Source organism: Falsiroseomonas frigidaquae (assembly GCF_012163145.1).
GTDB lineage: Bacteria > Pseudomonadota > Alphaproteobacteria > Acetobacterales > Acetobacteraceae > Falsiroseomonas > Falsiroseomonas frigidaquae.
Genome location: NZ_JAAVTX010000005.1, coordinates 57,672 through 113,224 on the forward strand (window position 1 = coordinate 57,672; position 55,553 = coordinate 113,224).

Annotated in this window: 53 protein-coding genes (2 of these 53 cut by a window edge); 18 read left to right on the forward strand and 35 right to left on the reverse strand. The window is 70.6% G+C overall.

What is annotated here, in order from left to right:
• The 4 genes from HB662_RS16490 to HB662_RS16505 form a co-directional block, all read right to left on the reverse strand.
• A protein-coding gene (locus HB662_RS16490) for an SdrD B-like domain-containing protein (RefSeq protein WP_168050930.1) crosses the window boundary here: on the reverse strand, positions 1 to 1,066 show its start. Its footprint begins 9,611 nt before the window's first position; 1,066 of the gene's 10,677 nt are visible here — the first part of the coding sequence; it begins with the start codon at positions 1,064 to 1,066; the stop codon falls past the left edge of the window.
• 293 nt (positions 1,067 to 1,359) lie between these two features.
• The gene (locus tag HB662_RS16495) at positions 1,360 to 3,375 is read right to left on the reverse strand and encodes an ATP-binding protein (RefSeq protein ID WP_168050931.1); all 2,016 of its coding nucleotides are present in this window, start codon (positions 3,373 to 3,375) and stop codon (positions 1,360 to 1,362) included.
• Positions 3,372 to 4,994 carry a carboxyl transferase domain-containing protein gene (locus HB662_RS16500; protein ID WP_168050932.1) on the reverse strand — a complete coding sequence of 541 codons (1,623 nt, stop codon included), beginning with the start codon at positions 4,992 to 4,994 and terminating at the stop codon, positions 3,372 to 3,374. Before HB662_RS16500 ends, HB662_RS16495 begins: the two co-directional genes overlap by 4 nt.
• Before the next feature lie 141 nt (positions 4,995 to 5,135).
• Positions 5,136 to 6,239, reverse strand: a complete 1,104-nt coding sequence (locus HB662_RS16505; protein ID WP_245185700.1) for an OmpA family protein — start codon at positions 6,237 to 6,239, stop codon at positions 5,136 to 5,138.
• A gap of 208 nt (positions 6,240 to 6,447) precedes the next feature.
• Between HB662_RS16505 and HB662_RS16510 the strand changes: the two genes are divergently transcribed.
• From HB662_RS16510 to HB662_RS16520, 3 genes are all read left to right on the forward strand, one after another.
• On the forward strand, positions 6,448 to 7,176 hold the full coding sequence (locus HB662_RS16510; RefSeq protein WP_168050933.1) for a GntR family transcriptional regulator: 729 nt from the start codon (positions 6,448 to 6,450) through the stop codon (positions 7,174 to 7,176).
• A 53-nt stretch (positions 7,177 to 7,229) separates the two neighbouring features.
• Positions 7,230 to 8,105 carry a TauD/TfdA dioxygenase family protein gene (locus tag HB662_RS16515; protein ID WP_168050934.1) on the forward strand — a complete coding sequence of 292 codons (876 nt, stop codon included), beginning with the start codon at positions 7,230 to 7,232 and terminating at the stop codon, positions 8,103 to 8,105.
• Positions 8,106 to 8,280: 175 nt separating this feature from the next.
• Positions 8,281 to 9,393: a hypothetical protein gene (locus tag HB662_RS16520; RefSeq protein ID WP_168050935.1), complete on the forward strand. Its 1,113-nt coding sequence runs from the start codon at positions 8,281 to 8,283 to the stop codon at positions 9,391 to 9,393.
• On the opposite strand, the gene HB662_RS16525 is transcribed toward HB662_RS16520, so the two are convergent.
• Positions 9,394 to 10,482, reverse strand: coding sequence for an alpha/beta fold hydrolase (locus HB662_RS16525; protein WP_168050936.1), 1,089 nt, complete (start codon positions 10,480 to 10,482; stop codon positions 9,394 to 9,396).
• A gap of 74 nt (positions 10,483 to 10,556) precedes the next feature.
• Between HB662_RS16525 and HB662_RS16530 the strand changes: the two genes are divergently transcribed.
• The gene (locus tag HB662_RS16530; protein ID WP_168050937.1) at positions 10,557 to 11,465 is read left to right on the forward strand and encodes an aminotransferase class IV; all 909 of its coding nucleotides are present in this window, start codon (positions 10,557 to 10,559) and stop codon (positions 11,463 to 11,465) included.
• 59 nt (positions 11,466 to 11,524) lie between these two features.
• On the opposite strand, the gene HB662_RS16535 is transcribed toward HB662_RS16530, so the two are convergent.
• The 3 genes from HB662_RS16535 to HB662_RS16545 are packed head-to-tail and all read right to left on the reverse strand — an operon-like array spanning position 11,525 to position 16,751.
• Entirely contained in the window at positions 11,525 to 13,579 is a 2,055-nt protein-coding gene (locus HB662_RS16535; protein ID WP_168050938.1) for a hydantoinase/oxoprolinase family protein, read from the reverse strand.
• Positions 13,579 to 15,168 carry a hydantoinase B/oxoprolinase family protein gene (locus tag HB662_RS16540; RefSeq protein WP_168050939.1) on the reverse strand — a complete coding sequence of 530 codons (1,590 nt, stop codon included), beginning with the start codon at positions 15,166 to 15,168 and terminating at the stop codon, positions 13,579 to 13,581. Before HB662_RS16540 ends, HB662_RS16535 begins: the two co-directional genes overlap by 1 nt.
• Positions 15,168 to 16,751 carry a thiamine pyrophosphate-dependent enzyme gene (locus HB662_RS16545; RefSeq protein WP_168050940.1) on the reverse strand — a complete coding sequence of 528 codons (1,584 nt, stop codon included), beginning with the start codon at positions 16,749 to 16,751 and terminating at the stop codon, positions 15,168 to 15,170. The genes HB662_RS16540 and HB662_RS16545 overlap by 1 nt, the downstream gene beginning before the upstream one ends.
• A 140-nt stretch (positions 16,752 to 16,891) precedes the next feature.
• Between HB662_RS16545 and HB662_RS16550 the strand changes: the two genes are divergently transcribed.
• From HB662_RS16550 to HB662_RS16565, 4 genes are all read left to right on the forward strand, one after another.
• Entirely contained in the window at positions 16,892 to 17,638 is a 747-nt protein-coding gene (locus HB662_RS16550) for an SDR family NAD(P)-dependent oxidoreductase (RefSeq protein ID WP_168050941.1), read from the forward strand.
• A gap of 97 nt (positions 17,639 to 17,735) precedes the next feature.
• Positions 17,736 to 18,146, forward strand: a complete 411-nt coding sequence (locus HB662_RS16555) for a hypothetical protein (protein WP_168050942.1) — start codon at positions 17,736 to 17,738, stop codon at positions 18,144 to 18,146.
• 79 nt (positions 18,147 to 18,225) lie between these two features.
• The gene (locus HB662_RS16560; RefSeq protein ID WP_168050943.1) at positions 18,226 to 19,773 is read left to right on the forward strand and encodes a UxaA family hydrolase; all 1,548 of its coding nucleotides are present in this window, start codon (positions 18,226 to 18,228) and stop codon (positions 19,771 to 19,773) included.
• A gap of 63 nt (positions 19,774 to 19,836) precedes the next feature.
• Entirely contained in the window at positions 19,837 to 20,160 is a 324-nt protein-coding gene (locus tag HB662_RS16565) for a TM2 domain-containing protein (protein WP_209443340.1), read from the forward strand.
• Between the two features lie 21 nt (positions 20,161 to 20,181).
• On the opposite strand, the gene HB662_RS16570 is transcribed toward HB662_RS16565, so the two are convergent.
• The gene (locus tag HB662_RS16570; protein ID WP_168050944.1) at positions 20,182 to 21,219 is read right to left on the reverse strand and encodes a phosphotriesterase family protein; all 1,038 of its coding nucleotides are present in this window, start codon (positions 21,217 to 21,219) and stop codon (positions 20,182 to 20,184) included.
• 161 nt (positions 21,220 to 21,380) lie between these two features.
• On the opposite strand from HB662_RS16570, the gene HB662_RS16575 reads away from it, so the two are divergent.
• Complete coding sequence (locus HB662_RS16575; protein WP_168050945.1) at positions 21,381 to 22,031, forward strand: DUF4189 domain-containing protein; 651 nt, start codon at positions 21,381 to 21,383, stop codon at positions 22,029 to 22,031.
• A gap of 7 nt (positions 22,032 to 22,038) precedes the next feature.
• Here HB662_RS16575 and HB662_RS16580 read toward each other — a convergent pair whose 3' ends face one another.
• The 3 genes from HB662_RS16580 to HB662_RS16590 are packed head-to-tail and all read right to left on the reverse strand — an operon-like array spanning position 22,039 to position 23,275.
• A complete protein-coding gene (locus HB662_RS16580) occupies positions 22,039 to 22,395 on the reverse strand; it encodes a DUF952 domain-containing protein (protein ID WP_168050946.1) in 357 nt (118 codons plus the stop codon).
• A gap of 32 nt (positions 22,396 to 22,427) precedes the next feature.
• Positions 22,428 to 22,874, reverse strand: coding sequence for a cell wall hydrolase (locus HB662_RS16585; RefSeq protein ID WP_168050947.1), 447 nt, complete (start codon positions 22,872 to 22,874; stop codon positions 22,428 to 22,430).
• Positions 22,871 to 23,275 carry a hypothetical protein gene (locus HB662_RS16590; RefSeq protein WP_168050948.1) on the reverse strand — a complete coding sequence of 135 codons (405 nt, stop codon included), beginning with the start codon at positions 23,273 to 23,275 and terminating at the stop codon, positions 22,871 to 22,873. Before HB662_RS16590 ends, HB662_RS16585 begins: the two co-directional genes overlap by 4 nt.
• A 123-nt stretch (positions 23,276 to 23,398) precedes the next feature.
• Between HB662_RS16590 and HB662_RS16595 the strand changes: the two genes are divergently transcribed.
• The gene (locus tag HB662_RS16595) at positions 23,399 to 23,620 is read left to right on the forward strand and encodes a hypothetical protein (RefSeq protein ID WP_168050949.1); all 222 of its coding nucleotides are present in this window, start codon (positions 23,399 to 23,401) and stop codon (positions 23,618 to 23,620) included.
• A 1-nt stretch (position 23,621) separates the two neighbouring features.
• On the opposite strand, the gene terL is transcribed toward HB662_RS16595, so the two are convergent.
• The 12 genes from terL to HB662_RS16655 form a co-directional block, all read right to left on the reverse strand.
• Complete coding sequence (terL, locus tag HB662_RS16600; RefSeq protein WP_168050950.1) at positions 23,622 to 25,058, reverse strand: phage terminase large subunit; 1,437 nt, start codon at positions 25,056 to 25,058, stop codon at positions 23,622 to 23,624.
• Positions 25,055 to 25,360, reverse strand: coding sequence for a hypothetical protein (locus HB662_RS16605; protein ID WP_168050951.1), 306 nt, complete (start codon positions 25,358 to 25,360; stop codon positions 25,055 to 25,057). Before HB662_RS16605 ends, terL begins: the two co-directional genes overlap by 4 nt.
• Positions 25,357 to 27,642, reverse strand: a complete 2,286-nt coding sequence (locus tag HB662_RS16610; RefSeq protein WP_245185702.1) for a phage tail fiber domain-containing protein — start codon at positions 27,640 to 27,642, stop codon at positions 25,357 to 25,359. The genes HB662_RS16605 and HB662_RS16610 overlap by 4 nt, the downstream gene beginning before the upstream one ends.
• Positions 27,643 to 27,669: 27 nt before the next feature.
• A complete protein-coding gene (locus HB662_RS16615; protein ID WP_168050952.1) occupies positions 27,670 to 28,110 on the reverse strand; it encodes a hypothetical protein in 441 nt (146 codons plus the stop codon).
• Positions 28,110 to 29,990, reverse strand: coding sequence for a hypothetical protein (locus tag HB662_RS16620; protein WP_168050953.1), 1,881 nt, complete (start codon positions 29,988 to 29,990; stop codon positions 28,110 to 28,112). Before HB662_RS16620 ends, HB662_RS16615 begins: the two co-directional genes overlap by 1 nt.
• 4 nt (positions 29,991 to 29,994) lie before the next feature.
• The gene (locus tag HB662_RS16625) at positions 29,995 to 30,564 is read right to left on the reverse strand and encodes a hypothetical protein (RefSeq protein WP_168050954.1); all 570 of its coding nucleotides are present in this window, start codon (positions 30,562 to 30,564) and stop codon (positions 29,995 to 29,997) included.
• 125 nt (positions 30,565 to 30,689) lie between these two features.
• Positions 30,690 to 31,529 carry a phage capsid protein gene (locus HB662_RS16630; RefSeq protein WP_168050955.1) on the reverse strand — a complete coding sequence of 280 codons (840 nt, stop codon included), beginning with the start codon at positions 31,527 to 31,529 and terminating at the stop codon, positions 30,690 to 30,692.
• A gap of 127 nt (positions 31,530 to 31,656) precedes the next feature.
• Positions 31,657 to 32,385, reverse strand: coding sequence for a capsid assembly protein (locus HB662_RS16635; protein ID WP_168050956.1), 729 nt, complete (start codon positions 32,383 to 32,385; stop codon positions 31,657 to 31,659).
• A gap of 8 nt (positions 32,386 to 32,393) precedes the next feature.
• Positions 32,394 to 33,827 carry a portal protein gene (locus HB662_RS16640; protein WP_342449524.1) on the reverse strand — a complete coding sequence of 478 codons (1,434 nt, stop codon included), beginning with the start codon at positions 33,825 to 33,827 and terminating at the stop codon, positions 32,394 to 32,396.
• Positions 33,828 to 33,832: 5 nt separating this feature from the next.
• Positions 33,833 to 34,078: a hypothetical protein gene (locus HB662_RS16645; RefSeq protein WP_168050957.1), complete on the reverse strand. Its 246-nt coding sequence runs from the start codon at positions 34,076 to 34,078 to the stop codon at positions 33,833 to 33,835.
• A gap of 176 nt (positions 34,079 to 34,254) precedes the next feature.
• Positions 34,255 to 34,707 carry a hypothetical protein gene (locus HB662_RS16650; RefSeq protein ID WP_342449525.1) on the reverse strand — a complete coding sequence of 151 codons (453 nt, stop codon included), beginning with the start codon at positions 34,705 to 34,707 and terminating at the stop codon, positions 34,255 to 34,257.
• Positions 34,704 to 35,141 carry a hypothetical protein gene (locus HB662_RS16655; RefSeq protein ID WP_168050958.1) on the reverse strand — a complete coding sequence of 146 codons (438 nt, stop codon included), beginning with the start codon at positions 35,139 to 35,141 and terminating at the stop codon, positions 34,704 to 34,706. Before HB662_RS16655 ends, HB662_RS16650 begins: the two co-directional genes overlap by 4 nt.
• A gap of 179 nt (positions 35,142 to 35,320) precedes the next feature.
• Here HB662_RS16655 and HB662_RS16660 point away from each other — a divergent pair, with 179 nt between their 5' ends.
• The gene (locus tag HB662_RS16660) at positions 35,321 to 35,968 is read left to right on the forward strand and encodes a S24 family peptidase (protein WP_168050959.1); all 648 of its coding nucleotides are present in this window, start codon (positions 35,321 to 35,323) and stop codon (positions 35,966 to 35,968) included.
• 3 nt (positions 35,969 to 35,971) lie between these two features.
• Here the strand turns inward: HB662_RS16660 and HB662_RS16665 are convergent, their stop codons facing one another.
• Genes HB662_RS16665 through HB662_RS16675 form a run of 3 tightly spaced genes read right to left on the reverse strand, consistent with a single transcriptional unit; the run spans position 35,972 to position 40,021 of the window.
• The gene (locus HB662_RS16665; RefSeq protein WP_209443341.1) at positions 35,972 to 36,364 is read right to left on the reverse strand and encodes a VOC family protein; all 393 of its coding nucleotides are present in this window, start codon (positions 36,362 to 36,364) and stop codon (positions 35,972 to 35,974) included.
• A gap of 4 nt (positions 36,365 to 36,368) precedes the next feature.
• On the reverse strand, positions 36,369 to 38,330 hold the full coding sequence (locus HB662_RS16670; RefSeq protein WP_168050960.1) for a phosphatidylglycerol lysyltransferase domain-containing protein: 1,962 nt from the start codon (positions 38,328 to 38,330) through the stop codon (positions 36,369 to 36,371).
• A complete protein-coding gene (locus HB662_RS16675) occupies positions 38,327 to 40,021 on the reverse strand; it encodes a lysine--tRNA ligase (protein ID WP_408871633.1) in 1,695 nt (564 codons plus the stop codon). The genes HB662_RS16670 and HB662_RS16675 overlap by 4 nt, the downstream gene beginning before the upstream one ends.
• A gap of 220 nt (positions 40,022 to 40,241) precedes the next feature.
• On the opposite strand from HB662_RS16675, the gene HB662_RS16680 reads away from it, so the two are divergent.
• The 5 genes from HB662_RS16680 (at position 40,242) to HB662_RS16700 (ending at position 47,532) form a co-directional block, all read left to right on the forward strand.
• Complete coding sequence (locus HB662_RS16680; RefSeq protein WP_168050962.1) at positions 40,242 to 41,009, forward strand: carbonic anhydrase; 768 nt, start codon at positions 40,242 to 40,244, stop codon at positions 41,007 to 41,009.
• Between the two features lie 60 nt (positions 41,010 to 41,069).
• Positions 41,070 to 42,095 (forward strand): aspartate-semialdehyde dehydrogenase, encoded by a 1,026-nt coding sequence (locus HB662_RS16685; protein WP_168050963.1) that lies wholly within the window; start codon positions 41,070 to 41,072, stop codon positions 42,093 to 42,095.
• A 78-nt stretch (positions 42,096 to 42,173) separates the two neighbouring features.
• Positions 42,174 to 44,969 (forward strand): ATP-dependent DNA helicase, encoded by a 2,796-nt coding sequence (locus HB662_RS16690; protein WP_168050964.1) that lies wholly within the window; start codon positions 42,174 to 42,176, stop codon positions 44,967 to 44,969.
• A gap of 5 nt (positions 44,970 to 44,974) precedes the next feature.
• Complete coding sequence (locus tag HB662_RS16695) at positions 44,975 to 47,026, forward strand: prolyl oligopeptidase family serine peptidase (protein ID WP_168050965.1); 2,052 nt, start codon at positions 44,975 to 44,977, stop codon at positions 47,024 to 47,026.
• A 62-nt stretch (positions 47,027 to 47,088) separates the two neighbouring features.
• Positions 47,089 to 47,532, forward strand: a complete 444-nt coding sequence (locus HB662_RS16700; protein WP_168050966.1) for a tellurite resistance TerB family protein — start codon at positions 47,089 to 47,091, stop codon at positions 47,530 to 47,532.
• Here the strand turns inward: HB662_RS16700 and HB662_RS16705 are convergent.
• The 3 genes from HB662_RS16705 to HB662_RS16715 are packed head-to-tail and all read right to left on the reverse strand — an operon-like array spanning position 47,525 to position 50,605.
• Positions 47,525 to 48,424: an MBL fold metallo-hydrolase gene (locus HB662_RS16705; RefSeq protein WP_168050967.1), complete on the reverse strand. Its 900-nt coding sequence runs from the start codon at positions 48,422 to 48,424 to the stop codon at positions 47,525 to 47,527. The genes HB662_RS16700 and HB662_RS16705 overlap by 8 nt on opposite strands.
• 52 nt (positions 48,425 to 48,476) lie before the next feature.
• Positions 48,477 to 49,652 (reverse strand): amidohydrolase family protein, encoded by a 1,176-nt coding sequence (locus tag HB662_RS16710; protein ID WP_168050968.1) that lies wholly within the window; start codon positions 49,650 to 49,652, stop codon positions 48,477 to 48,479.
• Entirely contained in the window at positions 49,649 to 50,605 is a 957-nt protein-coding gene (locus tag HB662_RS16715; RefSeq protein WP_168050969.1) for a threonine dehydratase, read from the reverse strand. The genes HB662_RS16710 and HB662_RS16715 overlap by 4 nt, the downstream gene beginning before the upstream one ends.
• 78 nt (positions 50,606 to 50,683) lie before the next feature.
• Between HB662_RS16715 and HB662_RS16720 the strand changes: the two genes are divergently transcribed.
• Entirely contained in the window at positions 50,684 to 51,205 is a 522-nt protein-coding gene (locus HB662_RS16720; RefSeq protein ID WP_168050970.1) for a hypothetical protein, read from the forward strand.
• A gap of 180 nt (positions 51,206 to 51,385) precedes the next feature.
• Here the strand turns inward: HB662_RS16720 and HB662_RS16725 are convergent, their stop codons facing one another.
• From HB662_RS16725 to groES, 3 genes are all read right to left on the reverse strand, one after another.
• Positions 51,386 to 51,589 carry a cold-shock protein gene (locus HB662_RS16725; protein ID WP_168050971.1) on the reverse strand — a complete coding sequence of 68 codons (204 nt, stop codon included), beginning with the start codon at positions 51,587 to 51,589 and terminating at the stop codon, positions 51,386 to 51,388.
• A gap of 310 nt (positions 51,590 to 51,899) precedes the next feature.
• Positions 51,900 to 53,546, reverse strand: a complete 1,647-nt coding sequence (gene groL / locus HB662_RS16730; RefSeq protein WP_168050972.1) for a chaperonin GroEL — start codon at positions 53,544 to 53,546, stop codon at positions 51,900 to 51,902.
• A gap of 105 nt (positions 53,547 to 53,651) precedes the next feature.
• Positions 53,652 to 53,963: a co-chaperone GroES gene (gene groES / locus HB662_RS16735; RefSeq protein WP_168050973.1), complete on the reverse strand. Its 312-nt coding sequence runs from the start codon at positions 53,961 to 53,963 to the stop codon at positions 53,652 to 53,654.
• Between the two features lie 297 nt (positions 53,964 to 54,260).
• Here groES and HB662_RS16740 point away from each other — a divergent pair, with 297 nt between their 5' ends.
• On the forward strand, positions 54,261 to 54,545 hold the full coding sequence (locus HB662_RS16740) for an usg protein (protein ID WP_168050974.1): 285 nt from the start codon (positions 54,261 to 54,263) through the stop codon (positions 54,543 to 54,545).
• Here HB662_RS16740 and HB662_RS16745 read toward each other — a convergent pair.
• Together HB662_RS16745 and ubiM are read right to left on the reverse strand one after the other, a co-directional pair.
• Positions 54,532 to 55,074 (reverse strand): hypothetical protein, encoded by a 543-nt coding sequence (locus tag HB662_RS16745; RefSeq protein ID WP_168050975.1) that lies wholly within the window; start codon positions 55,072 to 55,074, stop codon positions 54,532 to 54,534. The two genes, HB662_RS16740 and HB662_RS16745, sit on opposite strands and share 14 nt — an antisense overlap.
• A 62-nt stretch (positions 55,075 to 55,136) precedes the next feature.
• On the reverse strand, positions 55,137 to 55,553 hold the end of the coding sequence (gene ubiM, locus HB662_RS16750) for a 5-demethoxyubiquinol-8 5-hydroxylase UbiM (protein ID WP_168050976.1). The gene runs 771 nt beyond the window's last position; 417 of the gene's 1,188 nt are visible here — the last part of the coding sequence; its start codon lies beyond the right edge, outside the window; its stop codon occupies positions 55,137 to 55,139.

The following is a 55,553-nucleotide window of genomic DNA, read 5'->3' on the forward strand; positions in this document are numbered from 1 at the left end:
CCACATGGACCGATTTCTGCACCGCGATGGACTTGGCGGTGATGACATCCTCCGGCCCGGCCGGGTCGATGGCGAAGACCACGACCGGGTCGCGCCCGTCATTCGGGTCCCACACCGCATCGAGGCGCGCATTGTCCTCCAGCTCGCGGAAGGCGCCGGTCGCCGGGTCCAGCACGGGGGTCACGCCGTCGCGCAGGAATTCCGGGACGTAGAAATCGATCTTCAGCGTCGGCACCGGGTCGCCACCGGTGTAGCTGCCCGTCAGCGTCGCGACGACCAGGCCGGTGGCGTTGTCATAGGTGACGGTGCCGGTGCCGTTCACGATGGAGGCGCCGGTGATGAAGGTGCCGTCCGGCATGTGGTCCGTCAGGACCAGGTTGGTGATGGTCTGGCCATCCGCGATCAGCGCCTTCACCAGCCATTCGCGGGGGTAGGACGGGCCGGTCGCCGTTTCCTGCTCCGGCCCGACATAGACCTTGTCCAGCTCCAGCACCGTGGGCGTGACGGACAGGCTGGCGGCGGGGCCGCTGACCGGATTGTCCGCCACCGGGTTCAGCAGCGGGTCGCGGCCATAGGCGAAGCCGCCGGAGGCCTGGATGGTCAGCGGCACCGCCAGGTCGGCATTGCCGGAGACCTGCAGCTTCACATCGATGTCGGAGGGGGTCTGGCCGGCGGTGAAGCTGCCGAAGGGCAGCCGCAGCACCACCAGCGTCTCGCCCGGCGTGCCGGTGACGGTCAGCGGGCCGCCGGTCGCGGTGGTGGCATAGGGGTGGGTCACCTGGCCGGAGGCCGGGAATTCCAGCACCCACTGTTCCAGCGCCACGCCGAGATAGGTCGCGCCCAGATAGACCAGCCCGTCATTGCTGGTGGCCCCCGCGCTGCCCGCCCCCGCGCCGTCCGCGCCGTTGGTGGGAAGGATCAGGTTAACGAAGGGGGCATAGCCGACATCCGACCCTGCGGCGCCGTTCGGCACGTTGTCGAAGCGGACGGTCACCGTCTGCAAACCGCCGATCGGCGCGCTGAGGGCGGAGCCATCGAGGAAAGTGACGATCGGCTGGGCGGACATTGGCTTGATCTCCCCACGGAGGTCCGGCAGCGCGCCGGCGACAACCCGTTAGGGACCTAGATACCATTTTTTAGCACTTCGACAACGAATAACTCGCCAAATCGTGTGGATAATCTTACTATTTAGACGGATCGGTGATGGGCGGCTGGAACCTTCCTGGTTTGTTAGTGCGTTGAATCGGTGCAGATCGCCACAGATGGCGGACGCCGCGCCGCATTCCAGCCGCGGAAATCGCGGCGGAAGCGCCAACGTCGTCTCATTGTCTTATTTTTAGAACGTTCAGGCGATCTGGTTCAGGTCGCCAGATCGACCTCGATGACCGCAAGCTCGGCGCCATCCTCGACGAGGTCGCCCACCTGACAGCGCAGCGCCCGCACCACACCCTCCGCGGGTGCGGCGATGCGCATCTGCACCTTCATCGCCTCCATCACCAGCAGCACTGCGCCGCGGGCCACCGCCTGCCCCTCCCCGACCAGAAGCTGCAGGACCCGGCCGGGCATCGGGGCCAGGACCCTGCCGCCACCCTCGGCCGTGGCGCCGCTGGCGGCGCCCGCATCCAGCAGTTGCAGTTCCTGCGTCGCGCCGTTGCACAGCACGGTCAGCGCCGCACCGTCCCGCAGCACGGTCGCGCGCAGCGCCATGCCATCCAGCGTCGCCTCCAGCGCCTCGCCCTGCCAGCGCACCGCCTGCACCCGCGCCGGCCCATCCGGCAGGTCGAGCAGTGGCGCCGCGCCGGGATGCGCCCTCAGCGCCAGCCGCGCGGCGCCGTCCAGCAGCACGAAATCCTGGTAGCCATCGCCGTTCAGCCGCCAGGCGCCGGCCGCGCCCCAGGGCGAATGTAGGTCCGCCGGGTCCGGCCGCACCGCATCCCGCAGCAGCCGCAGCAGCGCGGCCGCGAGCACCGCGCGCGGTGCCGGGCCGGGCGCGGCGAGCAGTTCCTCCGCATGGCGGGCGATGAAGCCGGTATCCAGCGCGGCATCCCGAAAGGCCGGATGCGCCGCGATGCCACGCAGCAGCGGCAGGTTGCTGCGGATGCCGGCAACGGCCGAGGACGCCAGCGCCCGGTCCAGCCGGCGCAGCGCCGTGGCGCGGTCCGGGCCATGGGCGATGATCTTGGCCAGCATCGGGTCGTAATGGATGGAGACGGCATCGCCCTGCCGCACCCCCGCATCCACCCTGATGCCGGGGAGCCCCGAGGGCAGGTCCAGATGCCGCAGCATCCCGGTGGAGGGCGCGAAATCCCGCGCCGGGTCCTCCGCATAGAGCCGCATCTCGATGGCGTGGCCGTCCAGCCGCACCTGGTCCTGCCGCAGCGGCAGCGCCTCCCCCATCGCGATGCGGAGCTGCCATTCCACCAGGTCCAGACCGGTAATCGCCTCCGTCACCGGGTGTTCCACCTGCAGGCGGGTGTTCATCTCCATGAAGTGGAAGGAGTCGCCCGCCGCGTCGGGCGATGAGCCCGCATCGACAATGAATTCGACCGTGCCGGCGCCGACATAGCCGATGGCGCGCGCGGCGGCGCAGGCGGCTTCGCCCATTTCCGCCCGGCGTGCCGCGGTCATGCCCGGCGCAGGCGCTTCCTCCACCACCTTCTGGTGGCGGCGCTGGATGGAGCAGTCGCGTTCATGCAGGTGGATGATGGCGCCGTGGCTGTCGCCGAAGACCTGGATCTCGATATGGCGGGGCGAGGGAAGAAAGCGTTCCAGCAGCAGGCGGTCGTCGCCGAAGGCGGCCTTGGCCTCGCCGCGCGCCAGGGTCAGCGCTTCCTCAAGCTCCGCCGCGCTCGCCGCCACCTTCATGCCCTTGCCGCCACCACCGGCGCTGGCCTTGACCAGGATGGGGAAGCCGATGCGCGCGGCCTCCGCCCGCAGCCGGTCCTCCGACTGATCCTCGCCGTGATAGCCGGGCACCAGGGGCACGCCGGAGGCTTCCATCAGCGCCTTGGCAGCGGCCTTGGACCCCATGGCGCGGATCGCCGCCGGCGGTGGGCCGACCCATACCAGGCCGGCGCCGATCACCGCCTCCGCGAACTCCGCATTCTCCGAGAGGAAGCCATAGCCGGGATGCACCGCCTCCGCCCCCGTCGCGCGGGCCGCGGCGAGCAGGGCGGGGATGCTGAGGTAGCTCTCCCGCGCCGGCGCCGGGCCAAGCCGGGCGGCGGCATCGGCGGCGGCGACATGGGCGGCGCCCGCATCGGCGTCCGAGAACACGGCGATGCCGCGCAGCCCCATGCGGCGCGCGGTCGCCAGGATGCGGACCGCGATCTCGCCGCGATTGGCGACCAGCAGGCTGGTGAATGGCCGCGTCACAGGCGGAACACGCCGAAGCGCGCCTCCCCATCCCAGCCAGGCACCGGGTTGTTGCGGGCGGCCGAGAGCGCCAGGGCCAGGACCAGCCGCGTATCCTCCGGCGGGATCACGCCATCATCCCACAGCCGGGCGGAGGCATAGGCGGGGTTGCCCTGTTCCTCGTATTTCTCCGAGATGGGTGCCTTGAAGGCGGCCTCCTCCTCCGCGGACCAGGTGCCGCCGCGGGATTCGATGGCGTCGCGCCGCAGCGTCGCCATCACGGCCGCCGCCTGCGGCCCGCCCATGACGCTGATGCGCGCATTCGGCCACATGAACAGGAAGCGCGGCGAATAGGCGCGGCCGCACATGCCGTAGTTGCCGGCGCCGAAGCTGCCGCCGATGATGATGGTGAATTTCGGCACCCGGGCCGTGGCCACCGCGGTGACCATCTTGGCGCCGTCCTTGGCGATGCCGCCGGATTCGTATTTCCGGCCGACCATGAAGCCGGTGATGTTCTGCAGGAAGACCAGCGGGATGCCACGCTGGTCGCACAGCTCGATGAAATGCGCGCCCTTCTGCGCCGATTCGGAAAACAGCACGCCATTATTGGCGACGATGCCCACGCGGTAGCCCCAAATCCGGCAAAAACCGGTCACCAGGGTCGGGCCATAGAGCGGCTTGAACTCGTCGAATTCGCTGCCGTCCACGATGCGGGCAATCACCTCCCGCACGTCATAGCCCTCGGCGAAGTCGGTCGGCACCACGCCGCCCAGTTCCTCCGGCGGATACAGCGGCGGGCGGGGTGGCGCGGGGTCGTCATGGCCGGCGGGCTTGGCGCGGTTCAGCCCGGCCACGATGCGCCGCGCCAGGCCCAGCGCATGGTCATCCGATTCGGCCAGATGATCCGTCACGCCCGAAGTGCGGCTATGCAGGTCGGCGCCGCCGAGATCCTCGGCCGTCACCACCTCCCCGGTCGCGGCCTTCACCAGAGGCGGGCCGGCAAGGAAGATGGTGCCCTGGTTGCGGACGATGATGGCCTGGTCTGCCATGGCCGGCACATAGGCGCCGCCGGCGGTGCAGCTTCCCATCACCACGGCGATCTGCGGGATGCCGGCGGCGGACATCCGCGCCTGGTTGAAGAAGATGCGGCCGAAATGGTCGCGGTCCGGGAAAACCTCGTCCTGGTTCGGCAGGTTGGCGCCGCCGCTATCGACCAGGTAGACGCAGGGCAGCCGGTTCTGCTCCGCGATCTCCTGTGCCCGCAGGTGCTTCTTCACGGTGATGGGGAAGTAGGTGCCGCCCTTCACCGTGGCGTCGTTGGCGATGACCACGCATTCCCGGCCCGCAACCCGGCCGATGCCGGTGATGATCCCGGCGGCCGGTACCTCCCCGCCATACATGCCGTGCGCGGCAAGCTGGGAAAATTCCAGGAAGGGGGAGGCCGGGTCGATCAGGGCGCGGATGCGGTCCCGCGGCAGCAACTTGCCGCGATCCAGATGGCGCTTGCGGGCCACTTCCCCACCGCCGAGGCGCACCCGGTCCACATTCTCCCGCAGCGCGGCGACCAGCGCCTCCATCCGGGCGGCATTGTTGCGGAAGCCTTCGCCGCGCGGATCGGCCGCGCTGACGATCACTGGCATCGCCCGAACCCTGTCATGCCGCCCCTCCTGCTTTGCGCTACTGCGACACGCAAGCCGGGGTCCCGTCAATCAGCCAGGAGGACAACAAAAAAGGGCGCCCGAAGGCGCCCTTTTCCGATTGGCTTCGAGAGAAGCCTGCGATCAGCGCAGGACGATCTCGACGCGGCGGTTCTGCGGCTCGCGCACGCCGTCGGCGGTCGGGACCAGCGGGCGGCTCTCGCCGAAGGCCTGGATCGACATCGCGGCGCGCGGCACGCCACGGCGCTCGAGCTCGGCGGCCACGGCGGCTGCGCGGCGCTCGGACAGGCGCTGGTTGTACTGCGGCGTGCCGGAACGGTCGGCGTGGCCGGAGACCTCGATGCGGGTCGAGCCGACGCTCTGGCTGTTGGTTGCGGCCTCACCGATGATCTGGCGAGCGCGGTCCGTCAGGTCGGCGCGGTCGAAGTCGAAGAACACCAGGTAGGTGCGGGCAACCGCCGGGGCGGCGGCCGGCGCCGGGGCCGGGGCAACGACGGGCGGCGGCGGCGTCACGCCGAAGGCGTAGCGCAGGCCGATCATCAGGCTGTGGTTGTAGTTGTCCACATCCGTCGAACCGCGCGCCGTGGTGGAAGCGCCGCCGCGAACGTCGAGGTTCGGCTGCAGCGTGCCCATGAAGCGGTATTCGGTGGTGACGGCCAGGCCGGGAACGGCCGCGATCGGGAAGGCAGCGCCGACGATCGCCTGATAGGCGAACTGGCCGTCTTCACCGTCGATCGTCGCCAGCGTGGCGCCGTTGGCGGCGCGGGCGCGGACGCTGTCATACTCATGCCACTGGTAGCCGGCGCCGACGCCGACATACGGGGTCAGGAAGGAGCCCGGGCCGAGGTCGATATCGTACAGGGCATTGGCCATCACGCCGTAGGAACGGGCCTTGCCGTCGGCGCGGATCGGGCTGGTCGCGAAGCCGTTGATGCTGTCGACTTCGTTCTCGCGGTAGGAGCCCTCGAGCTCCACGCGGACGCCGTTGCCGAAGCCGTAGCCGAGGCTGATGGCGCCGACATAGCCGTAGTTGAACTCGACCGTCCCGTTGCGCTGGGCGCGGGTCGCGCCGACCGCGGCCGGGCCCGTAACGCTCAAATCGGATTCCTGCAGCAGGTTCACACCGGCGCCGGCGCCGATGTAGAGGCCGCTGATGGGCTGCGCCTGCGCGGCGAGAGGCAGGGCCAGGAAGGTTGCGGCCAGGAGGGCGTTCCGAACTCGCATCATTGTAGCTCCTTGATCCCCGATCTACGGGGAAGCGGCGGGCCGGAAGGAACCGGACACCCTTGTCGATGCCTCATCTACCCTGCAACCGCAGCGCGAGCGAGTGCCAGATGAAGCTGCTGCTGCAACCAGGGGGGATCTGTTGCCACAGAGCAACACTCACTGGCGCCACAGCCGCTTGGCATCCCCCGCATGGTACTGTGCGCCACGCATGACCCGCCCCGAATCGCCCCTCTCTCCCCCTTCTGGCCCCTTGCAGCCCGGCTCCGCCTGGGCCGCGCCCACCCTGACCGAGGAAGCCTATGCTCGACTCGAGGAGATGATCGTCACCCTGGAGCTCGCCCCCGGCAGCGTGGTGTCGGAGGCCATCCTCGGCCGGCTCCTCGGCATCGGCACCACCCCGGTCAGGGAAGCGCTGCAGCGCCTGGCACGCGAACACCTGGTCCAGGTGCTGCCACGTCGCGGCGTGGTGGTGACGGGCGTGGACCTGCACCACCAGCTGCATGTGCTGGAAACCCGGCGGGAGCTGGACCGGATGATCGCCCGCGCCGCCGCCCGCCGCGCCCGCCCCGCCGAGCGCGCCGCCCTGGCCACCCTCGCCCGGGAGATGGCCGCCGCCGCCGAGGCCGGCGACCTCCGCGCCTTCCTGCGGCAGGATGGCCAGCTCAACCAGGCGCTTGCGCAGGCGGCGCGCAATCCGGTCGCCGCGGCCGCCGTCGCCAGCCTGCACGCGGTGGCGCGACGATTCTGGTTCCATCACCACCGCGCGGAGGATGAATTGGCGGAAACCGCCGGGCTGCATGCCGCCGTCGCCATTGCCGTCGCCGAAGGCCAGGAACAGGCCGCCGCCGAAGCCTCGGACCGGCTGATCGGCCACATGATCCGCTTCGCCCGCCGCAGCGCCCCGGCGCTTGACCCGGATGAGGGAACGATCGCATAAAATCACTGGAACAGGACTGGCATGCCAGTTCCGCCACAACAGGGAGAACGGCCATGAAGGTGACACCGATCGGCGTGGATTTCGTGGCCGAGATCGCCGGGCTCGACCTGCGCCAACCCCTCGCCCCGGCGCAGGTCGCGGCGGTGGAGGCGGCGGCGGATCGCTACGCCGTGCTGGTGTTCCGCGACCAGGACCTGGACGACGACCAGCAGATGGCCTTCGGCGCCGCGCTCGGACCGCTGGAGCAGGAAACGGCGACGGTGGATGCCCATAAGCGCCGCCTGCGCCACGCCCAGATGAACGACATCTCGAACCTCGACGAGCAGGGAAGGCTGCTGGCCGCCGATGACCGGCGCCGCATGTTCAACCTGGGCAACCGGCTGTGGCACAGCGACAGCAGCTTCAAGCGCGTGCCGGCGAAGCATTCCATGCTGCACGCCCGCAGCGTGCCGCCCACCGGCGGCAACACCGAATTCGCCGACATGCGCGCCGCCTGGGACGCGCTGCCGCAGGCCGAGCAGGACCGGCTGCGGGAGCTGGTGGCGGATCATTCGCTGATCTTCTCCCGCGCCATGCTCGGCTTCGGCGAATTCACACCGGAGGAGCGGCTGAAATTCGCCCCGGTGCCGCAGCGCCTGGTGCGCCGGCACCCCGGCTCCGGTCGGCTGTCGCTTTACCTGTCCTCCCATATCGGCCGCATCCACGGGATGGAGGTGCCGGAGGCGATGGCGCTGCTGCGCGACCTGACGGAGCACGCGACGCAGCGCGAATTCGTCTACGCCCACCAGTGGCGCACGCATGACCTGGTGCTGTGGGACAATCGCTGCACCATGCACCGCGCCCGCCCCTTCGAGGACACGCGCTTCAAGCGCGACATGCGGCGGGTGACGCTGATGGATTCGGCGCCGACGCTGGAGCAGGCGGCCTGAACCAACTGCGCTCCATGCAGCGCGGTTGCGTCTGGATGCGCCACACCGAACCAGGCCGCAAGCCGCCCGGTCACAGATGCAGGAGAGCGGCGGAGGCATCTGGTCGCATCGCGTGAATTCGCTCAAAGGCAGGGCGGAGACCCTGCCCCGCCGAGCGAAAGCACGAACAGGACCCTTGCAGACCTTTCCGTCCGACACGCTGCCGGCCCCAACCCGGCAATCCCTGATCGACAGCCTGCGCGACCTCGGCTGGCAGACCCTTCGCCAGGCGCCGGCGGCTGGACGGCCATCGCTGGACGGGCCGCTCATCCTGGCGCATCCGGCGCATGGGATCGCGCTGCTGGATCTGGCGCCGGACAACCATGGGGAGGTTGCCGGCGCGCTGCGCCGGCGCCTGGAATCGGCCGGGCTGGAAACCGGGGGCCTGCCCATCATCCATCGGGTGCTGGGACCGGGCGATGACTGGCGCCTGACCGGCATCCTGGACCAGGCCTTCGCCGAGGCGCCGGCGCTCGACCCGCCGGATGACGACGGCACCGGGAAGGACTGGATCGGCCAGGTGCAGCACGCGCTGCGGCCGGAGCCGCCGGCGCGCCCGCGCTACCCCGCCCTGCCGGTGGTGAGGCGCCAGGTGGCGCGGGCTGGCCCGCTCCGCCTGTTCTGGGGCGGGCTGCTGGGCTGCGTCGGCCTGGCCGCGCTGGTCCTGCAATGGCTCGGCCCCCCGCCCCCTCCAGCGCCCCCTCCGCCGGCACCCGCCGTGCAGCCGCAACAGGCGACGCCGCAGCCGGCTGAACCCTTACGCGCCGTAGCCGCGCCCGCGCGGGTGCAACCACCCGCACCGGCCAGCGGCGCGCCAGTCGCGGCGCCGGTCGCGGCGCCGGCCGCGGCGCCAACCGGGATGCCAGCAGAGGCCAGCCCGGCCTCACTGCCGTTGCCGCCGCCCGAGGCACCGCCGCTGCCCGCGACCGGGGCCGCGCAGGCCGACGAAGCGCCGCCGGAAGGCAGCGTCGCGCTGCGGGTCTTCGTGCACCACGCCAGTGGCGGCAGCGGATCCGCGGCGGCAGCCATCGCGGCCCGCGCGGCGCGGTTTGGCGGCAGCGTCGAGATCCGCCCGGTGCCGGCCACGCCGCCGATGCGCGAGGTGCGCTACTTCCGCGCCTCGGACGAGGTCCTGGCGCAGCGCCTGGCCGCGGCGCTCGGCGGCGGCTGGCGGCTGCATGACCTGACGCGCTTCACCCCGCGCCCCAGCCCCGGCACGCTGGAGGTCTGGCTGTCGGCCGAGGAGTGATCAGCCCGCGAGGAAATCCCGCAGCAGCGCGGCGACGCGCGCCGGCTGTTCCTGCTGCACCCAGTGCCCGGCGCCCGGGATCAGGTGCAGGCCGCGGAAATCCGTGCAGGACTGCGTCTGCATCTTCGCCAGCGCACCGGGGAATTGATGGATGCCCCAGTCGCTGGCGCCGGCGATGAAGGTGGCGGGCACGGTGATGCGCAGGCCGCTGAACAGCGCAAGCTCCGCCGCATTCGCGCCGCCGGTGGCGCAGCGATAGGATTGCAGGCCGCCTGCGAAGCCTGTGCGCCGGTATTCACCGACATAGATGGCAAGCTCCGCATCGGTCAGCCACGGCGCCTCGCCCGGCGGCGCGAAGGGGGCGACGGCCTCGGGCATCGTCGCCTTCAGCGGCATCACATAATAGTCGGGCAGCTTCGCCAGCTCCGGTGCGGTCCAGCCGGACAGTTCGAAGGGCGTGTTGCCGGGCCAGTCGGCGCTCTTGTGGTGGTAGTAGGCGCGCAGGAAGGCGTGCAGGCCCTGCGGCGGATGGTCCATCTCGGCCGCGGCGCCGCGTTCGGCATAGTACCACTGGTAGTGCTTGCGCGGCGGGTCCAGCGCGGCGAGCGCGGCATGCACATCCTGCGAGGCCGCCCGCGCGGGCGGGCCGGCGAAGGGCGAGCTCATCAACGCGACGCGGCGGAACACATCCGGGCGGATCAGCGCGCACCAGGCGGCGATCGGCGATCCGTAGTCGTGACCGACCACGGCATGCACCGCGGCGATGCCCAGCGCATCCAGCAGGGCGAGCTGGTCGCGCACGATGTTGGTCGGCAGGAAGGGCGCCAGCGGCTCGTCGTAGCCGGCCGACCAGCCGGTGGTGCGGCCATAACCGCGCAGATCGGGCGCGATCACGTGGTAGCCCGCCGCCGCCAGCGCCGGCATCACCTTGCGCCAGGAGAAGGCGAGCTCCGGGAAGCCGTGCAGCAGCAGCAGCGCCGGCCGGCCGGGCTCGCCCGCCTCCAGCACATGCACCGCCAGGCCATTCACGCCCGGGATGATGCGCGTGCGCAGGCCCTCGGGCAGCAGCGTCGTGTCGAGTGGTGTCATGGCGTGCCTCGCTGTCTTGCCGGTGGTGATGGCGCCGCGCACACTCGCCGGGACTTCACGAGGGAACAAGCTTCATGTGGACCGCCGACACCATCATCCACAACGGCACGGCGATGCCCTTCGCGGAGGCGCGACTGCATCCGCTGTCCGTCGGCGTCGCCTATGGCGTGGCGGTGTTCGAGGGAATGCGCGCCTACCGCAACCCGGCCGACGGCAGCTTCAGCGTGTTCCGACTGGATGAGCATCTGGCGCGGCTGCAGCAGGGCATGAAGGTGATGCGCTTCGACGCGCCGCCGAGCACCGGGACGCTGCGCGATGCGGTGCTGGAGGTGGTGCGGCTGAACGCGCCGGATGAGGACGCCTATATCCGCCTGCAGGCGCAGATCGAGACCATCGGCACGCTGGCCAGCACCGGCCCGGTGGGCTGGGTGGTCGCCGCGCTGCCGCGCGAGCGTTCGGCGAAATTCGCGAGCGGTCTGGCGGCCACCGTCTCCTCCTGGACCCGCATTTCCGACAATGCTATGCCGCCGCGCATCAAGGCCTCGGCGAACTATCACGCCAGCCGGCTGGCCAACCTCCAGGCACGGGCGGATGGCTATGACAGCGCGCTGCTGCTGACCCAGCGCGGCAAGCTCTCCGAGGCCGCATCGGCCTGCATCTTCCTGCTGCGCGACGGCGTGCTGGTGACGCCCGGCAAGTCCAGCGACATCCTGGAAAGCGTGACGCGCGACACGGTGCTGGTGCTGGCGGCGGAGGCCGGCATTCCGGTGGAGCAGCGCGACGTGGATCGCACGGAGCTGTATGTGGCGGAGGAGGTCTTCCTCTGCGGCACGGGGCAGGAGCTGGTGGCGGTGACCAGCGTGGACCGGCTGCCGGTGGGCAATGGAAAGCCGGGCGCCGTGACGCAGCGTTTGCAGGCGGCGTATGAGGCGGTGGTGCGGGGCACCACCAACGCCCATCCGGAATGGCGCGCGCGGGTCTAGCTAATTCTTCCAACGCATTTTCCGGGTCGCCTTGCGAAGCCGCATGGCCTGAAAATGATCTAGCCGAATTCCACGACCAGGTTCAGCGCCGCATCGACGGTGGCGCGGGACCCGGGCGGCAGCACCAGCGTGCTCTCGCGTTCCTCCACCAGCGCGGGGCCTGCCAGCGTGTCGCCGGGCCGCAGCGCGGTGCGGTCATGCACCGCGGCCTGCACGAAGCCGGTGCCGAACCAGGCGGGGCGCGTGCCCTTCAGCGATGGCGCGGCGCTGTCACGCGGGCGCGCCAATTCCAGCTTCGGCGTCGGGCCGGCGACGATGACGCGCCAGCCGACCGTCTCCACCGGCAGGCCGGGTTCGGTGCGGCCGTAAAGGCGGCGGTATTCCGCCTCGAAGGCCTGGCGAAGCGCGTCGCGGTCCAGCGAGGCGACCTCCGCCTCCACCTGGTAGCCCTGGCCGGCATAGCGCATGGCGGCGATGCGGCGGATGGTGATGTCCGTGACACCGGCCTCCGCCACCATGGCGCGGCCTTCCGCCTCCATCTCCGCCAGCATGGCACGTAGCCTGTCGAGGTCCAGCGTCGCCAGCGGCGCGACCATGGCGCGCAGATGCGCGAAGGAGATGGGCGCGGCAAGGAACCCGAATGCCGAGGCGACGCCCGCGCCGGGCGGCGAGACCAGCTTTGGCAGGCCGAGCTTCATGGCGATGGCACAGGCATGCACGGGCCCGGCGCCACCGATCGGGACCATGGTGTAGCCCTCGATCCGCCGCGCCTTTTCCAGTGCATGCACGGCGGCGGCCTGCGCCATGGACTGGTTCACCGTCTCATGCACCGCCCAGGCGGCCTCCAGCGCGGAAAGGCCGAGCGGCGTGCCGATATGCGTGGCGATGGCGCGTTCCGCCGCCGCCACATCCAGCCGCATGTCGCCACCGAGGAAGCTGTCCGGCGCCAGGTAGCCGAGCAGCAGATCCGCATCCGTCACCGTGGGCAGCGTGCCGCCGAGGCCGTAGCAGGCCGGGCCGGGATCGCTGCTGGCGCTGTCGGGGCCGACGCGGATCAGGCCGAGGCGATCGACGCGGGCGATGGAGCCGCCACCGGCGCCGATCTCGATCATCTCGATCACCGGCACCTTCAGGGGAAAGCCGCTGCCCTTTCGGAAGCGATCGACCCGCGAAACTTCGAAATCCAGGCTGCGCTGCGGCTCGCCATCATCGATCAGCGCCGCCTTGGCCGTGGTGCCGCCCATGTCGAAGCAGAGGATATCGGCGGCACCGGCGCTCTCGCCAATGACGCGCGCCGCCTGCACGCCGCCGGCGGGGCCGGATTGTACGAGGCGGATCGGATTCCGCGCCGCCACATCCTCCCGCACCGTGCCGCCATCCGACAGCATCAGGAACAGCGGGCCGGTGAGGCCGGCGCCGCGCAACCCGTCGCCGAGCCGCGCCAGGTAGCGTTCGAAGACCGGCTGCACATAGGCGTTGCAGATGGTGGTGGTGCCGCGCTCGTACTCGCCGATTTCCGGCACGAGGTCAGAGGAGAGGCACAGCGTCAGCTCCGGCGCCTCCTGCCGTGCGATTTCTGCCAGGCGCTGTTCATGCACGGGGTTCAGGAAGGCGTGCAGCAGGCAGATGGCCAGCGCCTGCGCGCCACCATGGCGCAGCGCGCGGATTTTTTCGCGCGCGACGTCCTCATCGAGCGGGACCAGCACGGCGCCATCGGCCCGCAGCCGTTCGGGCACGCCGAGGCGGAGGCGGCGCGGCACCAGCGGGTCCGGGCGGCGCATGAACAGGTCGTAGGTATCGTGTCGCAGTTCCGTGCCGATCTCCGGCACGTCGCGGAAGCCTTCGGTGGTGAGGAAGCCCGTGGGCACGCCGCGGCGCTCGATCAGCGCATTGGCAACCAGGGTGGTGCCGTGGATGACGTGGCGCACCTGTTCAGGTGCCACGCCATGCTGCGCCAGCAGGCCCGCAATGCCGTTGAGCACCGCCTGTTCCGGCGCATGCGGCGTGGTCAGCACCTTGCCGTTCAGCAGGCGGCCATCGCGCGTGTCGAGCAGCACGAAATCCGTGAAGGTGCCGCCGATGTCGACACCGATCAGCCAGGGCTTTTGCGGCATCAGACGTAGCCCTCCGCGGCATCTTCGTCGCGTGCCGCGGCGCGGCGATCCGCGGGTGGGCCGAAGCCGCCACCGCCGGGGGTTTCGAAGACCAGCGTGTCGCCCGGTTGCAGGACCAACCGCGCCTTGGCCGCCACCTGCGTGCCGTTCAGCAGGTCCCGCCCGCCCCGCCCGGCCGTGCCGCCGAGCAGCCCGCGCGGCGGGTGCTGCACGCGTTCGTGGCGGTAGGTGGCGGTGACGGGCTTGTCGCCGATCACCCGGAAGCCCAGGCGCTGGCCCAGGCCGCCGCGCATCGCGCCATCGCCACCGCTGCCGGGGATCAGCGATTTCTCCGTGATCAGCATGGGCGCGGCATTCTCGAACTGCTCCACCGGTTGCGTCGCGACGTTGGAGGGGAAGGACAGGCAGGCGGCGCCGTCATGGCTGGCGGCCGCGCCGTGGCCGCCATTCATGAAGAACATGCGGACATAGCGGCGGCCATCGGCGTGCTCGCCGGTGAAATATACGTTCCACAGCGGGCTGCCGGATTCCGCGACCACGCGATCCGGAATCAGTTTTCCCAATGCCGACAGCACCAGCATCGGCAGGTAGTGCCCGGTCAGGTGCCGCCCCCAGACCGGTGCGGGCCGGCGCGGGTTCACGATGGACCCTTCCGGCGCGATCAGCGTGATCGGGCGGAAGCAGCCATCATTGTTCGGCGTGGTCGGATCGAAGGCGCATTTCACCGCGTAGTTGGAATAGGCGCGGGAGAAATTCAGCGGCGAGTTCACCGGCCGCGCGATCTGCGCATCCGTGCCGGTGAAATCCAGCGTCAGCTGGTCGCCCTTCACCTCCAGCCGCAGGCGGATGGTGACGGGGTGTTCGAAGCCATCGGCGGTGACCTCGTCGAAGACCTCGCCATCCGGCACGGCCGCGATCGCCTCCCGCATCGCGCGTTCGGACCGGGCAAAGATCTCGGCGGACAGCGCATCGGCATCCGCGATGCCTTCTTCCGCCAGGATGCGCAGCAGGCGCGGTGCGGCCTGGTCGTACATGGCGAATTGCGCGCGAAGGTCGCCCAGCACTTCCTCCGGCAGGCGCAGATTGGCTTCGAGGAAGGCGAAGACGTCCTCATTCTCCTCGCCGCCACGCAGGATGCGGGCGACGGGGATGGTCAGCCCCTCCTCCCAGGAATCGCGCGCCTCCACGCTGGGGGCGCCGCCGATATCCGTGGCGTGGAAGGTGCTGCCGATCCAGGCGGTGATGCGGCCGCCGTCGAACACCGGCTTGATCATGGTGATGTCGTTCAGATGGCCGGTGCCGAGATAGCCGTCATTCGAGATCAGCACATCGCCATCCACCAGCCGCTCCGCCGGGATCTTCCGCAGCATGGCCGCCAGCGTCACCGGCATGGTGCCGACGAAGCTTGGGACCGAACGGGAGGACTGGGCAAACTGCCGGCCGGCGCTGTCCATCAGCCCGACCGCCATGTCCCAGTTATCACGCACGACGGAGGAGAAGCTGGTGCGGACGAAGGCCTCGGCGGCTTCGTCCATCAGCCCGGCGATGCGCGCCCAGGCAGTGCCGAGGCGAAGGGCGGAAATGCTCATCAGCCGCGCATCGCCTGCAATTGCGCGGGGTAGCCCGCGGGGTTGACCTGAACGTCCACCAGGCTCGGCCCATCCACCGCGAAGGCGGCGCGCAAGGCCGCGCGGTAGGTTTCGGGCGTGTCGGCGTGGAAGCCGCGCACGCCGAAGCCTTCCGCAACCTGGGCGAAGTTCGTCGGCGTGAAGGCGACGCCGGCCGGGGCCAGTTGCCGCTGCTGCTGCTTGATGTCGATCAGCGACAGGGCGCTGTCGTTGAACACCACCGTCACCAGCTTCGCGCCCGTCTGCGCGGCGGTGGCCAATTCGCCGACGCACATCATCAGCCCGCCATCCCCGGTGAAGGCGATCGCACCGCGCGCCGGGTCATGCAGCGCCGCGGCCAGCGCCGCCGGCAGCGCGAAGCCCATGGAGGCCAGGCCGTTCGAGATCAGCAGGTCGCGCGGCTGCTCGCATTGCCAGAAGGCGGTGGCGGAGAACATATGCGCCCCGGCATCCACCGCGGCGCGCGGGCTGTGCCCTGCGGCGCGCGCTTCCTGCTGCGCCAGTCGCACGATGTCCGGCGGGGAAACGCCGCCCTGCCCCTTCCATTCCAGCGCCGCCAGCGCATCCGCCCGCAGCGTCGCAATCTCCGCGTCGCGCCATTCCGAAGGCTGCGGGCGCAGCGCGGCGAGGCTCGCGGCCAGATCGCCATGCAGCGCCGCCTTCGGCTGCGCGTAGCGCACCGGATGCGGCCGCAAGGCCACATCCAGGATCGGTGCGCTGTAGCGCCAGGGCTGCAGGATCAGCTCCACCGGGTCCAGCCCGATCTGGATGATGAGGTCCGCCGCACCGACGCAGGGCGCTTCCAGCGAACCGCCGGTGAACAGCCCGGCATAAAGCGGATGTGCATCCGGCAGCACGCCCTTCGCCTTGTAGGTGACCAGCACCGGACAGCCCAGCGCCTCCGCCATGCTGCGCAGCGCCGCCGCGGCGGCGGGCTCCGCGGCTTCGACTCCGGCCAGGATCACCGGGCGCCGCGCCTGCGCCAGCAGGGCTGCGGCATCGCCGATCGGCGGCGCGGCAGCCGCCGCCCCGGCGCGCGGCGCAGCGGGCAATGCGATGCGGCGCGCGGCCTGGCCGGTCAGGTCCAGATGCACGGCGCCGCGCGGGGCGGCCAGCGCCAGGTCCAGCAGCGCGCCGATCTCCTCGGCCGGCGAATCGCCTTCGGCGCGGGCATAGCCCTTGGCGATGGCCGCCGTCGCCGCCTGCTGGTCGAAGACCTGGTGCGTGACATAGGCGAGCTGCGCCGGCGTGAAGCCATCCGCGAGCAGCAGCAGCGGCGCGCGTTCCAGCATGGCGCAGGCCAGGCCATTGGCGGCGTTGGACACGCCCGGGCCCTTGGTGGTCATCACCACGCCCGGCGCGCCGGTCAGCTCCGCATCCGCCAGCGCCATCATCGCCGCATTGGCTTCCTGGCGGGCCAGGATGAATTCGATGCCGAAGCGCGGCGCCGCGGCGATCACGTCCAGCGAGGACCCGCCGCCCGGCACGCCCCAGATGCGCCGCGTGCCGCGCTGCGCCAGGGCCGCGAGCAGTGCCTCGGCCACGGTCTGATTTGCCGCCTGCGCTTCCGGCATAACTTGGATACTCCCACCATGCCACCTCCATCTGCACCGGCCGGGGCGGCTTGCCAAGCCATGCGGGGATGGCCTCTGCTGGGGGCCGGACGCATCGAAGGATCGAGGTCATGACGGATTTCAAGGGCAAGCGCGTGCTGGTCGCGGGCGGGTCGCGGGGCATCGGGCGTTCCATCGCGCTGGGCTTCGCCCAGGCCGGCGCGGCCGTTTCGATCTGCGCGCGGGACGCCAAGGCGCTGGAGGCAACGAGGGCGGAAATCGCGGCGCTCGGCGTCACCGCGCATGCCACCTCTGCCGATCTCGGCGTGGCGGATCAGGTGACGGGCTGGGTGGCGCAGGCGGCGGAGGCGCTGGGTGGCGTCGATGTGCTGGTGAACAACGCCAGCGGCTTCGGCGCGAAGGACACCGAGGAGGATTGGGCGCGTGGCCTGAATGTGGACGTGATGGCGACGGTGCGCGCCAGCCGCGCCGCCGCGCCGTTCCTGAAGGCGGCGCGCGGGTCCATCGTCAACGTCTCCTCCATCTCCGGCTTCCGGCCTTCGCTGCGCACGCCGGCCTATGCGGCGGTGAAGGCGCTGCTGGTGAACTACACCTCGAGCCAGGCGGCTGCCTTCGGGCCGGATGGGGTGCGGGTGAATGCGGTGGCGCCGGGCTCCATCGAATTCCCGGGCGGGTCCTGGGAACAGCGGCGGACCAGTGACCCGGCGCTGTACAACCGGATCCTCGGCCAGATCCCCTTCGGCCGCCTCGGCACGCCGGAGGAGGTGGCGGAGGTGGTCCTGTTCCTGGCCAGCCCGGCGGCGCGCTGGGTGACCGGGCAGACCATCATCGTCGATGGCGGCCAGATGCTGGGGTAGGGAGGCGAAACAGGCGAAACGCGTTCGCCGCGACGTGAAATGATGCTGGAACACACTGGGGGCAGAAGGCGCGCCGCAATCCCGGAGAAACCGCGCCATGCCCCGCCTGCCCCTGTTCTACGTCATCGCCGCTGCCTTCAACCTGCTGGTCGGCGTCTGCCTCGGCATCTGGATGGGCATCGCGCATGATTTCCAGCTCGCGCCCGTCCACGCCCATCTGAACCTGCTGGGCTGGGCCTCGCTGGCCCTGATGGGGCTGGTGTTCCGTGGCTGGCCGGAGCTGGGCCGCGCGGTGCTGCCGAGCGTGGTACAGTTCTGCCTCTGCGTCGGCGCGGCGGCGCTGTTTCCGGCGGGCATCTACCTGTCCATCGCCCATGAGGCGCCGGGCCTGGCGATCGGCGCGGCGCTGGCCTGGCTGGCCGGGGTGGTGCTGTTCCTGGTGCGGCTGGTGCTGCTGGCAGTCTATGCCGCGCCGCGACGCCTGTCGGCGATGTTGCCCGCCGAATAGCGGCGGAGGCCGCCAAGCCATGGCGGAGGCTGACACAGGCCGCGGAACATGGTGGATTGGGGGGAAACGGAGACGTCCCATGATCGACCTCAAAGCCAAGCGCCTGAACGGCCCCGTCATCCGCCTGCACCCGGACGACAATGTGGTGGTCGCGCGCATCGACATCGAGCCGGGCACCTCCATTCCCGGCGAGAACATGCTGGCCCGCAACAAGGTGCCGGCCGGCTACAAGATCGCCACCACGCAGCTGCGCAAGGGCGACCCGGTGCTGAAGTACCAGGTCACCATCGGCTTCGCGGCGGAGGACATTCCCGCCGGCACCATGGTGCACGCCCACAACATCGATTTCCGCGAATTCGACCGCGACTACGCGATCGGCCGCGACTACCGCCCGGTGGAGATGATCCCGGAGGACCAGCGCAAGACCTTCGAGGGCTATGTCCGCGCCGATGGCCGTGTCGGCACGCGCAACTTCATCGCCGTCGTCTCCTCGGTGAATTGTTCCGCCACCGTCTCCCACGCCGTCGCCGACTGGTTCACGCCGGAGCGGATGGCGGAATGGCCGAATGTGGATGGCGTCGCCGCCTTCACCCACTCCACCGGCTGCGGCATGGAATTGTCCGGCGAGCCGATGCAGCTGCTGCGTCGCACGCTGGGGGGCTACATGCGGCACCCGAATGTCGCCGGCGTGGTGGTGATCGGCCTGGGCTGCGAGCGCAACCAGATTGCGGGGCTGCTGGCCGAACAGGGGCTGGCGCCCGGGCCGATGCTGAAATCCCTGGTGATGCAGGAAGTCGGCGGCACGCGGAAGAGCATCGATGCGGGCGTCGCCGTGGTGAAGGAGATGATGGAGGAGGCCAACAAGGCCACCCGCGAAACCGTCTCCGCCGCGCATCTGTCGGTCGGGCTGCAATGCGGCGGTTCGGACGGCTTCTCCTCGATCACCGCCAATCCGGCGCTGGGCGCGGCGATGGATCTGCTGGTTCGTCACGGCGGCACCGCCATCCTGTCCGAGACGCCGGAGATCTACGGCGTCGAGCACACGCTGACGCGCCGCGCCGCGAGCCAGGAGGTCGGTGAGAAGCTGATCGAGCGCATCCGCTGGTGGAAGGATGTCTACACGCCGGGTCGCGACACGCAGATCAACGGCGTGGTCAGCCCCGGCAATCAGGCGGGCGGCCTGGCGAACATCCTGGAGAAGTCGCTGGGGTCTTCCATGAAGGGCGGAACCGGGCCGCTGATGGATGTGTTCCGCTATGCGGAGCCGATCACCACCAAGGGCTTCGTCTTCATGGACACGCCGGGCTTCGACCCGGTTTCCGCCACCGGCCAGGTCGCCGGCGGCGCGAACATGATCGCCTTCACCACCGGCCGCGGGTCCATGTATGGCGCGAAGCCTGTGCCCTCCGTGAAGCTCGCCACCAACACGCCCATGTTCCGCCGGCTGGAGGAGGACATGGACATCAATTGCGGCGAGATCCTGGACGGCACCGCCAGCCTGTCCGAGATGGGGGAGCGCATCCTGGATCTGCTGCTGCGCACCGCATCGGGCGAGCCGACGAAAAGCGAGCAGCTCGGCCTCGGCAAGCATGAATTCGCGCCGTGGCAGATCGGCATCACCGGCTGAGTATCGCTTGACGCAACGGGCGGGCAGGCCGATTCAGGGCCTCCCGCCTCGGAGTGCTTCGTGATGTCCAGCAGCCTGCCGCCCTCCGGTCCCTCACGCGACGCCGTCGCGATGATGCAGTACGATTCCGCCAAGAAGTCGGCGCTGCTGGCCTACCTGCTGTGGTTCTTCCTCGGCTATCTCGGCGCGCATCGCTTCTACCTCGGCCGCATCGGCTCCGGCGTGGCGATGCTGCTGATCTTCCTGGTGTCCTTCCCGCTGGTCTATGTGGTGATCGGCATGCTGGGCTACATGTTCATCGGGCTGTGGTGGCTGGTGGATGCGTTCCTGATTCCGGGCATCGTCGCGCGGCACAACTCGGCGCTGATCGCCCGTCTGCAGGGCTGATCACCCCCCCCCCCCCGGGGTTCACCCCGGCAGCGTCAGCAGGCGGCGCGGCGTCTCCACCAGGATCGCGTCCAGCTCCGCCTGGCTGAACCCGCGTTCCCGCATGAACGGCACGATGTTGCGGAAGATGTGGCCGTAGCCATGGCCGCCAAAGGCCCGCAGCCGCGTCAGCCGGCAGATGTCCTGGCTGATCACCACCTGGTCGCCATGGCCGCGGTCCAGCAGCCGCCGGATCCTGTCGATGCGCGTGCCGTCATTCGGCATGTTGATCGGCGCGAAGGACCAGTAGGCGTGCTCATAGCCGAACAGGTCGAATTCCAGCACGCAGCCGGTATCGGCCAGCGCGAACAGCCGGTCGTCGTCGAAGATGGTGCGGTCCACATGGTCGATGATGGTGCGCGGGATGTCGCCGCCATGGGCGCGCAGGAAGGCGATGATCTCGGCCGGCTGGTCGGGATGCACGCCAGGATGGATGGTGAGCGCCGCGCCGGTTTCCTGCTGCGCCAGCGCCGCACCCGCCATCACGCGGCGTTCCAGCGGGGTCCAGGGCGCGGAGCAACCGATCTCGCCGATGATCCCGGCGCGCACATCGGTGCCCCAGGCGCCGCGCCGTAGCGCATCCAGCATCTCGGTGGCGAAATCCTCCACGCTGCGGGCGTGGTTGGAAGGATCCTGGAAATCCTCGACATACTGGCCGCAGCCCATGACGAGCTGCACGCCGGTGCGGCGGGAGACCTCGACCAGCCCATCCGGGTCCGGCGCCAGCCCGCCGATGGTCATCTCCACCATGCTGGCGCCGCCCTCGGCGCGGAACAGGTCCAGCTCCGCCACCGCCAGCTCGCGGTCCAGCATCACCGTCTTGCCGGCATGCGGATGCCGGCCGTAGTCGATGTCGTAGCGGCTTTGCAGCGTGATGGGCTGCAGCAGTTCGGGCCGGCTGAGGGTGGCCTCCCGCAGGCTGCGCGGCGTGATGTCGCACAGCACGTGCTCATGCATCAGCGTCGCGCCGAGGCTCTCGGGCGGCACCGCGCCCAGCACCGTCTGCACATGGCCTGCCATCCGCCCTGCCCCTCAAAATCCTCGTGGCCCTGAGCCTGCGGCGGCGCCCGGCGCCGCGCAAGCCGGCCACCGTCGCGGACCGGGGCGCAAGTTTATTTCGGAGACGTGCCGCTTTCTCCGCCGCGCGATGCGTTGCAGCCCCGAGACGGAGTCCAAGACCCATGATCGAGTTCCTGCAGTCGCGCCGCCGCTGCCATACCCTGCCCTTCGCGCTGGTCGCCCTGTTCCTGCTGGCCATGCCCGCCGCCGTGCTGGCGCAGGGCCGTGAACCGGCCAGCCAATCCTGCCGCCGGGAATGCCAGCCCCAGAGCCGCGGCGGCACGCCGCGGGACATGCAGGTCTGCCTGATCCGTTGTGGCGCGGGAGAGGATTACCTGACACGCCAGCACCGTGGCGGATCGGCGGAGGCCACCGGCCTCGGCGAAGCACCTCGCGGCCGGCGCACCCCGCAACGCAGGGACCGCAGCCTGGTGGCCTATGCGGGGCCGCTGCCCTCCACCGGCCTCGGCGTGTCGCGCAGGGTAACCCGTCAAGTGGCGCATCGCACGGCGGAGCGCGATTGCTATCTCCGGAACGGCCAGCGGAACTGCCGCCTGCTGATGGAGACGCAGCAGCGCTGCATCGCAGTGGCCCGCGGCGTGCGGGGGCTCGGCCTTGTCATCACCAATGATCCGGGCACCTACACGGTGCTGAACTACGGCGTCGGCGATGGTGCCAACCTGGTCACGGCCCAGGGCAATGCGATGCAGGATTGCGCGACGCGGCAGGAACGCGGCACCGCCTGCCTGATGGCGGTCAGCCGCTGCGGCTGAGGCGTCTTCAGGGGATCTGCGCGGGAAAGCCGTGCAGCCCATCGGCGCCCAGCGGCAGCCGGGTGGCGGACAGCACGGCGGAGAGTGGCAGCTTCGCATAGAGATGCGGGAACAGGCCCGGCCGGCTGCCGCCCGCGGCCGGCTCCCAGCGCAGCGCCTCGCCCAGCCGGGCGGCATCCACCTCCACCAGCCAGAGGTCCGCGACGCCGGCACGATGCTTCGCGGCGCTGGCGCGAAGCTGGCCGGCGGTGGAGAAATGCAGGAAGCCGTCGCGCGCATCATCGGCGCTGCCGGCATAGGCGCCGGCCGCTTCCGCCGCGCGCCAATCGGCTTCCCGGACCATGGTGTAGATGCGGTCTTCCATGCGGCGCCCCCTGCCCTGCTGGCAGCCCGGTTTCAGCCGAGCAGCCGGTAGAACACAAGCCCGCCAATCTCCGCCGTCGGCACCTGGCCGATCGCCCAGCGCGGCAGCGCATCGGCCGGGTGGTAATGCGTCGCGCCCCGCGCCGCATCCGGCAACGCGCCCGCCAGCGCCCGGGCGGCGATGCGGCGGCAGATGGCGAAGGCGGGGTCCTCCGCCAGGGAAGCGGCCAGCATGGCCGCGTGGCGCGGATTCTGCGGGTGCCAGCAGGCGAATTGGAAGGGCGCGCGGCAGATGCCGGCGACGTCACCGCCCAGGTGCTGCGGCCCGCCGGGCGTGCGGGCCAGGCGCAGGCGGTTCATCACCACCGCGGCCACACCCTCGATCCCGCGCACCGGGCGATGCCCGGCCTCGCCCCACAGGGTCCGCTCCAGCACGCCGGCCGCGCTGCTGCGCGGTGGCAGGTCCAGCGCGGCGCTCACCGGCTGCTCTCGGCATCGGCGCGGGCACCGAAGCCCATCTTGCAATTCGGCATGGCCTGGCCGGCGATGGCGGTGGCCGTGGTGGCGGTGCGGCTCACCTCGTCCAGCTTCTCCTCGATCCGCAGCAATTGCAGGGACAGGCGCGAATCGAGGTCACGGATCAGCGACAGCGGCACATAGGTCCGCGCCACCTCCAGCTTGAAGTCCACCAGCTCGTCGCGCGACGGGCCGGGATGCGGCACGGGGAACGCGACGGGGGGCGCGACGGTGGGCGCGACGGGGGGCGCTTCGGGCCGCGCCTGCAGCTCGCGCCGCAACATGTGCATCATCCAGAGCATCAGCGCGGCGAGCGGTGCATCCGCCAGCGCGGCCATGAGCTGGGGGGGGATCTCAGGGATCATCGGGATACTCCTTGAAGGGGGGCGGCGGCGGGACCACCCTGGGGGCGCCGCGGATTCAGGAATGCGGCGCCCAACCCCGGCCGCCGCCATGGCCGACAGGAAGAAGCGACCGCTCAGCGAACAATGTGGAACCAGCCCTATCTCGAGACCTGCTGCCGCTCCGCGCTGCACCGGCTGACACTGGTGGGCCAGCCGGGCCGCCCTGACGGGCTGAAAGACGGCCCCTGCCTGAACCGCCTGGCCGGCATGGGCCTGGCCCGGCAGCGCCCGGACGGGCGGTTCGAGGCAACGGAGGCGGGGCTGGCGCGCCACGCGACGGAGATCGCGCCGAGGAAGCGCGCCTGAGCTAGACGCCCCTCCAGGGCAGGGTGGCCGGCCGCAGCGCCGGCGCGCCGGGCAGCCGCACCGGCTCCGCCAGCAGGCAGCCGGCGACCGCGTCCAGCGCATCGTCGTGCTGGCCCGGCATCTCCGGCCGCCACTCCGCCATCTCCCGCGCGAAGCGGGTGCGGAACACGTCCTCATGCGCCAGCAAACGGCGCCCGGCGAGCACCGGGTCCAGCGCCGCCAGGATGCGTTCCGCCTTGGCGCGGCGGCTGGTGGCTTCCAGCACGCTGCAATGGATGCCGATGCGGGTCATCTCCCGCTTCAGCAGGCCGGGCAGGAACTTGCCGATGCCGTTGGTCTCCACCCGCAGCACCGGCAGCAGCAATTCGCGCGCGACCTGCGCCACCGCGCGGCATTGCTGGGTTGCCGCGTCATCCTCGCCATCCGGATCGTGCAGCAGATAGGCCAGGCGGTGCAGGTAGTGCCGCCCTTCCGCATCGGCATAGGTGCAGGCCAGCACGCTGGCATCGCCCACGCCGGGCCGGCCGAAGGCCGGATCCCACCAGCCACCGCCGGAGACCATCTGCCGGCCCATCAGCGTCAGCACGCCGCGGCCATTCGCCTCGCGGTAGTCGGTATCCTCCGCGTAGCGCAGGATCAGGGCGGGATCGAGCCGCGCAGCCTCCTCCGCCACCGCCTCCAGCAGCATCTGGCGGCGAAAGGCGAGCGGGCCGACACGCTGGCGCAGGGCGTCGATGCCAGGCTGGGTGAAGCGTTCCGGCCAGGCGCTGGCGCCCTGTTCATCCAGCAGCGGCAGTACCAGGCGGCGGTAGCCGGAAAGGAAGGCGTCCGGCCCCTCGGCATACAGGCTCTCCGCGCAATGCGGCGTGCCGACGAACAGCACGCGGCCGCCGGGCACCAGCACGAACTCCGTCTCCGTCAGGCGTTCGCGCAATTCGGCGCGCTGCCCTGCGGAGCCGCAATTGCCGGCGACCTCCACATCGTCGCAGACGATCAGGTCTGCGCGCGCGCCGGTGATGTTGCCGCCGATGCCCGCAGCCAGCATCGAGGCATCGCGCAGCACCGCTTCCCGCGCCACGGTGAAGCGGTCCGACGCCCAGGATCCTTCGCCATGGTCCGGCAGCAGCGCGCCGCACAGCGGATGCCGGCCGAGGATTCGGCGCACCGTCGCAACCATGCGCGTGGCCAGTGCATGATCGGCCGCCACCACCAGGATGCGGGTTTCCGGCGCGCGGTAGAGCTGCCAGGCGCAGTACAGCCCGACCAGCGTGGATTTGCCGCAGCCGCGGAAGGCCATCAGCAGCAGGCGCAGATCGCCCTGCTCGCCGCGATCCGACAGCCAGCGCAGCATGCGGCGATGCACCGCCGGCGTGCCTAGGCCGGCGAGGCGGTTCCAGATCCAGGCGAATTCCAGCAGGTCGGCAGGACGTTCGGTCATACATCCCCTTCCTTCGCCATCTGCGCCCGCATCGCCGCCAGCAGGTGGTCCTCATCCGGTGCCGCATCGGCTGGCTTCGCGGCATCGCCAGAGGTCATCGCCGCCAGCTCCGCCATATGCGCCAGCGCCGAGCGGGCGGCGGCCTGGTGCGCGGCGAAGGCCTTGGGGTCCGGCGGCACCTCGCCACGCGGCCAGGAGGCGACGAACTCGGCATAGTCGCCGGCGACACGCTGCATCGCCGCCGCCAGGGCCTCCCGTGGCAGAGGCGAGGCGGTAGGCTTGCCCCGGCTGGGACGCTTCATGCCTTCACCACGCGCACGCGCACCGTGCCGGCATTCAGATCCAGCGCCGCGCCACTACGGTTCCAGGCGGTGACCGTCACCACATCCTGCGCGCCGATCTGCGCCAGGAACACGGCGCCGGAGGTGGCAAGCGAGAAGGCGGCCTGCACGAAATCACCGGGCCGGGCGCCGCTGACCGGCACGTTGACCTGCGCACTGGCCCCGGCCGTGATCGAGGCCGGGTCCCAGGCCTGCTCCGCGACGAGTTCCCGCACACCGATCGGCAGGTCCGGCAGCCCGTACATCACGGCCGGCGCGTGGCGCGGGTCGCAGTTCAGCCGCAGTGCGCGCAACTCGTAATCGGCGGAGATGCGCGCGACGCCGATCACGGCCGTCGCCACGGCCGGTGAGAGCCGCACCGCCTGCAGCCGCGAAAGCCCCGCATCGGTCATGTCCGCGGCGCCCTGCCACCAGCGCGCCGTCGGATTCCAGACCATCGACTGGCCGGACGCCAGCACCAGCGGGCCGAGGCTGTCGGTCAGCAGGTTGTTGGCGCCATCGAAGCACATCACCACCAGGCGCGGCGCATCGGCATCGACGCTGAGCGCGAAGTCGCGGCAGCTTCGCGCATCCACGATGAAGCCGAGGCCACGCCCGCCGGTCAGCATCACGCCGCGATTGGTCAGGGTGAAGGAATCCAGTGCCGGAAATACGAAGTCATGCAGCAGCGCCGGACTGCCGGCGACGTTGGAGGACAGACAGGCCAGCTTCTCGAACCCCGTCTCCGTCGAGTTCCAGCGGATCATGGCGGCGCGCAGCGATGGCACGCTCGCCACCTCCCGCGTCGCGGCGCGATGCGGCGCGGCCTGGTGCAGCGCCTCCACCACACCGCCGAGGCGGCTGGCGGAGGCGGCGTGGTCGATCTCCACCTGGTAGCCCTGGCTGGCCCAGGCCACTTCATAGACATGGTCCTGCGCCGCGCCGGTATGGCGGGCGACGAAGCCGCTGCAGCCTTCCATTCGCACGCCTCGTGCGATGATGGCGCGGCTGTTCACCTCGCACAGGAAGGGAATGCCGGAGATCGGCCTGCCTTCCGCGTTCAGCTCGAAATTCGGGCCGTTGAACAGATGCCGGTTGTGCGCGACATAGGCGCCAGGCGCCGCGGACAGCCGGATGCCAAAGCGGTCCTTGTCCACATGCACGGTGGAGCCCACGGCGAAGTGGCCGCCATGGTAGCGGATGGAGGTATTCCAGGCGCCGGCCGTCGCGGTGTGGATATCCAGCCCGATCCGGTTGTTGACGATGCGACCGAGCTCCAGCGTGGAATCCTCGAAGCCGCGGCCGTCGCCCAGGGTACGGATGCCGATGGTGAAACCCTCGACGCGCCGCACCTCGATCAGCGATGCGTCGTGGTTGCGCAGCAGGATGCCGATCTCGGCTTCATCCTCCCACGCCCCCTGCGTCGCGCGCAGCACGGACAGGCCGCTATGCCGCTTGCTTGCGTTGCGCGCGGTGCCGCCATCGCCGATGGTCAGCGCAGGCTGCCCGGCGGGCCCGGCATAGACGATGCTGCCCAGCATGGTCAGCCCCGCCGCCGCACCGGGCAGGGTCAGCGGCTGGGTCGAGCGGAAGGTGCCCTCCCCGATCAGCAGCATCTTGCCGGACGCAGCGGCCGCATTCATCGCCGCCTGCAATGCCGGGCCATCTTCCGTCGCGCCATCGCCGGTCGCGCCGAAATCGCGCGCGCTGAGCTGTTCGGCCAGCTTGTCTTCCACCGTGTAGGGAACGGCACCAGGAAACGGCGCGCCGATCAACGCTGAATCGCGCGGCAGCAGCACCAGGTTGCCGATGCCGTCGAAGCCCAGCATGCGGTTGGCACGCGCGGCGCGCAGCGGCAGGGTGAAGCTGCCGCCAACCTCGGCGGGGTCCTGGCGCAGGGTGGAGGAAAGGTCTTCCCGCTGTTCCTGCAACGTGGCGACGATGCGGTCCAGCTCATCATTCAGCGTGCGGGCACGCAGCACGCCATTGTCCTGGAAATCCGTGCTGCGCTCCACGCGGATGCGGCGGCGCAGCGTGACGGTGCTGCCGGATGCGGGCGGCGTGGCGAGGATGACGCTGCCGCCCTCGCTGCTGCCGGCGCCGGTCACGCTGAAGCCGCCGGAAATCACCACGCCATCCAGGCGCAGCTCCATCTCCGAGGTCTGGAAGATCGGGAAGGGATAGGTGAACGCAACGCGGCTGCCGTCGCCCAGATACTGGACGCGCGGCGCGACGTCGCCGATGCGGATATGCTCGGCCATCATGGGCTCCGATGCTGTGGGGTGCTTGCTTCAATCGAGCAGGTTGCGCAGGGAACTGCCGAAGGTCGTGCCGGCGCGCAGGAAGCTGGTCAGCGAGCCGTCATTGTTCAGCAGGCTGCGTCGCCCCGCGGAAAGCCGGGCCGCGAAGATCTGGTCGCTATCCGCCTGCGCCGCCGCGGCTTCACGTTCGAGCCCCGTCGTCAGCGCGGCAGCGGAGCCCTCATCCGGAGAGATTCCGCCGGCCGCCAGGCGGGCACGGGTGGAGGCCAGCGTGCCGGCCAGCCGTGCCTCCCGCGCCCGCGCCTCGGCGGATTGCTGCAGCGCCGCCTGCTCGACGCGCGCGCGCTCCTGCTCACGCGCCGCAGTGGCCTGCGCCTTCGCATTGGCCGATTGCGCCTGGCCCTGCTGGACGCTGCTGTAGATGGAAGCGCCCGCGCCGATGGCGGCCGCGATGGGTGCGAGTTGCGCCATCAGTTGGAGATCCTCATGTCGGTGGTGACGGAAAGCAGTGTCAGCGGCAGCGGCGTCGCCCCCTCGATCCGCCACAGCGGCGCCATCGCGTCGCGCCGCCATCCCAGCGCACGCAGCGCGATGTCACCGGTGAAGGGCGCCGGCGCCGCATCCAGCAGCGCCGTGTCCAGCCGGCGGAACGGCACCGGCTGCACGCCGCGGCCGAGATCCACCTCCAGCGCCGGCGTCGCCAGCAGGCGGAAGGTGGCGGAGACCAGGCGCAGCGGCGCGGCGGCAGCGCCGCTGGCATTGCCGAGTGCCGGCGGCAGCGGCTCGATCACATGCCGGAAGGGCAGGCCCGCCTGCACCGTGCTCGCCGGCAGATCGAGCGTGATGGCGCCGTCCAGCACCAGCGCCGCGGCGCCCGGCGCGCCATCGGTCAGCACGCCGACCTGCCGCGCCTCGAGATGTGCGAGGCCTGTCCAGCGGTCCTGCGGCGCAGCGCTGCTGCCGGACAGCGCCGCATCCAGCCCAGCCGCGTTGTCGAAGCGCTCCAGCCGGAAGCTGCCGAAGCGTTCCACCAAAGCGTAGACCCGGCCTTCGGTTTCGGCCACCGCGCGGAAGGCGCCCTCGGTTTCCTGCCGCGTCCAGGCGGTGACCTGTTCGGCGCGATACAGCGTCAGCGTGGCAATGCTGCCATCCGCCATCACCACATGCAGCAGCCGCGCCGTCTGGTCATAGGCCATGGAGACCGGGCCCTGCACCAGGTGCCGTGCCACCAGCGCCAGGTCGTTCGCCTGGTAGGCATCGGCGACGTCGGTATAGGCGAATTCATGCACGCCACGGCCAGACCGTGCGACGAACAGCGTCGCGCCATCCACATCCACCGGCGGCACCTGGCGATCCACCGCGGTGCCGATCCGCGTCTGGCGGTTCAGCTGGATGGAGGACGGCGTCAGCGGATCGCCCGTCACCATCCATTCGGCGCCGGATGTGAAGACCTGCAGGTGCCGCCCGGAGAACACCGCGCGGATCGCATTCACCTGGTCGGAGACCAGCGCGAACTCGATCGCCTCGTCATCCAGCCCGGTGCCGCCATCGAAATCGCCGAGGTCGCCTGTGCGCGACAGCCACAGCCGGTTCGGCGCATCGCGCGACCCGCCGAGCACCAGCCGGTCCTGGTGGAAGCAGGCGGAGACCGGCCAGCCGCGCACGCCGCTGAAGGCGGTCTCCTGCCAATCCTGCGTCGCCAGCGTATCCTCCAGCGGCTCCTCCACCAGCGCAGTCGCGTTCTGCGGCCCTTCGACGGACAGGATAACCACGCGCTTGCCCTTCAGGCGGAAGCGGCTGGTGACATGACCGCCGCTGAAGACCGGCGCGGAACAGGTCAGCGCGACGGTGCCCGTGGTGGCGGAAGCGGACATCGCGACATCGCGCGTGAAATTGTGGAAGGCCTCCCGTACGAAGACGAAGGGCGTGATGGTCCAGGCGGTGTGGCTGCTGCGGGTCAGCCGCTGCGGCGGCATCTCCGGGTGGAACAGCAGCAGCGTGTCGGCGCTCTGCGTGAAGGCCAGTTGTGGCAGCATGACGGTGGACCACGGCGCCGGCAGGTTCGCGACCTCCGCATCGCCGAGGAACACCTGCAGCCGGCCCTCGCTCAGCACCAGCAGATAGGTCTGTTCCGTATTGAACTCGAACGGCATCAGCCGCGCGGGGCCGGGCAGCGTGGCCACATGCACCAGCCCCGGCCGGCGGGCGACGCCGCCGGTCGGCTGGATGACGACATTCCGCAACTGCCGCGCACCATTCTCGAAGGCACGCAGATCGGCGCGGCCGTACAATTCGGGGGCGAGCTCGCCGGCGGTGAAGGAGGATTTGATGCGGCGCGTGGCGATGGTCATGCGCTCATCCCCTCACATCGATCAGCGGGAAATGCTCGATGGCGCGTGGCGTATCCTGCTGGCTGTCGATCAGCCGCGCACTGCGCATCTCGCCCTCCGCAAGGCGGAACAGCATCTCGGCACGGGATGCGCTGTCGGTGAGCGGCAGGCAGAACTCGGCGGCCAGGCGTGCGACCAGGGCCTGGGCGAAGAAGGGCGGGAAGGCGCTCTCGTCCGGGCGGAAGATGTAGGTCAGCGTCACGCTGGTGGCATCGGCCTGCAGCTTGTCCTCATGCAGCCGGTACGGCATGCCGCCGCCACGCCCGCCACTGCCAGCCGACAAGGCGCGCAGGAAGCCGGTGGGAAGCTGGAAGGCATGCGCCATGTCGGCCGGCGGCGTGGCCGCAAGTCGTGGCAGGCTCGTCTGGCCGGTGGCGAAGGACCACGGGTGCGCCGAGAGCAGCGCATCGCGCGTGGACGCATAGAGATTCGCCGCTACCTCCGCTTCCGCGGTGCCCTCATCGAGCGAGGCGACGGGCTGCGCGCCGAGGCGCAGCAGGGCGCGCGAACAGAGCGCGACAGCGGTCAGGGCCATGTGGGTTCTTCCGATCCGGGATGGTTGGTTTGCTGGCGAGGTCCCCCCTCACCCAACCCTCTCCCCCCAAACGGGGAGAGAGGGGCTTGGCGGCGCGGACTATTCCGCCGCGCGCATCCGCACGACTATTCCGCCGCGCGCATCCGCACGACGCCGAAGTCATCCACCAGCGCCGCGCCCTGGCTCATCATGTTGGCGACGAAATGCGCCGCGCGGTCGCCGTGCCAGGTGATGTCGGTCTCGACCTCCGCTGCGGCGGCGTGGCCGATGGCGGTGCGGTGGTAGAAGTAGCAATGCCGCAGCCCACCCGAGAGCGTCAGGCCGGAATGCGGCATCCACATCGCGCCGAGCCAGCGCTTCGCCTGGCTGCCCTTCCACGGCAGCGCGTCCTCGCCGATGTATTCGGACGAGGCGAATTCCTCGATCTCCAGCAGCTGCGACCACTGCTTCCAGCCGACCACGGCGTAGCGCCCGCCATCATCCGGCACTTCCGCGGCGCCCATCATCTCGAAGGCCAGCAGCACCTTCGCCTTGGTCAGACCGTCGCTGTCCGTGGTACCGGCGGCAGTACCCACCGCCTCCCGCGTCGAGGCATCCAGCGCGGCGATGATCAGCTCATCCGTCTTGCGGCCGAGCGCATAGGCGCCGGCATTGGCCACGACGTTGCGCTCATCCACATTGGTCTTCAGCTCATCGAGGCGGTCGATCCAGTCGCCGGCGTAGTAGTCCTGCAGCACGCATTCGACCTGCGCATGCTCCAGGTTCATCACCGGCACGGAGCCATGCCGCGTCTTCGCCGCGGCAATGCCCTTGCCGACCTTCGGGAAGAAGGTGCTGGTGCCGGTCACGCCGGTCTTGGAACGCACGGTGGGGCGCAGCTTGCTGCCCTGGCGCTGGTAGGCCTCATGCACCTCGGCCTGGAACTGGCGGGTGAAGACGGCGTCGATCTGGGTGGAAGCGGACATGCGATTTCCTTGTCAGGGACAGGGGTTTTCTGAAGCGGCCGCACCGACGGTTCCCCGGCTGGGCCGGCGGCACGGCAGAAGCCCACAGCCCGCCAATGGCGGGTTGCCTGCGGGAAAGGGGTTCGGGCTACTCGCCGACGAGGCGCCGAAAGCCGTCCGTCACGCGCTTGACGAAATCCGGCTCCCGCGTGCGCCAGTAGCGCGGGTCGCGCATCATCTTCCGCAGCTCGGCCTCATCCGGCCCGGCCTCGGCCTGCGCCTCGCGGGTCAGGGAAGGCTCCTTGCCCTCCATCATCCGGTGCAGCGCGACCACGCCATCGGCGGTGGAGGACAGCGCGGTGAACACCGCCTCCGGCAGATGCGCGCGGCCCCAGGCGGAAAGCTGGCCGGCGATGCGGCGGAAGCGGTCCTCGCCGCCGAAATGCGCGCGCAGCTTCTCCACCTGCCGCCCGGCCTCGAATTCCGCGGCGGCCTCGGCGATCAGCGGCAGCAGCCGTTCGGCGGCCAGGTCATACACAAGCTGCACCTGGCGCGGGTTGAAGCCGGCCTCGTGCAGGCGCTGGTTCACCGCGGAATCCGGCGTCAGCAGCTCGTTCGGCGGCGTCACCTGGTATTCATCCGCGCTGTCGGGAATGCCCAGCGCGCGGCGCCAGCGCATGCGGTCCTCCTCCGGCGCATCATCGGCCGGCGGGGCGAAGCGCTGGGACAGGCGGCGTTCCAGCTCGATGTAGGATTTCAGCAGCGCATCCACCCGCAGCGCGCCCTTCGCCTCGTCCCAGAATTTCTCGGGGATCTCGGCGGGCCGGGTGTTCGCGCTGGCGGTTTCCGTCGCGGCTTCGAGAAGGTTCTCGGACATGCCGGGGCTCACTCCTGGTTCTGGTGAATGGGTGCGGTCACGGGCCGGATGATCTCCGGCGGCGCGCCAAGGGTGCGGGCCAGCCAGCGGGCGGCGGCCGGCGCGTCCAGCACCGCCTGCGCGTCCTTGCCCAGCCCGGCCGCGGCCTGCAGGAACAGCAGCGTGTCGGAGGCATCGGCACGTGCCTGCACGCGGGCGAGCGGCGAGCTGTAGACCAGCCGCGCCTCCTGCCCATCGGCCAGCAGCGCGGGCACTTCGCCGCGCCGGCGCAGCACCGAAAGGCAGCGCGCCACCAGCGGGCTCAGCAGCTCTGCCTGCAGCCTTCCGTAGATGGCGCCGAGCAGGCGGATGGAGATGGCGCTGCGTTCCGTCACCTCCGTCGCCGTCATGCCGGCCTTGTCGGAAGCCGCGATCCGGTCGGCGAGCAGCGCGCCGCGGATCCGCGTGCGCAGATCCTGCAGGATGAGCTGCGAGACATCGAAGTTTCCCGGCGCCGCCAGCGGCGTCAGCCCGGCGGAGCCCTGCGCCTTGGGGATGATGGCGCCCGGCACCAGCCGCACCGTCGCCGGGTTCAGCACGCCGTCATCCTCCGCCTGCCAGATGCCGGTGGCGGCGATGGAGGCGTTCTTCAGGATCAGCTCCACCACCTTGTTGGCGGTGCGGATATCCGGCAGCGCCTTGGCGACGGGGCCGCGGCCATAGGTCTCGCCGGGCACCTTCAGCCAGCGGAAGGCGATGAAGGGGTTTTCCGAGAACCGCCCCTCCGCCAGCAGTTCCGGCGCCGCCTCCCCGCCATCCAACACCACGGCGAAGCGGTGGCCGGCGCGCGCATCCGGCCACACCGCCTCCACCACCCGAAGCTGCGGCGCTTCGTCGTTGCCATCCTGCCTTGGCAGAACGAGCTGCGCCTGCGGCCAGCGGGCGCGGATCTCGGCGGGCGTCAGACGGATGGCGCGGAACACCGTGTCCAGCCGGCCCGAGGGGCCTTCCTCCAGCACCGTCTCGCGCAGCGGCACCGCGGTGAAGCGCAGGGCGGAGGTCTCGCCGGGCGGCGCTTCCTCCACCAGCAGCACGGCGGTGCCGGTCACCACGAGTTCGAGAAAGGCCTGGTGCAGTTCCAGCGCGAAGTTGGAGCGGTCCAGATGCCCCTGCAGCGTCTCCGCCGCATCCTCCAGCACCCTTGCGGCGGCCTGGGCGTCCGGGCCCTCGGCGACGCGGCGGGTCGGCGCCAGGCCGAACCAGCGGGACCAGGGCGGCGCCAGTTCCGCGAGCAGGGAGGCGGCGAGCTGTTCCGCCGCATCGGCCGCCGTCGCATCGAACAGCGGCGCGGCATTGGCGGCCGGCAAGGCGTAGTCGTAGCAATCCTGCCACCGCCCCTCCAGCGGGCGGCGCCGCGCGGCGGCGCGGGCGTGACGGGCGAGGATCTGTTCGGGTGTCATCATGGCCCTCACTCGCCCAGCAGGTTCTTGCGCGCGGTGCCGCCCGGCGCGGCGGCCAGCACCCCGCGGGCGGAGGTGGCGATGGTGCCGGCCAGGCCGCGGCGGGCACGGTCCAGCGCCCGCTGGCGGGCCTGGCGCGCGGCGTCCTCCGCCGTGGCCTCGGTGGCGGCGGCTTTCTCGCTGGCGGCCTGGACCGCGGTCTCGGTGTCCGTCGCGGTCACGACCGGCTTCGGCGCCTGGAACAGGCCACCCATGCGCGCTTCCTTCGGATCGGGTTGGCTCCTGGCCCAGGCCAAAAAAAGACCCGCCCGGCGAGGCCGGGCGGGTCTGAGTCTGGGGGACCGGGAGAGGAGATCGCCGTGGGACGCAATTCGTCCCGTGGCAGGGGGTTGATAGACCGGGCGTTTCACTGAGTCAATATTTATTCCTATCAAATATGATTATTTTCCTTTTCCTTGCCGCCGAGCGCCCGGAACAGCTGGAAGGGCGTCCAGGCCGCCGGCGCGCCACCACCCAGCAGGGCACGGCACAGCGCCACGCAGGTGAAGGGCGCGATCGACGGCAGGCGCTGTGGCAAGGGCTCCCCGGGGGTGAAGGGGCCGAGCACGCGCAGCCCGGCGCGACGGTAGAAGCTGGGCAGGTCGAAGCCGCCAGGCACCGGCAGGCGGGCCACCAGCAGGCGGCCCGACAACGGTTCCGCCACCGTCCATCCGGCCTCGTCGCCGAGCGCGGCGAAACAATGCCGGAAGCCGGGGCGCAGCAGGTGCAGCCAGGGCTGGTCGGCGACCCCGCCGAAGGCGATCCAGACGGTCTGCCCCGCCTCATCCGTCGCGCGGCGATGCACCAGGCGGCGGGTCGAGATGGCCTGCGCCTGGCCGGTCACGACAGGCGGCTCCCGTTGCGCCCCGGAAAGGGCACCACCTCCGCCTCCTGCATCCCGCGCGGCGGGCCGCCGACGATGCCCTTGGCGCGCAGCGGGAAGTCCAACCGGTCCATCGCTTCCCGCCACAGCCGCAGGTCGCCGGCTTCCTGCGGAATGCGCGGGCTTGGGGATTCATGCCGCTCGCCCCAGATACGCATGATGCGGGCATGGGCCAGATCGATGCGGCGCTGGCGGTACAGCCGGTCGAGGCATTTCACAACGTCATCCGGCTCGCATGGCCGCACCACCAGGCCGCGACCTGCGCCGAGGCGCGCGCCGTCGCGCCGGGCGGTCAGCGCGGCCATGGTCCAGAACCAGGCATCCTCGGCGGTGGCGAAGGGCTGCGCGCGGTCCATGCTGGCGAGGATCGGGGCGCGGCAGGGGGCGATGGACATGGGGCGGGGGTCCTCTGCAGGTCGATTCCTGAACAAAACAGGAACAAAAGCTGCTTAACCTGTTCCACCCGAGGTTGCAAGGATATCGTTCCTATTGCATCGCGACTCGAAACCTAGGATGTGCCACCCAGGATGCGGCGCCCTGACCGCCGCCTTCCAATTCGAGGATTGCCTTGGCCATGCGGCATGAGGATATCTGGCGGGCGATCGACGCCCTCGCCGCCGAACACGGCCTCTCCGCCTCCGGCCTCGCCCGCCGGGCCGGGCTGGATGCCACCGCCTTCAACCCGTCCAAGCGGACCGGGGTGGACGGCCGCGCGCGCTGGCCCTCCACCGAAAGCGTCGCCAAGGTGTTGAGCGCGACCGGCACGGGGTTCGAGGCCTTCGCCTCCCTGGTCACCGGCGCCCCGGCCCTCTCGCGCGGCGGCCGCGGCCCGATCGCCCGGCGCATCCCGCTGATCGGCCTGGCGCAGGCCGGCGGCGAGGGCTTCTTCGACGATGGCGGCTATCCGGTGGGCGGCGGCTGGGACGAGATCTCGGTGCCCGACGTGCCCGACCCGAATGCCTACGCCCTGGAGATCAGTGGCGAGAGCATGGAGCCGGTGTTCCGCGACGGCGATGTGGTCATCGTCTCCCCCGGCGCGCCGGTGCGGCGCGGCGACCGCGTGGTGGTCCGCACAAGGCAGGGGGAGGTGATGGCCAAGGAGTTGCTGCGCCAATCCGCCCGGCGGGTGGACCTGGCCAGCCTGAACCCGGCGCATCCGAACTACAGCTTCGACCTGGCCGAGCTGGCCTGGATGCACCGCATCATCTGGGCGACCCAATAGGGTTCAGTATTCGGCGTAGATCTCGATGAGGTTGTCCTCCGGATCGCGGAAGAACAGGGTGCGGTGGCGCCAAGATGGCAGGTCGGTCGGCCCGCGCAGCATCGCCACGCCCTTGGCCAGCAACGCCGCGTGGCAGGCCTCGATCGCCGGCGGCGCCACGCGGAAGGCAAGCTGCACGCAGGCCGCGCCCGGTACTGCCGCGCCGTCGTCGCAGACGCTCCAGACCCCGCGCGGGCGCAGCGACAACAGCCCGGCGCCGATCCGGAAGCTGGTCCAGTTCGGGCGGTCCTCCTCGATCGGGAATTCCATCACGTCCCGGTAGAAGGCTCTGGTCTCCGCCATCCGGCGGCACAGCAGCACCGTGTGGTCCAGGTTGCGGATCCCGCCGAGGCTCACGCCTTCAGCCTTCCCGATCGCGCGGCAGCGCCACCTGCGGCAGCAGCGGTGCCAGCGTCTCCAGATCCTTCTCCGCCCGGCAGGCCAGGTAGCGCGGCCCGTCACCCGGCGCCGGGGCGCCGATCGGGAAGGCGGTCAGGCCGATATCGCCATAGACCCGCAGCAGCCCGGGCCCGACGCGCCAGAAGGCCGCATCCACCCCTTCCCGCTCGCACATGTCGCGGAAGCGCCAGATGGCGGCGACGCGGTCCCGCTCCTCCCCCGCCGGATCGCCGAGCGCCATCCAGATGCCGTTGCGCCGCACGAAGCCGAAGCCGGCGCGGCCGGATTCGCTGAAGAGGGCGCCATCGGCCAGTTCGGGGGCCTCCGCCCCCAGCGCCTTCAGCCGGGCGCGCACCTCCGGCCCCCAGGGTTCCGGCAGGATGCGGGCGGGGCGCAGCAGGCGCACCGCCGCCACCAGCAGCAGCACCGCGGCGAGGCCCACGGAAAACCGCAGGCTGTCCGGCGCCAGCGGGGATGCCACCACGCCCCACCAGCTATCCCCGGCCACCTTGCCGCCATAGCTGACCAGCGCCAGCATCAGCGCGCACAGGCCGACGACCACCAGCGGCAGCAGCGTGGACCCGGCGAGCGGTTCCTTCATCAGCCGCGCGGTGCGGTAGAAGGCGCTGCGCATCGCTGCCAGCAGGCCGGCCACCAGCAGGAAGGCGCCCCACAGCCACCAGCCATCCTCGCGCAGCCAGCAGATCAGCGCGCCGGTCAGCAGCAGCACCATCCCGGCACCCCAGGCCAGGGTCAGCCGCCGCAGCAGGCCATAGCCCATCACCAGCAGCAGCGACCCGATGACGGAGGCCGCGAAATGCGACGCGACCGCCGCCTCATACCCCGCCCAGGCGGCCACCGCCGTATCCCGCGCCGGCAGCGCACCGACGAAGATCAGCAGCGCGCCACCGATGCCGACCAGCCCGGCGATGGCCGGCACCTCCAGCGCATCGGTCACGCCCTGTTCCGTGGCGAAGCGCTTCAGGGCATGGCGGCGCTGCGCGATCTCGAAGCCGGCGAATAGCGTGCCCGCCACGAACAGCGGCACGATGTAGTAGTACAGCCGGAACAGCAGCAGCGCGCCGACCACCTGCGCCGGCGTCAGCCAGGGCGCCAGCCCGATCAGGATGGCGCCGTCGAACACGCCGATGCCGCCGGGCAGGCTGGCGGCGATGCCCGCGGTGTAGGCGGCCACATAGATGCCGAGGAAGCGCAGGAAGGTCAGCCCCTCCGCCGGCGGCAGCAGCACGTAGAAGATCATCGCCGTAACCGCGACATCGACGCTGGCCAGCGTGGTCTGCGCCACCGCCATGCGGAAGCCCGGCAGGTCGATCCGGTGCTTGAAGATGGTGATGTGGCTGCGGATGCGTGACAGCGTCACATAGGCCAGCACCGCCGCCCACATCAGCACGCCGACCACGCGCATGGCCCAATGCGGCACATGCTCGCCGAGGCCCGGCACCACATCCGGCTCCACCAGCAGCACAAGGCCGCCGAGCGCGAAGCCACCGAGGCCGAAGGTCAGGCTGGTGAAGGCCACCACCTTGGCGATCGCCAGCGGCGGCAGCCCCCAGGCGGCGTAGAAGCGGTAGCGCACCGCGGCACCGGACACCGCCGCGAAGCCCAGATTATGCGCGAGCGTATAGGCGCAGAAGGAAGCGAGCGAGGTGCGTGCATAGCTGACCGGGTAGCCGGCATAGACGCTGCCAAGCCGGTCGTAGATGGTCAGCACCGCATAGGCCAGGACGGTCCACCCCGCCGCGATCCACAGCGTCAGCGGCGGGATGGCGGCCAGTGAGGCGCGGATATCCGCCACTGAAAGGCTGCGGAATTCCTTCTGCACCACCCAGATGGCGGCAATCAGCAGCAATACGCCGAAGCCGGCCACGCCATGCCGACGCAGCAGCCCGCCGAGCTTCTTCACGCGGCCGCGTCGCCGTTCGCGGCGCCGATCGTAGCGCCGCTCGCGGCGCCCGGCGTAGTGCCGCTCGCGGCGCCGGGCGTGCCACCGGTGCTGGCGGGCCGGGCCAGCGCCGTCTCGATCAACCCGATCGTGCCGGCAATGCCGTACAGCGCGACGAAGCCGCCGAAGCGCGGTCCCTCCGGCTGGCCGAGCAGCACCTGGTACAGCGCGTTGAACCAGGCGCGGGAGACGCCGGGGCGGCCATCCTTGGTCATCTCGATGAAGGGCTCGCGGCGGCCGGCATCATAGACGATGTCCTGGATGGCACGCGCCTTGGCGTCCGGGGCCAGCGCCTCCAGCTCCTCGGCCTGCGCCCGCAGCGCGGCGGCCAGCGCCTCGAAGGCCGGGCGCTCGGCCTCCGTCGCCGGGCGGTGCTGCTTGTTCGGCGCGACGCGGTCCCGGTAGTAGGACACGGCGTGTTCCACCAGGCGGGCCAGCAGCGGATGCGTCTCGCCGCTCGCCTCGGGCGCGTAGCGGCGGAGGAAACCCCACAGCATCTCCGGCGCATCGGCGTTGATGACGCTGGCCAGGTTCATCAGCATGGTGAAGGACACCGGCGTGCCCGGGTCGTTGGTCGGGCCGCCATGGATGTGCCAGGCGGGATTGTCCGGCCCCGGCGCCGTCCGCAGCCGGTCCAGATTCTGCACGTATTCATCGACGGCGCGCGGAATCACGTCGAAATGCAGCCGCTTGGCGCGGCCGGGCTGGTTGTACATGAACTGCGCCAGGGATTCGGGCGGGGCGTAGTGCAGCCATTCGTCGATGGTCAGCCCATTGCCCTTGGACTTGCTGATCTTGCCGCCTTCCTCATCGAGGAACAGCTCATAGGTGAAGCCGATCGGCGGCTGGCCACCGAGCACCCGGCAGATGGCACCGGAGAGCTTCACGCTGTCGATCAGGTCCTTGCCGGACATCTCGTAGTCCACGCCGAGCGCATACCAGCGCAGCGCCCAATCCGCCTTCCACTGCGCCTTGCAATGGCCGCCGGTGATGCGCGTGCCGTGGCGTTCCCCGGTTTCCGGATCCACCCACACCAGCAGGTCGTCGGCCGGCCGCACCTCCTCCATCGGCACCTGCATCACCACGCCGGTCTTCGGGTGGATCGGCAGGAAGGGCGAATAGGTGGCCCGGCGTTCCGGGCCGAGCGTCGGCAGGATCACCGCCCGCACATCCTCATGCCGTTCCGCCATGCGCAGCAGCGCCGCATCGAACTTCCCCGAACGATAATAGTCGGAGGATGAGGCGAATTCGTATTCGAATCCAAAACGATCGAGGAAGGCGCGCAGCCGGGCGTTGTTGTGGTGCCCGAAGCTCTCATGCGTGCCGAAGGGATCCGGGATGGCGGTGACCGGGCGGCCGAGGTGCTGCAGCAGCATCTCCCGGTTCGGCACGTTGTCCGGCGCCTTCCGCAGCCCGTCCATGTCGTCGCTGAAGGCGATCAGGCGGGTCGGCAATCCGGTCAGCTTCTCGAAGGCGCGGCGCACCCAGGTGGTGCGCGCCACCTCCCCGAAGGTGCCGATATGCGGCAGGCCGGAGGGGCCGTAGCCGGTCTCGAACAGGGCCGCCGTTTTGCCGCCGGTCCGGACCCGATCGGCGACCTTGCGCGCCTCCTCGAAGGGCCAGGCCTTGGCGGTGGTGAAATCGGCGGACATGGCGACGGTCATCCTCAGGCTGGAGACGGTGCCGCCTTATAGGTGCGGCGCTCCTTCCAGGCGAGGCCGTCCGCGACCGGAGCGGGCGTTCACAAGCCAGCATAAATTTGCGCTTAGGTTGATCCCGGTCCAGCCTGTATTGCCTCGCCCCATCCGAACCCGTCTCGCCTGTCCCCGTCTCGCCTGTCCCCGTCTCGCCTGTCCACGAAGGAAATGCGCCATGCCGGCCTGCCCCTGCTGCTCCGTCGCCTTCCCGCACCGGACCGCACCCCATCCGGCCGGACCCGGGCGCGGTCGCCGCGGCCTGATGGCGGCCTTTGCCGGCCTGGCCGCGGGCGCCGCCACCGGATTCCCGCTGGCACGCCCGGCCCGCGCCTCCAGCGGCCTGCCCCCCACCACCCTGACCCCGGACCAGGCGCTGGAGCGGCTGATGCAGGGCAACCAGCGCTACCTGGCCCAGGCGCCGCAGCCCGGCCCGGGCAATCGGGACCGCCGCGCCATCCTGGCCACCGGCCAGGCGCCCTTCGCCGCCGTGCTCGGCTGCGCCGACAGCCGCGCGGCGCCGGAGGTGCTGTTCCAGGCCGGGCTCGGCGACATCTTCGTGGCCCGCAACGCCGGCAACCTGGCGGATACCGGCGCCATCGGCAGCCTGGAATATGCCGTATCCAATCTCGGCGTGCCGCTGATCATGGTGCTGGGGCATGAACATTGCGGTGCCGCCGGCGCGGCCGTGGCGCTGGCGCAGCAGCCGCTCGCCTTGCCCGCGCATCTGCGCGACATGCTGCTGCCGATGCTGCCCGCCGCCCTGGCCGCGCTGCGCGCCGGCGGCGATACGGTGGAGGGTACCGTCCGCCTCAACGTGGCGCTGAATGTCAGCCGCCTGCTGACCGAAAGCCCGGTCCTGGCCGCCGCGGCCACGGCGGAGCGGCTGAAGATCGTCGGCGCCTATTATGACCTGGACACGCAGCAGGTCTCCGCCATCCAGTGATTGGCCGGGGCCCTGCTTTGCGCTATGCGGGCCGACCATCCTGGACAGGAGAAGCGTGTGATGCGTGTGGGTGTGATCGGCGCCACCGGAGCGGTGGGGCGGGAGCTGGTGGAGGTCCTCGGGCGGCGTCGCTTCCCGGTGACGAAACTCCGCCTCTTCGCCTCGGGTCGCAGTGCCGGCACGATTATGCCCACGCCCTTCGGCGACACGGTGATCGAGGAATTCAGCCAGGACGCCGCGCGCGACCTGGATCTGGCGCTGCTCGCCGTCTCCGGCGACTTCGCCAAGAAGCACGCCCCCGGCCTGGTCGCGGCCGGCGTGACCGTGGTGGACAATTCCTCCGCCTTCCGGCTTGAGGATGATGTGCCGCTGGTGGTGCCGGAGGTGAATGCGGCGGCGATCGGCGATGCGAAGCTGATCGCCAATCCGAACTGCACCACCGCCATCCTTGTGGTGGCGCTGGCCCCGTTGCACGCCGCCTTCGGCATCAAGCGCGTCATCGTCTCCACCTACCAGGCCGCATCCGGTGCCGGGGCGGAGGGCATGGTGGAGCTGGAGCGGGAGACGCGGCGCGTGCTGGTCGATGGCGAGAAGGCCCGGAACGAGGTCTTCGCCCATCCGCTGGCCTTCAACGTCATCCCGCACATCGACAGCTTCCAGCCCAATGCCTACACGCGGGAGGAGATGAAGGTGGCGTGGGAGTCCCGGAAGATCATGGGCCTGCCCGATCTTCTGATCTCCTGCACCGCCGTCCGCATCCCGACCATGCGCGTGCATGGGGAGAGCGTGACGATCGAGACGGAGCGCCCCGTCACCGCCGAGGCCGCCCGCGCCGTGCTGCGCCAGGCCGCCGGCGTGAAGGTGCTGGATGATCCGGCCGCCCTGCTCTACCCGATGCCGCTGACGGCGACCGGCCAGGACGATGTCGAGGCCGGCCGCATCCGCGCCAACCCGGTCTTCGGCGATTGCGGCCTCGATTTCTTCCTCTGCGGCGACCAGCTGCTGAAGGGTGCGGCGCTGAACGCGGTGCAGATCGCGGAGCGGGTGCCGGCCTTGACCAGAACGGCGCTGCGGGTGCCAGCCTGAGCAGAAACCTGTGCCATCTGGCACGATACTGATGTTTTCGCTCTTTGTTCTGTCGGGTTCTGCCGCCACATTGGCGGCATGACCACGCCTCGCCCCCCAGCCGAGCTCCGGCAGCCGCGCCTGCTGCTGCCGGACAGCCCGGCCCTGATCGCCGGATTCGGGCGCGGCACCCTCCTCACCCCGGATGGCGAGCTGTTCTCCGGCCCGGCCATCGAGATCGGCCGCAGGCTGCGGGACATGCCGCCGCCCATGGTGGTGCATGCGCCAGCCACCGCGCGGCGCCTCGGCCTGGGCAGCTTCCCGGCCTGCGACCTGTTGGAACTTTTCGCCTTCTGCCAGCCCGCGAGGCCCGCCGCGCCGACCCCGCGCGGCCTGGCGCTGGCGCTGGACCGGGAACCACCGGAGGATGAGGAAGGCCTGGCCGCGCTGCTGCCGGAACTCGCCACGGCCATGCTCCGCCACCTGGCCGCCGGCCGCAACGCGCCGCTGAACCGCGATGCCGCGGCGCTGGCCGCCAAGCTGGGCGCCGAGACCCACTGGCCCTGGGCGGATTCGGTGCTGGCGGCGCTCGGCCAGCAGGCCCGCCCCTCGCTCGATCCGCTGAAGGTCTGGCGCCGCCTGCCGGAATGGGAGGAGGTGGCCCCGCCCCCGCCCCCCGCGCACCACCCCGTCTCCCCCACCGACGCCCGCCGCCGCCTGGCCGAGATCCTCGGCGAGGGCGCGGAGCAGCGTCCGCAGCAGGCCGACTATGCCTCCGCCGCCGCTGGCGCCTTCCAGGCCCGGGAGGTGCGCGGCGCGCCGAACCTGGTGCTGGCGGAAGCCGGCACCGGCACCGGCAAGACGCTGGGCTATGTGGCACCCGCCAGCCTGTGGGCGGAGCGCAATGGCGCGCCGGTCTGGATCTCCACCTTCACCCGCAACCTGCAACGCCAGATCGACCAGGAAGCGGCGCGCCTCTACCCGGAACCCGCCGAGCGCCGCCGCCGCATCGTCGTCCGCAAGGGGCGGGAGAACTATCTGTGCCTGCTCAACATGGAAGAGACGGTCGCCGCCGCCTCCATGGCCGGCATCCTGCTGCCGCTGGCGCTGGTTTCCCGCTGGGCGCTGGCGACGCGGGATGGTGACCTGCAGGGCGGCGACTTCCCCGGCTGGCTGGCGGAGCTGTTCGGCCCGCATCACATCTGGCCGCTGGCCGACCGGCGTGGCGAATGCATCCACTCCGCCTGCGGCCACTACAAGCAGTGCTTCGTCGAACACTCCATCCGCCGCGCCCGCGGCGCCACGCTGGTGATCGCCAACCATGCGCTGGTGATGGTGCAGGCGGCCCTCGGCGGCGGCGAGGACGGCAAGCCGCAGCGGCTGATCTTCGATGAGGGCCATCACCTTTTCGACGCGGCCGATGCCGCCTTCTCCGCCGATCTGACCGGCGGCGAGGCCGCGGAGCTGCGCCGCTGGCTGCTGGGCGCCGAGGGTGGCCGTTCCCGCGCCCGCGGCCTGTCCCGCCGGCTGGAGGATCTGGTGGGCGACCGCCCGGACCTGCTGCTGCCGCTGGAGGAAGCCCTCCAGGCCGCGCGCGCCCTGCCCGCCCCCGGCTGGCCGAACCGCCTGGCGGATTTCGACGAACCGCGCGGCACGGCGGAAGGCTTTCTCCAGTCCGTGCGCCGCCAGGTGCTCGCCCGCGCCAAGGATGAGGAAGCCGGCTACGGCGTGGAATGCGACCTGCACCCGCTGCCGGAACCCGTGGCGGAGGCCGGCGCCGCGCTCGCCGAAAGCCTGACCCGGCTGCGAAACCCCCTCCAGGCCCTGCATGACCGCCTGGCCGCACGGCTGGAGGATGAGGCGGAGGAGTTGGAAGTCGGCGACCGCATCCGCATCGAGGCCGCCTGCCGCGGCTTGGAACGCCGCGCCCTGATGCCGCTGACCGCCTGGTGCGCCATGCTCGGCACGCTGTCGGCCCCGCCACGCCCGCCTGGCACCCGCCCCGAATACGTGGATTGGTTCGCCCTGGACCGGCGGGAGGGGCGGGAGGTGGATTGCGGCATGCACCGCCACCACCTGGACCCGACCCAGCCCTTCGCCATGGCGGTCGCCGCCCCGGCGCATGGCGTGCTGATCACCTCCGCCACGCTGCGCGACCATGCCGGCGCCACGGAGGGCGAGGAAGACCGGGAAGCCGCCTGGCGCGCCGCCGAATCGCGTACCGGCGCGGCGCATCTGCCCAACCCCGCGATCCGCGCCGCCGTCGCCTCCCCCTTCGATTACGCCACCCGCACCCGCGCCTTGGTGGTGGAGGATGTCAGCAAGGGCGATCCCGCCCAGGTGGCGGCCGCCTATCGCGCGCTGTTCACCGCCTCGGGCGGCGGGGCGCTCGGGCTGTTCACCGCCGTGCGGCGGCTGCGGGACGTGCAGTCCCGCATCGCCCAGCCGCTGGCCGAACGCGGCATCCCGCTCTACGCCCAGCATGTCGATGCGATGGACAATGCGACGCTGGTCGATGTGTTCCGCGCGGAGGAACATGCCTGCCTGCTTGGCACCGATGCGATGCGGGATGGCGTGGACGTGCCCGGCCGGTCGCTGCGCCTGCTGGTCTTCGACCGGGTGCCCTGGCCGCGGCCCTCCATCCTGCACCGCGAACGCCGCACGCATCTCTCGGAGGGGCAGCCGAAATCCTATGACGACGCCATCGCCCGCCACCGGCTGCGCCAGGCCTTCGGGCGGTTGATCCGGCGCGGGGATGACAAGGGCGTCTTCGTGCTGCTGGACAAATCCTGCCCCTCCCGCCTCCTCGCCGGCTTGCCGCCGGGGGTGGTGGTGCGGCGGCTCGGGCTGCGCGATGCGGTGGCGGAGACCCGCGAATTCCTGGGGGAGAGCTAAGACCGATGGATCTGCGACCGACCCTCGATGCGCCGGATGACGACCCTTATCTGTGGCTGGAGGAGGTGGAGGGCGACCGCGCCCTCGTCTGGGTCGCGGACCAGAATGCCCGCACCCGCGCCCGCTTCGCCGATGACCGCGTAACGGCGGACCGGGAGGCGCTGAAGGCGGCGCTCGACCGCCCCGGCCGCCTGCCCCACGTCACCCGCCGCGGGCCGTTCCTGTATAATTACTGGACCGATGCCGCGAACCCACGCGGGCTGTGGCGCCGCACCCGCATGGAGAGCTTCCGGACGGAGACGCCGGAATGGGACGTGCTGCTCGACCTCGACGCGCTGGCCGCGGCCGAGGGCGCCGACTGGATCTGGAAAGGCGCCACCACCCTGTTCGGCAGCCACGACCGCGCCATCCTGCGCCTGTCGCGCGGCGGCGGGGATGCGGTCGTGCTGCGCGAATTCGACCTGCCCAGCCGCGCCTTCCCGGCCGATGGCTTTCACCTGCCGGAGGCGAAATCCAGCGCCGCCTGGCTGGACCGGGACACGCTGCTGCTGTCCTCGGCGCTGCTCGGCGCCACCACCTCCGGCTACGCCAGCACCGTGCGGCTGTGGCGCCGCGGCACGGACGCCCTGGCTGCGCCCACCATTTTCGAAGTGCCGGAAACCAGCATGGGCGCCGGCGCCGGGGTGGACCGGGAAGGCGGGCGGGAGGTCGTGATCTTCCACGACCAGCTCGGCTTCTACGACGCCCGCATCCACCTCGGCGACCGCCACGGCCCGCAGCGCGAAATCCCGTTGCCGACCGATGCACACTACACCTGGCAGCGCGGCTTCTTGGCCGCCAAGCCACGCACGCCCTGGACCCTCGCGGGCACCACCTACGCACCCGACACCCTGCTCGGCATGTCCTTCGACTCGGCGCTTGGCGGCGCGCCGGTGCCGGAGGTGCTGTTCGCGCCGGAGCCACGCCGGGCCCTGCAGGGCTTCTTCTGGTGCGACGGCACGCTGGTGCTGCACATACTGGACAATCTCGAACCGCATTTCGCGTTGCTGACCCCCGGCACCACCGGCTGGACGCGCCAGGAGGTGCCCGGCCTGCCGCGCATCGGCGTGGTGGACCTCTGGGCGCTGGATACCGAGGCGGAGGAATCGGACGGCACGCTGCTGGTCCTGGCGCAGGACCCGGTGACGCCGCCGCAGCTCAAGCTCACCGCCACCACCCCCGCCACGCCGGCGTTGCTGAAATCCTCCTCCCCCAGCTTCGACTCCACCGGCCTGACGGTGACGCGGCATGAGGCGGTGTCCTCGGATGGGGAGCGCATCCCCTATGTCCAGGTTGGCCCGAAGGATGAGACCGGCCGGGCGCCGGTGCATCTCTCGGCCTATGGCGGCTTCCAGGTCTCCCGCCTGCCCTATTATGCCGCCACCACCGGCCTGCTCTGGCTGCAGAAGGGCGGCACCGCTGTGCTCGGCCAGATCCGCGGCGGCGGCGAATTCGGCACCGCCTGGCACGAGGCCGGGCGGCTGGCCAACAAGGTGAAGAGCCACGACGACTTTGCGGCAATTGCCACCGATCTGGTGGCCCGCGGCGTTACCGTGCCTCGGCGCATCGCGGCGGAGGGCGGCTCCAATGGCGGGTTGTTGATCGCCAATATGCTGACCCGCTACCCGGAGCGGTTCGGCGCGCTGTTCTGCACCATCCCGCTGATCGACATGCGCCGCTACACGAAGCTGCTGGCCGGCGCATCCTGGATGGCCGAGTATGGCGACCCCGACAAGGCGGAGGATTGGGCCTTCATCCGCCACTTCTCCGCCTATCACGCCGCGGAGCCCGGCCGTCCCTACCCACCCATCCTGCTGGCGACGACGCGGCGGGACGACCGGGTGCATCCTGGCCATGCCCGCAAGATGGCGGCGAAGCTGCAGGCCATGGGCTATGATGCCTCCCTGCTCGAACCCGAGGCCGGCGGCCATGGCTATGGCAAGGACAATGCGGAAGTCGCGGCCTTCGCCTCGCTCGGTGCCGCCTTCCTGCGGCGGGCCATCGGCTGGGATGTGTAGTCGTCCCGGCTTGACCCGCCGCGCTTCCGGCGCGACCAACAGGCAAAGATCGGAGACCCCCCATGCCCAGCCGCGCCGCCACCGCTGAGTTCCAGGTTTCAAGCTTCACCGCCCAGGAAGCCCTGGTCTGCGCCATGGTGCTGATGTCGGTGGCGGATGGGCCGATGTCCGACCCGGAGCTCGCCATGATGTCCCGCATGGTGCAGGACCTGCCGGTCTTCGCTGATTTCCACTCCACGGATATCGAGACGGTGACGGATACGGTCGCCAAGCTGCTCGGCCGCACGGATGGCCTGGACCGCGCCATGACCATGCTGTGCGACACCCTGCCGATGCGCCTGCGGGAAACCGCCTATCTGCTGGCCTGCGAGGTCTGCGCGGCCGATGGCGATGCGACGCAGGAGGAGTTGCGCTTCCTGCAGGACCTCCGCATCGGCCTGGACCTGGACCGGCTGATCGCCGGCGCCATCGAGCGCGCGGCCAAGGCGCGCTTCCAGATTATCTGACGGCTTCCGCCTCGACCGGCTGCGGCGCCACGGTGCCGTAGTCGCTTTCGCTCCAGGCGGCCATGGCGGCGAATTCCACCGCATCATGGGTGCAGAACACCGCCAGATCCGCATCCGGCGCGGCCAGCATCTGGCGCAGCCGGGCCAGGCTTTCCGCCCGCGCTGCGCCGTCATCCGCCATGAAGCGCTCATAGGCGCCGAGCAGCGGCGGCGGGTGGCCGGCGCCATGCGCCTCCGCCCGGTTGAAATAGGCATCGCCCGCATGCAGTAGCCAGCTGCGCGGGCCGCGCACGGCGATGCCGACATGGCCCGGCGTGTGGCCCGGCAGCGGCACCATCAGGATCTCCGCCGGCAGGCCCGGAATCTCCCGCACATTCGGCAGGCCGAAGAAGGTGTCGCCGCCACCGCGCCGGCCGAGCCGCGTCTCCACCGGCTGCCAGCGGCTCCGATCGCCCCATTGCACCGGGCGCCAGCGCGCATGGTCGAGGAAGCCGCGCGGATTCGTCGCCGCCTCCACCTCCGCCGCCGCCAGATGCACCGTGGCATGCGGGAAATCCACCAGCCCGCCGGCATGGTCGAAGTCCAGGTGGGTCATGACGATGTGCTGCACGTCAGACGGCGCGAAGCCCAGCTTCTTGATGCGGCGGATCGCTGTACGCTCCGGATCCAGCGTCGGGCGCAGCAGCGCCAGGTTCCAGGCGGGCAGGCGCGGCGTCGGGCGCATCGTGTCGCGCAGGCCGAAGCCGCTATCCACCAGCACCAGCCCGTGCGAGGCCGTCTCCAGCAGCAGGCAATGGCAGGATAGCCGCGCCACGGCGCCGCGGCTGACGCCGTCCATCAGCCGGCCGCCCAGGGGCCGGCTCGGCCCCAGATCGAGATGGTGGATCCGCATCCTCGCCTCCTGACTGCTCCAGCCAGGAACGGCGCCGGCGCGGCCGCGTTCGTTACGAGGCCAGCACCCCGTCCCGCGCCACCACGCGGCCATGGCTCAGCACCAGGCGCCGCGGTGGGGTGGCGACCACGGCTTCCGCCACCGTCTCCGCCTCCACCAGCACCAGATCGGCCCGCGCGCCCACCGCCAGGCCGTAGGCGGCGAAGCCACAGCCTTCCGCCGCCCAGTCGGTGACGGTGGCCAGGGCCCAGGCGATCTCGTCGTCGCGGCGGAACTCGTTCTTCAACCCGACCAGCATGGCCCGCTGCAGCATGTCCGGCATGTTGTAGGGGGTCCAGGTATCGCGGATGCCGTCATTCCCCGCGAAGATCCGCCCGCCGGCCGCCCGCATGGCGCGCACGGAGGGCACGGCGCGGGAGGGTGGCGCGGTGGTGGCCACGGCAATGCCGGCCTCCGCCAGCGCCGCATAGAGGGCGGGCGCGCGGGCCACGTCGCCCAGGCAGAAGGCGTGGCTCAGCACCACCTGCCCCTGCATGCCCAGCGCCAGCGTCCGCTCGATCGTCAGCTCCAGCGCGAAGGCGCCGAGTTCCCCCGGTTCATGCAGGTGGATATCCAGCGGCTTGCCATGCTTCTCGGACAGGCCAAACACCGCATCCAGATGCCCCTTCGGATCGCGGTCGATGCCGGAGGGATCGAGGCCGCCCACGATATCCGCCCCGTTCCGCAGCGCCTGGTCCAGCAACTCCAGCGTGCCCGGCCGCACCAGCAGGCCGGATTGCGGAAAGGCCACCACCTGGATGTCCATGGTGCCGCGCAGGGCCTCGCGCAGCGCCACCAGCGCATCGCTATGCGCCGTGCCGATCTCCGTATCCACATCGGCGAAGCTGCGGATGCGGGTGGTGCCGCGCGCCAGGAATTCGCGCGCGAGCCGGGCGGATTGCGTCGCCGGGTCGAAGCCGCCGCGGCGCGTGGCGCGTTCCGTATCGATGCGGTCGATCAGCCGCGGGCCGACCTCGTTCACCCACCAGCCCATGCCCCAGCGGGATTTGTCGAGATGGGTATGCCCCTCGACGAAGGCCGGCAGGGCCAGCATCCCCTGCCCGTCCAGCAGCGTGGCGCCCTCGGGCGCCGGCAGCCCGGCGCCGATCGCGGTGATGACCTCGCCCTCGATCAGCAGATCGGCGGCCGTGCCCCCCATCGGGCGGCAGTTGCGGAGCAGCGTGGTCATGCGGCCAGCACCCAATCGCGAAACAGATCCAGGTCGATATTGCCGCCGCAGAGGATGGTGGCCACGCGCTTGCCGGCCATCCGGTCCTTCTCCTGCAGCAGCGCGGCCAGCGGCGCGGCGCCGGCGCCCTCCGCCAGGTTGTGCGTATCCTGCCAATAGGCGCGGATGGCGGCGGCGACCTCATCATCCGTCACCGTCACGATGCGCGCCGCGCCGCGGGCTATGATGGCCAGCGCGGCGGGGTCCGGCACGCGGGTCGCCATGCCATCGGCGCGCGTCTCCGCCCGTTCCGTCGTCACCACCCGGCCGGCGGCGAGGCTGCGGGCGTAGGAATCGGCGCCGGTGCTCTGCACGCCGATGATCTCGGTCGGCAGGCCCAGCAGGTCGCGCGCCATGATGCAGCCGCAGATGCCGGAGCCGAGCCCGATCGGCACATACAGCGCATCCAGCGGTGGGGCGGCGCGGAACAGTTCCAGCGCATAGGTGGCGACGCCCTTGACCAGGTCCGGCGCGAAGGATGGCGCGAATTCCAGCCCCTGCTCCGCCGCTAGGCGCATGGCGTGTTCCCGCGCCACGTCGAAATCCACCCCGTATTCCACCAGCCGGGCGCCCTGGGCGCGCATCGCGGCGTTCTTCTCGCGCGAATTGCCCTGCGGCACCACGATCGTCACCGGCACGCCGAGCCGCTGCCCGGCATAGGCCAGCGACTGCCCGTGATTGCCCCTTGTCGCGGAGATGATGCCCGGCACCTGGGGCCGTTCCCGCTTCAGCCGGTCCATGAACACCAGGCCGCCGCGCACCTTGAAGGCGCCGGTCGGCGTGTGGTTCTCGTGCTTGACCCAGACCTCCGCCCCGCTGCGCGCCGCCAGCAGGGGCCAGGCGAATTGCGGCGTCGGCGGGAATACCTCATGGACCAGCCTCGCGGCCGCCTCGAGCGCAGGCAGGTCGAACACGCAATGTCCTCCTTTTGGAAACATCGGCCGGCGGCCTGCGTTCCTTGTGCTGACAGCAGCATAAGGGAGCATGGCGCGATGGCCATCAAGGTGGACAGCAGCCAGTGGACGGGCGAATCAGGCGACACGCGGACCACGCCGGTGGTCTGGGGCGAGTTCGCGGACGAAACCACGCGCGATGCCGCCATTGCGCGGCTGCGGAGCGAGGGCACGCAGCGCAATGGCGGGACGACCGATCCCGACCGGCCGGTGGACCAGCCGGATGAGCATCCGGAGGAAGCCGATCTCCGCAACCGTCGCCAGCTCGGCGTCGGCGTTGCCATGGCCGCAAGCGCCATGGGCGCGGCGGGGCTGGTGGTGGCCAGCGGCGGCGCATTGCTGCCGGCGGTTGCCGCCGCGGCAGCGGCTGGGACAGGCGCAGGGGTTGCAGGTGAGGCCGTGGCCGCAGCGGTCAGCGATACGCCGGAGGAGGCCACCCGACTGCCGCCGAACGACGCGCCACTGATCGGCCTGCGCGCGCCGGATGAGGCGACACAGCACGCGGCGGAGACGAAGCTGCGGGAGTTGGGTGCGATCCGGGTGATCGTGGACGCGGACTGAGGCGCGCCACGTCGCAAAACCCAGGCGGTGATCCCGGTTCGGATACAGCCGGCGCCAGAAAAAAAGAAGGGCGGGATGTCCCGCCCGACAGGCAGACCCTGGGCATGTCTCCGCCCCGGGAAACGTTTCAGGCGGATCCGACCGCCCGCACCGGCGGCGCCACGTGCCGCCGGTCAGCGCCTACAGAGGGCGCAGATTGATGGCTGCGGCCTTGCCGCGTTCCATCGCAACTTCGTAGGAAACCTTCTGGCCTTCATTCAGGCCCTGCAGGCCCGCCTTCTGCACGGCGGTGATGTGCACGAACACATCCTTGCCGCCATCCTGCGGAACGATGAAGCCGAAGCCCTTCGTTGCATTGAACCACTTCACGGTGCCAGTCGCCATGCGAACCGGGCTCCTTCCAGACTAGCTCGCCCGTGCGCCGATCGCCCGGGCGGGGCGCCATGCGGCGGCGGAACCTGTGGAGCGGCCCCGGGGTATGGTCCGGAAGGCACGTGAGGCGAGCCGATACGCGATGACCCGGCCAGCATGCTGGCTCGTGTAACAGCGAGTCAAACCTGGCAGGCGCTGGTCACGGCGTTGTCAGAATTGTGTCTGCATTACGAAAAAAAAGAGGCGGACCCTGCGGTCCGCCTCCCTTCCTCGGCAAATTCCTGCTCGCATTGGCGGCCGGTTGCCCGGCCGCCGAGTGCGATCAGAAGTCCATGTCGCCGCCCATGCCGCCCATGCCGCCGCCGCCACCGCCGGCCGGAGCCGACTTCGCCGGACGCTCGGCCACCATGGCTTCGGTGGTGATCAGCAGGGACGCGACGGAAGCCGCATCCTGCAGCGCCGTGCGCACGACCTTGGTCGGGTCGATGATGCCGGCGTCCACCAGGTCCTTGTACTCGTCCTTCTGGGCGTCGTAGCCGTAGGTGTAGACGTCGCTGCGGAGCACTTCGCCCGCAACCACGGCGCCATCCTTGCCGGCGTTCTCGGCGATCTGCTTCAGCGGCGCCTGGATGGCGCGGCGAACGATCTCGATGCCGACCTGCTCGTCGCTGTTCGCACCCTTGAGGGTGTGCAGGTTGGTGGAGGCGCGCAGCAGCGCGGTGCCACCGCCTGGGACGATGCCTTCCTGGACCGCGGCGCGGGTCGCATGCAGCGCGTCGTCGACGCGATCCTTGCGCTCCTTCACCTCGACCTCGGTCGAGCCGCCGACGCGGATGACGGCGACGCCACCGGCCAGCTTCGCCAGGCGCTCCTGCAGCTTCTCACGGTCGTAGTCCGAGGTGGTCTCCTCGATCTGCGCCTTGATCTGCTCGCAGCGGCCCTCGATCTCGGTCTTCTCGCCGGCGCCGTCGACGATCGTGGTGTTTTCCTTCTCGATCTTCACCAGCTTGGCGCGGCCGAGCATGGCGAGGGTCACGTTCTCGAGCTTGATGCCGAGATCCTCGGAAATCACCTGGCCACCGGTCAGGATCGCGATGTCTTCCAGCATCGCCTTGCGGCGATCACCGAAGCCCGGCGCCTTGACGGCGGCGATCTTCAGGCCGCCACGCAGCTTGTTCACGACCAGGGTCGCGAGCGCCTCGCCCTCGACATCCTCGGCCACGATCACCAGCGGACGACCGGACTGCACCACGGATTCGAGAAGCGGCAGCATCGGCTGCAGCTGGGACAGCTTCTTCTCGAAGATCAGGATGTAGGGGTTTTCCATCTCGGCGATCATCTTCTCCGCATTCGTGATGAAATACGGGGAGACGTAGCCGCGATCGAACTGCATGCCCTCGACGACGTCGAGCTCGGTCTGGATGGACTTGGCTTCCTCGACGGTGATGACACCCTCGTTGCCGACCTTCTCCATCGCCTTGGCGATCATCTCGCCGATCTCGGACTCGCCGTTGGCGGAGAGCGTGCCGACCTGCGCCACTTCGGCGGAGGTGGTGATCTTCTTCGTCTTGGCTTCCAGCTCGGCGACGATCTGCGTCACGGCCTTGTCGATGCCGCGCTTCAGGTCCATCGGGTTCATGCCGGCGGCAACCGCCTTGGCACCCTCGCGGACGATCGCCTGCGCCAGAACGGTCGCGGTCGTCGTGCCGTCACCGGCGGTGTCGTTGGTCTTCGAGGCCACTTCGCGCACCATCTGCGCGCCCATGTTCTCGAACTTGTCGGCCAGCTCGATCTCCTTGGCGACGGTGACGCCGTCCTTGGTGATCCGCGGTGCGCCGAAGCTCTTGTCGATGACGACGTTGCGGCCCTTCGGGCCCAGCGTCACCTTCACGGCGTCAGCCAGAATGTCCACGCCGCGAATCATCTTCTCGCGCGCCGTGGCGCCAAACTTCACGTCCTTGGCAGCCATGTGTCTAAATCCCTATGTCCGTTGTGGAAACCAGGCGAGGCCTGGCCGATCACCAGCGATGCGGGCTGGGCGCAGGATTTCCCGCGCCACCGCCCGCAGCCGGGATCAGGCCGCCTTCGCCACGGCCGGGGTGTCGAGGATGCCCATGATGTCGGACTCCTTCATGATGAGGAGCTCCTCGCCATCGAGCTTCACTTCGGTGCCCGACCACTTGCCGAACAGGATGCGGTCGCCGGCCTTCACGTCGAGCGCGCGGAGCTCGCCCTTGTCGTTCAGGGTGCCGGAGCCGACGGCGATCACTTCGCCTTCCTGCGGCTTTTCCTTGGCGGTGTCGGGGATGATGATGCCGCCCTTGCTCTTCTCTTCGGCCGTGACGCGGCGGACGAGAACGCGGTCATGCAGTGGACGAAAGCCCATGGACTTCTCCTGTCGCTTCCAGTGATTGGCAAGCTCTTCCGGAGATAACAGCGGCCAGAGGGCCCGCTCCTTGGCGCCCGCTAGCACTCCCCCCAGAGGAGTGCCAGCGATGTAGGCCAGCGGCCGCGAAACGTCAAGGCTTCGCAGCACTCTCGGAGTGCGAGTGCTAACACCTTGTTTGTGAAGGTTTTTCTTGCCAGACCTTGACCCCTCCATGCCATGCTTCCCTGCCCCTGGGGCGCGGTTGCCCCAGGGACACGCGCAATGGCCCACGGATCAGGGCCGGGAAGGAGCACGATGGAACTCGCTGGCCTCGAACGCTTCGCAAACCCCGCCGCGGTGCCCGACTGGCGCCTGACCACGGCGGAAATCCTGTACCACATGCCGGACCATCCCGGCCTGCTGCAGACCTTCATCTGGCAGAAGCACGATCTGGCGCCGGGCTTCCCGGCGCTCGCGCAATTCCTCGCCTTCTGGCAGCGCGAGATCGAGGGGCCGCTGCATTCCGTCCGCGTCGCCTCCGCCGCCCTGATCAAGCCGGCGGAGCTACGCTATGCCGGCGGGCAGTTCATCCTGCACTGAGAGGCACAGCGGGATGCAGTTCCGGCAGGGCCGCGGCCAGCTTCGCCTCGAATTCGCTGGCCCGGCCCCTGCCCTGCACCGTGTTGTAGTGCGCCTTCCAATAGGCGCCCATCGCTGCCACATCGCCCGCCGCCGGCAGCGCCCCCGGCGCGCGGCGAAACCGCAGCCGGGCCATCGCCGCGGCGTAGACGTGGTTTTCCGCCATCAACGCCGCCTTCGGCTTTCCGTCACCATCGCCGGCGATGGCCAGCACCAGGGCCGACAGTGCCGGACGGAAGGCCAGGTAGGTCGCCCAGATATCGTCATGCGTCGCTGGCTCCATCTGGAAATAGCCCAGCACCGGGCCGCGCCTGCCATCGCGATGGGCCAATTGCCGCAGGTAGCGCAGCCCGCTTTCCTGCAGGGCGGTGCCGAGCAGCAGTTGCCGCACGCCGGCCAGCCGCGCCGGCGGGTCGAGCCCCAGTGCCGCCAGCGCCGGGTCGATCACCTGCGCGGCGAAGCGCCCCGGCGTCCAGACTGCATCGACCATGGCGCGCCTCCCTGCGACGGGAGGGCGGCGTAGCAGGTCATAGGAAAATAATCAAGATCGTTTCAGCTTCGCAGCCGCGCCGCGGGGCCAAGCCGCTGTCCCGCATCCATCAACCCGGCGACGATCGCCCGCCGCACCGGCGCCAGCGCCGCCCCCGCGCCGATCAGCGCCGCGCGCGCCAGGCGGGCCGGGGCGCGGTCATCCGAATACAGCCGCGCCACCGCGTTGGTCGCCAGGAACAGCGGCAGCGTCGCCCGCCGATGCTGGCTGGCATAGCGGAACAGCCCGGCCACCGCCCCCGGGTCGCCGGCACGGCGGATCTCGCCGGCCAGGATCTCGGCGCCAGACAGGCCGAAATTGAAGCCATGCGCCGTCACCGGATGCATCCCCACCGCCGCATCCCCGAGCAGGGCAAAGCGCCGCCCGGCGAAGCGATGGGCATAGGCGGCCACCAGCGGATAGGCATGCCGCGTGCCCGC

Bases quoted from the DNA above. Each gene is read 5' to 3' on its own strand.
- HB662_RS16590 (WP_168050948.1), bottom strand. From the start codon at position 23,275: ATGATCCCTGAGATCCCCCCCCAGCTCATGGCCGCGCTGGCGGATGCA.
- HB662_RS16720 (WP_168050970.1), top strand. From the start codon at position 50,684: ATGGCCATCAAGGTGGACAGCAGCCAGTGGACGGGCGAATCAGGCGAC.
- HB662_RS16690 (WP_168050964.1), top strand. From the start codon at position 42,174: ATGACCACGCCTCGCCCCCCAGCCGAGCTCCGGCAGCCGCGCCTGCTG.
- HB662_RS16550 (WP_168050941.1), top strand. From the start codon at position 16,892: ATGACGGATTTCAAGGGCAAGCGCGTGCTGGTCGCGGGCGGGTCGCGG.
- HB662_RS16660 (WP_168050959.1), top strand. From the start codon at position 35,321: ATGCGGCATGAGGATATCTGGCGGGCGATCGACGCCCTCGCCGCCGAA.
- groES (WP_168050973.1), bottom strand. From the start codon at position 53,963: ATGGGCTTTCGTCCACTGCATGACCGCGTTCTCGTCCGCCGCGTCACG.
- HB662_RS16635 (WP_168050956.1), bottom strand. From the start codon at position 32,385: ATGTCCGAGAACCTTCTCGAAGCCGCGACGGAAACCGCCAGCGCGAAC.
- HB662_RS16685 (WP_168050963.1), top strand. From the start codon at position 41,070: ATGCGTGTGGGTGTGATCGGCGCCACCGGAGCGGTGGGGCGGGAGCTG.
- HB662_RS16580 (WP_168050946.1), bottom strand. From the start codon at position 22,395: ATGGAAGACCGCATCTACACCATGGTCCGGGAAGCCGATTGGCGCGCG.
- HB662_RS16710 (WP_168050968.1), bottom strand. From the start codon at position 49,652: ATGACCACGCTGCTCCGCAACTGCCGCCCGATGGGGGGCACGGCCGCC.
- HB662_RS16605 (WP_168050951.1), bottom strand. From the start codon at position 25,360: ATGAAGCGTCCCAGCCGGGGCAAGCCTACCGCCTCGCCTCTGCCACGG.
- HB662_RS16620 (WP_168050953.1), bottom strand. From the start codon at position 29,990: ATGACCATCGCCACGCGCCGCATCAAATCCTCCTTCACCGCCGGCGAG.
- HB662_RS16745 (WP_168050975.1), bottom strand. From the start codon at position 55,074: ATGGTCGATGCAGTCTGGACGCCGGGGCGCTTCGCCGCGCAGGTGATC.
- HB662_RS16700 (WP_168050966.1), top strand. From the start codon at position 47,089: ATGCCCAGCCGCGCCGCCACCGCTGAGTTCCAGGTTTCAAGCTTCACC.
- HB662_RS16525 (WP_168050936.1), bottom strand. From the start codon at position 10,482: ATGACACCACTCGACACGACGCTGCTGCCCGAGGGCCTGCGCACGCGC.
- HB662_RS16505 (WP_245185700.1), bottom strand. From the start codon at position 6,239: ATGATGCGAGTTCGGAACGCCCTCCTGGCCGCAACCTTCCTGGCCCTG.
- HB662_RS16565 (WP_209443340.1), top strand. From the start codon at position 19,837: ATGTCCAGCAGCCTGCCGCCCTCCGGTCCCTCACGCGACGCCGTCGCG.
- HB662_RS16575 (WP_168050945.1), top strand. From the start codon at position 21,381: ATGATCGAGTTCCTGCAGTCGCGCCGCCGCTGCCATACCCTGCCCTTC.
- terL (WP_168050950.1), bottom strand. From the start codon at position 25,058: ATGACCGAACGTCCTGCCGACCTGCTGGAATTCGCCTGGATCTGGAAC.
- HB662_RS16630 (WP_168050955.1), bottom strand. From the start codon at position 31,529: ATGTCCGCTTCCACCCAGATCGACGCCGTCTTCACCCGCCAGTTCCAG.
- HB662_RS16675 (WP_408871633.1), bottom strand. From the start codon at position 40,021: ATGTCCGCCGATTTCACCACCGCCAAGGCCTGGCCCTTCGAGGAGGCG.
- HB662_RS16740 (WP_168050974.1), top strand. From the start codon at position 54,261: ATGGAACTCGCTGGCCTCGAACGCTTCGCAAACCCCGCCGCGGTGCCC.
- HB662_RS16515 (WP_168050934.1), top strand. From the start codon at position 7,230: ATGAAGGTGACACCGATCGGCGTGGATTTCGTGGCCGAGATCGCCGGG.
- HB662_RS16705 (WP_168050967.1), bottom strand. From the start codon at position 48,424: ATGCGGATCCACCATCTCGATCTGGGGCCGAGCCGGCCCCTGGGCGGC.
- groL (WP_168050972.1), bottom strand. From the start codon at position 53,546: ATGGCTGCCAAGGACGTGAAGTTTGGCGCCACGGCGCGCGAGAAGATG.
- HB662_RS16725 (WP_168050971.1), bottom strand. From the start codon at position 51,589: ATGGCGACTGGCACCGTGAAGTGGTTCAATGCAACGAAGGGCTTCGGC.
- HB662_RS16610 (WP_245185702.1), bottom strand. From the start codon at position 27,642: ATGATGGCCGAGCATATCCGCATCGGCGACGTCGCGCCGCGCGTCCAG.
- HB662_RS16540 (WP_168050939.1), bottom strand. From the start codon at position 15,168: ATGAGCATTTCCGCCCTTCGCCTCGGCACTGCCTGGGCGCGCATCGCC.
- HB662_RS16695 (WP_168050965.1), top strand. From the start codon at position 44,975: ATGGATCTGCGACCGACCCTCGATGCGCCGGATGACGACCCTTATCTG.
- HB662_RS16510 (WP_168050933.1), top strand. From the start codon at position 6,448: ATGACCCGCCCCGAATCGCCCCTCTCTCCCCCTTCTGGCCCCTTGCAG.
- HB662_RS16640 (WP_342449524.1), bottom strand. From the start codon at position 33,827: ATGATGACACCCGAACAGATCCTCGCCCGTCACGCCCGCGCCGCCGCG.
- HB662_RS16625 (WP_168050954.1), bottom strand. From the start codon at position 30,564: ATGGCCCTGACCGCTGTCGCGCTCTGTTCGCGCGCCCTGCTGCGCCTC.
- HB662_RS16615 (WP_168050952.1), bottom strand. From the start codon at position 28,110: ATGGCGCAACTCGCACCCATCGCGGCCGCCATCGGCGCGGGCGCTTCC.
- HB662_RS16500 (WP_168050932.1), bottom strand. From the start codon at position 4,994: ATGCCAGTGATCGTCAGCGCGGCCGATCCGCGCGGCGAAGGCTTCCGC.
- HB662_RS16530 (WP_168050937.1), top strand. From the start codon at position 10,557: ATGTGGACCGCCGACACCATCATCCACAACGGCACGGCGATGCCCTTC.
- HB662_RS16555 (WP_168050942.1), top strand. From the start codon at position 17,736: ATGCCCCGCCTGCCCCTGTTCTACGTCATCGCCGCTGCCTTCAACCTG.
- HB662_RS16570 (WP_168050944.1), bottom strand. From the start codon at position 21,219: ATGGCAGGCCATGTGCAGACGGTGCTGGGCGCGGTGCCGCCCGAGAGC.
- HB662_RS16655 (WP_168050958.1), bottom strand. From the start codon at position 35,141: ATGTCCATCGCCCCCTGCCGCGCCCCGATCCTCGCCAGCATGGACCGC.
- HB662_RS16595 (WP_168050949.1), top strand. From the start codon at position 23,399: ATGTGGAACCAGCCCTATCTCGAGACCTGCTGCCGCTCCGCGCTGCAC.
- HB662_RS16560 (WP_168050943.1), top strand. From the start codon at position 18,226: ATGATCGACCTCAAAGCCAAGCGCCTGAACGGCCCCGTCATCCGCCTG.
- HB662_RS16535 (WP_168050938.1), bottom strand. From the start codon at position 13,579: ATGCCGCAAAAGCCCTGGCTGATCGGTGTCGACATCGGCGGCACCTTC.
- HB662_RS16680 (WP_168050962.1), top strand. From the start codon at position 40,242: ATGCCGGCCTGCCCCTGCTGCTCCGTCGCCTTCCCGCACCGGACCGCA.
- HB662_RS16645 (WP_168050957.1), bottom strand. From the start codon at position 34,078: ATGGGTGGCCTGTTCCAGGCGCCGAAGCCGGTCGTGACCGCGACGGAC.